Genomic DNA, 57671 nt, shown 5'->3' on the forward strand with positions numbered 1-57671 from the left:
GAAGGTTTCAATATTGTCATAATCACTTTTTCCCTGGCAAAGCAAGCCGATATAAGATTTAGCCACATCGCCATTGGAACAAGCCGGATATCGGGAGATATCAGGGAGTTTATAGGCATTCAACCTGGAAACTAAATTCGTTTGATTTAGTAAATTTCCTACTATCGCTAAGCCAGCTTGGGCAACAATTCGTTCTTTTGTGGGTTCTATCACAAACTTTTTCATGAGATCACCTGAATGTGGAATGAATTTAATTTGTCTGATATACTAATTATACTAAATTTTATGCGATTTGTTTGCCTTTAAGCGGAAATTTCGTCACGGATTCAGGTAATAAGAAAAAACAGGGAGAGATCATCGTGTCAGCAGCGTTTGTTCACGGGTTTATTTTAGCTTTGGGGCTTATCTTGCCGCTCGGGGTGCAAAATGTATTTGTCTTTAACCAGGGGGCCGTCCAGCCTTCCTTTTTGAAAGCATTGCCTGCCATTATTACCGCCTCTGTTTGCGATATGGTTTTAATTGCTTTGGCTGTTTTTGGTGTTTCTGTTGTTGTATTGGAATTTGTTTGGCTAAAAGTAGTATTTATGTCCGCGGGGATTTGCTTTCTAGTTTATATGGGCATTGCGACATGGAGGAGCAAACCGGCAGTTCAAAATGGAGACGGCTTATTCAATGCGAAAAAACAAATCCTTTTTGCCGCATCGGTTTCCTTATTGAATCCTCATGCGATATTGGATACCATCGGGGTAATTGGAACAAGTTCCTTAAACTATGTAGGGGCGGAAAAAGCGGCTTTCTCCATTGCCTGTATGCTTGTTTCGTGGATCTGGTTCACAGGATTGGCGATTGCGGGAAGAGGGATTGGGAGATTAGGCCAGTCAGGGAGATTTTTACGCTTCATAAACAAAGTTTCTGCAGTCATCATGTGGGGGATGGCGGTTTATATTGTTCAATCATTGGTTTAAGGCGGCGTTGCTGTAAAACGGCATGGTTTTTTCCATCCCCAGGTGTGGCGTTCACGATCGCCCGCTTTGATTTGACAACATTCAAAATAATATCCCGTTTGATAAAAAGGACCGAGCCATGTTATAAGTGTAAAAGAGGTTAAAATTTTTTGTGTTGGACGTTTGGCCCGGTACCAGACAGGGGAGGTTATGATTTTTATTATGAAAGAAAATTTTTGGCGCGATTTACCACGGCCATTTTTTATACTGGCACCCATGGAAGATGTGACGGACGTTGTTTTTCGCCATGTTGTAAGTAAAGCGGGCAGGCCGGATGTGTTTTTTACAGAGTTTACGAACACGGAAAGTTATTGCCATCCCGAGGGGAACCAAAGTGTGCGCGGCCGCTTGGCGTTTACGGCGGATGAGCAGCCGATTGTGGCCCATATATGGGGGGACAAGCCCGAATATTTCCGACAAATGAGCATGGGCATGGAAAAACTCGGGTTCAGCGGTGTGGATATCAATATGGGCTGCCCTGTGCCGAATGTAGCAACAAAGGGGAAGGGAAGCGGCCTGATCCGCCGTCCGGATGTTGCTGCTGAACTCATACAAGCCGCAAAAGCAGGCGGACTGCCTGTGAGTGTAAAGACGAGGCTTGGTTACACGTATGTGGATGAATGGCGGGACTGGCTTACGCACATATTGAAACAGGACATCGTGAACCTTTCCATCCATTTGCGTACAAGAAAGGAAATGAGCAAAGTGGACGCCCACTGGGAACTCATTCCGGAGATCAAAAAACTGCGTGATGAGGTGGCGCCGGATACCCTTTTGACCATTAATGGGGATATCCCTGACCGTCAAACCGGCCTTAGATTAGCCCGCCAGTACGGTGTCGACGGGATTATGATCGGGCGCGGCATTTTTAAAAATCCGTTTGCTTTTGAAAAAGAGCCGAAAGAGCACAGCAGCAAGGAATTGCTTGATCTTTTAAGACTGCATCTGGATCTCTTTGACAAATATTCAACAGAACTGGAGCCGCGCCCGTTTCCACCGCTTCGCCGCTTTTTTAAGATCTATGTCAAAGGCTTCCGGGGAGCGAGCGAGTTGCGAAACCAACTAATGAGCACAGATTCAACAGATGAAGTGCGCACCTTGCTTGATCACTTTGAAACAAAACAGATGGAGGGGGAAACGGTATAGCATTCCCCCTGAATACCCCCGATACAAAAACAGCCCGGTTTTTATATCTTTTTCATCGCAATAGATGCGCGGCTGTGCCAAACGGCAGGAAAGCCCCGTAGGCCAATACACCCGGCTCTTTCCATCTGCCGCGGCACCCGCACCGGCATATGATTCAGCCGTTGAAACGGCTCCCGCAGAAAAGAAACCCATCGTTCCGGGTTTTCAGCCGTTTTGGCGGATCAGAAATCCCCGCTGCCCCTTATGCAGTTGAAATGCCTGAAACTTTTTCTGCTGCCGCCCGTATAAAAAAGTAACAATGATGAGGAGGGGAAATCGCCATGCCTGAAAAAGGGTGCGTGAAGTGCGGGTCTAAGCATGCGGGGAAAAAAGAAGTGGCAATGACGGGAACAGGTCTGTCAAAATTATTTGATGTCCAGAACAACACGTTCATTGTCGTGTATTGCAAAAACTGCGGTTATTCGGAGTTCTATCATAAACAAACCTCTACCGCCGCTAATGTTCTGGACTTATTCTTCGGGGGTTAATCCGGGGGAGGGTGCTATATTGGAAACAAAGCTGATTATCATAAGGGGAAACTCCGGAAGCGGAAAAACAACGATCGCCAAAAGGCTTCAAAGCCATTTAGGTTCTGGAACGCTTCTTGTTTCACAAGATACCGTCCGGCGTGAAATGTTAAAGGTGCCGGACAAAGAAGGAAACCTCTCTGTTGAGCTCATTCGCCAAATTGCGGAATATGGCAAAGGAAAATGCAGATTTGTGATTGTCGAAGGCATTTTAAACAAAAACCGTTACGGGGAAATGTTGTCCCGTTTAATGAAATTCTACCATCCAAAGGCGTATATTTATTATTTTCGCTTAACGTTTTGGGAAACAGTCAGACGCCATAATATGCGTTTGAAAAAAACGGAATTTGGAGAAGAAGCTTTGCGCGCCTGGTGGAATCCGAGAGACGAACTCGGGGTGAAAGGGGAAACCATGTTAACAAATGAAATGTCACAGGATGAAATCATAAAACTGATGGCGGATCAACTGGAAAATGATCTTTGATCCGGTATGAGCAATACGAATTTTTGTCTTGCCGGTATGAAGTGAAATGAAGAAAACATGTTTAAAGGTGATGGAATGTATTCAGATATAAATGAACCTCGACAAACATTATCCAAAGATGCAATAAAGGTTTGGATCATACGTGAGACGCTGGAGGCCGGAGCAGGGGTTGTGGTTCTCGCCGTGTTGCTTTATCTCGACCATCGCTTTGCCTGGCCGGCATGGATCGGCTGGATATTATACGGTTTACTCGTGTTGGATATAGGCAGTATGATCTGGTCATGGATAAGTTCGTATTTTCGCTATAAAAATTGGCGTTACGATGTGAACGAAGAATTTTTACAAATGAAATTGGGTGTGCTGAACGAAAAACATTCTTTGGTTCCGATGACCAAAATCCAATCGGTTGCAACCGAACAAGGCCCCATTTTAAAGAAATACAGGCTCTGTTCCGTGACTGTGGACACCATGGGGACGTCCCATACCATTCCGGCTCTGCCTAAAGAGGAGGCCATTGCGTTAAGAAACCGAATTGCGCGTTATGCAAAAATCAGGGAGGTGGAATCGTGAAGAAAAAACGGTACCATCCCCTTTTGATCTTGTTTCGTATCGGTGATTTTGTAAAAAGCTATTTCATCCTTTTCATTATCTTATTTATCGTAAATGCCGGTTCCCGTTCTCCCGTGCTTACATATGGCAGATATTTGTTTTTGCTCTTTTTTGCAATCGTGATGGTATATCATTTTTTGAAATGGTACACACATAAATATGCACTGGATGAAAGCGCCTTTCATCTGTATAGAGGCATATTCAACAAAACAGAACGAACGATTCCTTTTTCGAAAATCCAAAACATTAACCGCCATACATCCTTTTTTCACCGGATTTTTCATGTCACCTCTGTCAGCTTTGAAACCGGTATCTCCGGGGATGAAGCGGCCGTGTTATTTGAAGTGATTACCCGGAAAGAAGCGGAAAGAATCATTGACATCGTACAGAATGATAAGCGTAAAACGTTTGAACCGGATGCGGAAGAAAAGGAAAAGGAACGGGTGGTCCATTTTAAACCGACGAGAAAAGATACGTTAAAAGCAAGTTTTACATCTTTAAGCCCGCTTGCCGTCATCCCTGTATTTTTTTCTTTTTATTCGAATGTGGACGATATTGTTGATATTGATAAAAAGGCGAGAGGGATGCTCTCTTATATAATCAGTTCCTGGTGGATTGTATCGGGTATTGTTCTTTTTGTGGCCCTTATTGCGGTGATTTTCGGCATGGCACGGACCTTTTTGAAGTATGGGAAATATGAAATCTCCTCTGATGATGAGCGGATTTATATTACCAAAGGGGTAATTGAAGAAACGTCTTTTTTTATCGAAAAGCATAAAGTGCAGGCTGTTGAAGTGGAACAGTCTTTGTTGAAACGGCTGCTCGGGCTGGCGGAAGTAAAGCTGACGAGTGCAGGAAGGCTTGACTTTGAAGGGGAGAAACTTGAATTAAACTCGCTGTATCCTTTTTTGCCGGTTAAAAGGGCGTACGAAATCATAAACGAGATATTGCCGGACTATGAAGTGGCACAGAAGATGAGGCAGCTTCCCAAGAAATCTTTATGGGTCCGGCTGCTTGCCCCGAGCTGGATTTGGATCATCGCCACAGTCGTGTTATATTTTTGGAAGCCAGAAATTTTCGGCTTGCGTGTTCCGTGGTGGCTTTTGTCCTCTTTTCTGTTCGTATCGATACTGGTCGCAAGATGGATCGGTTATTTACATACGAAATATGTATTGAATGACCGTTTTATTCAGTTACAATCGGGCATTTTTACGACTTCTTTGTTCCTTTCCAAGCGGGAAAAAGTGATTGAAGTGCGCGTTTCCCGGAACTTTTTTCAAAAATGGCTGGGCCTTGCCTCCATTGAAACGATGAATCGTGCAAAACCGATTCAATTTAACGGGGTAAAGGATGTCCCCACCGAATTTGCCTGGATGTTTTACAAATGGTATATGGGGCGGGGAAAGGAAGTTAAAGTGGAATGACTGTTTTGGCCTTCATATGATCACGGTTTTCATGCAGTCCCGGCACATGCCGGGAGCAGAGGAGGGATCTGATTGACGTTTATCCTTTGGACGGCCATTGTGATTTTATTCATCTTAAGTTTTGCAGGCATCATCTATCCTGTCATTCCATCTATTGTGATGCTGTGGGCCGGATTTGCAGTCTATCAGTTTTTCATTAATCCGCATGCATTGTCTGTCTGGTTTTGGATCAGCATGGTCATCTTAAGCATTGTCCTTATTGCGGCGGATATCATTGCAAACGGATATTTTGTAAAAAAATACGGCGGGTCCAAAATATCTGAAAGGGTTGCTGCGGTTGCAACGATTGTTGGCTCTTTTGTCATTCCGCCTTTTGGAATTATCCTTGTTCCGTTTGTTTGTGTATGTATAACGGAGATCCTGATGACGAAAAATCCCGTCCAGGCTGTAAAAGTGGGCGTTGCCACGATCATTGGGTTTCTTAACAGCAGTATCGCCAAAGCATTCATACAGATCGTCATGATCGTTTGGTTTGGTTTAGCCGTTTCTTTTTAACGGATTTTCGGTTTCTTTTACGGCAGCCGGTTGCATAATAGAAAAAAGCCCCGTTAACACAGGGCTTTTTTCTATTATGCTTCAAGAAGATCGGCATCTTCCTGTTGATATATTTTTTTGTCCATTTCTCCGGTGATTTTGCCGGTTAAAATACCGGAAGTCATGGCGCCGCTGACATTTAATGCCGTCCGGCCCATGTCAATCAGCGGTTCAACAGAGATCAGAAGGCCGACAATCGCAATCGGCAGGTTGAGCACTGACAAGACAATCAGGGATGCGAAAGTGGCGCCCCCGCCGACACCCGCAACGCCGAATGAGCTGACAACTACAACAAGGATCAGCGTAATAATGAAAGACGGGCTTGCCGGGTTGATGCCGGCAGAAGGGGCAACCATAATGGCCAGCATTGCCGGATAAATGCCGGCGCAACCGTTTTGCCCGATGGACAGGCCAAAGGAAGCCGAAAAATTGGCGATCCCTTCTGAAATGCCGAAACGTTTTGTTTGTGTTTCAATGTTGAGCGGCAGCGTGCCAGCACTGGAACGGGAAGTAAAGGCAAAGGTGAGTGCCGGCAGCGCCTTTTGCACATATCGTACCGGGCTCAATTTTGCCAGGCTGATAAGCAGCAAATGAACCAGGAACATGACGATAATCGCTGTATAAGAAGCCAGCACAAACTTTGCCAGTTTTACAATCGCGCCATAGTCGCTTGAGGCTGTGACCTTGGTGATCAATGCGAGCACTCCATATGGCGTTAATCTTAAAATAAGGGTAACCACCCTCATCACGATCGTATACAAAGTATCAATAATTTTTGCAAAATGTTCCGCCTGCTCAGGTTGTTTGCGTTTTACCCCGAGATAGGCCATCCCCAATATGGCGGAGAAAATCACCACCGCGATTGTGGAAGTCGGGCGTGCGCCGGTTAAATCTGCAAACGGGTTATTCGGCAGAAAGGAAACGATTTGTTGCGGAATGGTCATGTCTTTTACGCTGGCGACGCTTGTTTTCAATTCCGCATTCCGTGCGGCTTCAGCGGCACCCTGCGTTAAGTGGATGCCATCCAGCCCGTAAAGAAGCGCGGATGCGATTCCGAGCGCAGCGGCAATCGCAGTCGTGCCAAGTAAAAAAGCGAGTACAAGAAAGCTGATTTTTCCTATGTTTTTGGTTAATTTCAGCCTCGTAAACGCCGCTAAAATGGAAATGGAGACAAGCGGCATGACGACCATCTGCAACAGCGAAACATAACCGCTGCCGACAATATTAAGCCAGTCGATCGTATGGTTGGTCACATACGACGCCGTGCCGTACAAGAAATGCAGGATAATGCCGAAAACGATGCCAATGCCCAATGCCGAGAAAACGCGTTTTGAAAACGAAACATGTTTTCTTTGCATGGCATACAAACCGGCCAAAAGGATCATGAAGACGGCCAGATTGATGATAATGTATAAAATGTCCAACTTTTCCCCTCCTTTTGTTAACATTTTTCATCTTAATCATCTTATTCCGATATGTCAAGTGCGTTTTTTGGCGGCGGAATTTTATGCACCATTGGTTACTTGTCCGTTTCAATCTGTTCCTTTCTTTCATTTAATATATTGAAAAAAGAATGGGAGGTGAAGAGTTTGGAAAAACGGCGGAAAAAGACACCAGTCGTCCCTTGGATGCACGATCATCATGACGATGGGAGAGCGGACAATACCAATGCAGGAAACAGCGCTGTACAGCCTGAAGACCGTTACGATCATACCGGCAATGTAAGCAGCACCGGCAATCAATCCAATCGTACCAGCAACACGGTATTTTGCGAACCGCGGTATGTTTATAAGGACACTTATGTTGAAAGAAACATCACTTATGTGCACCCCATCATCCAGGTAAACAGGAAACATGTTGTAAACGTTCCGCGCCATATTTACCAAAGATATGAACAGAACATGACAGTAGATCCGGGTATTCCGGATGAATGCGATCATTGTGACGAGTAATGAAAAGAAACGCCCCGGTTAAAACCGGGAACTTTTAAGCCGGATCCAATGGTTTCCGGCTTTCTTTTTTTCAAACACGATGAAGCGGCGGGCCGTTTACCGGGGGTACTGCGGGAATACCGGTAAAGGGATGAGATATTGAATTGGGATAAAAATACATCGAAATATAATAACAATTTATCGTAAAACGATAAATCATGTGCTAAAATCAAAACGACAATTCATCAGTGAGGTATTTTTTATGAAACGGGGATCAACCCTCTTTTTAAGGCTGGCGGTCATTTTGATTGGCATCCCGATACTTGCTTTGTGCATTTTTGTGGTACCGGAAATCGGAAAACTGGCAGACCGCCTGGTTCCGGATTTTGCTTTTATGGAATTTCTCGTGCTGCTTGTGATGTACGGGGTGGCACTCCCTTTTTACTTTGCATTGTACCAGGCTTTCATACTCTTGGGTTTGATAGACAAAAACACTGCTTTTTCGGCAAATTCCGTAACAGCTCTGAAAAAAATTAAATCCTGTGCCGCAGCGATCGGCCTGTTGTACTTGGCAGGCAGCCCGCTTTTTTATCTCATGGCGGATAGAGATGATGCCCCGGGGATTCTCGCCATTTGTTTTTTTATTATTTTTGCATCAGCGGTCATCACCGTCTTTGCCGCTGTGCTTGAGAGGCTTTTGCAGGAAGCGATTGAAATAAAAAATGAAAATGATTTAACGGTCTGAGGTGGAAAATATGGCGATCATCATCAATATTGATGTCATGCTGGCAAAAAGGAAAATGAGTGTGACGGAACTTTCGGAGCGGGTCGGCATTACCATGGCCAATCTGTCGATATTGAAAAACGGGAAAGCAAAGGCGATCCGATTATCCACTTTGGACGCGATATGCAAGGCGTTGGAATGCCAGCCCGGCGATATTTTGGAATACCGGGGAACAGAGGAGGAGTGACCATGGAGGCAACCGTTCAAAAGCATATTCAGAAAAAAACGGCAAGGCTGCGAATGAAGCAATGAAGCGGGTGCTCATCCAACTCCTCTCATTTGCCCGGGAGCAGGCCCTGTCCTGCCTGTTTTCTGTTGTGATTTTTGCGTCTTTGGCGCTGACAAAAATCGTGCCGCTCCCATTTTTGCCACGGTATGACTGGCTGCTCATCGGATTTCAGGGACGTTTTTTTCCTGGATTGCCGGCTGTGCTTAAAACATACAAATGCAAGCATGACATCTTTTAGCCTTTACCAAAATTGTCAAATTTGTGGTTTCCATCCATCTCTAAAAACCATCGCTTCTGCCGATATAAATATAGAAAGTAAAATTAAAGGCAGAAAAGAGGTAGAGAACTTGCATTTAACAGCCATAAAATCCAGAAGAAAGGGTGGACATGGTATCATTCTTTTTTCAGTATGATGGGCAAATTTTTCATTTGCAGGCTCATCATTGCGGTGGTGAGGAAAATCAACAGGGGAAAGGTGTCTGTAACCTAAAAGGCTGCCGAAATTTTACCGGCAGCCTTTGCTGTTCCCGCATAAAAAGTACATGTGCACGAAAGGCTCAGCCCGCTCCAAACCTGCAAAAACATATTTTCCATGTCAAAATTCCTGCAAATCTTATACAATAGAAGTAATACGACCAAAACGTGGTGAAACGAATGGACCAGATCATGAAGAAAGTTGTCGAAGCGAGTTATCTGACGGCGGATTCTGCTGCCCAGTACCGCGTGATTTTGCGCTTCTTTTACAGGCAGCATGAAAGGATGCGCGACTTTATTTCGCCGGAGGAAGTGCTCGAATATTTGCGCTCGCTCCCGGCTTTTCACGATTATGAAGAAGAACAGCTGCACCAGCAGTTGGCCCAGCTGGTAAAATGGAATAACCTGGTTGCCCGCCAGGATATGACAAATGCCAAAACCATCGAAGAATATAAGAAAAAAAGATTCCGCTACCAGTGTACGCCTTACACAGTGGAAATCGAGCGGATGCTGATCCAGCTTGAAAAACTGGGGGACCAGTTCCAGGGATCGCTCGAACGTTCGCAATTTGACCGTCTGCTCGCCTCTTTGGCAAAACTGGAAGAAGAACTGAAACAGCCGTTGGACAAACCTGCAGCCCACTACATGCACATTTGGGATGACATTTTTCACTTTTTCGGGACCATCCGGACAAATACAGCGGATTACATAGCCTATATCAATAGCGAAAAGACATCACAACGGATGCAGACGGAAGCCTTTCTCGTATATAAAAACCAATTCACGGCTTATTTGCGTGATTTTATCGTCTCGTTGCAAAAAACATCGCTGCAAATCCGGGAAAGGTTGCGGGAACTGGATACGCATATATTGGCGCCGCTTTTTGAAAAACTCGTGGAACACAGGCGCCAAATTCCCCGCTTGGAAGATACGGCTGCTTCCGCACAAGAATGGCTGGAAGAATTCCGGGAATACTGGGAGTCTTTGCGGCGGTGGTTTCTTGGGGCCAGCTCCTCCCAAAGTGAACTGGAAATGCTGCAGATGCAGACAAATGAAATGATCCGGAGGATGGCCCGTTATGTTCAGCGGATCAGTGAACGCCAGCAACATTTCCGGAGCCGGAAAAAAGATTATTTGCACCTTTCCAAATGGTTTGCCGGGTGCCATAGTTTGGAAGAGGCCCATCAATTGTCATCCGTCGTGTTCGGGACGATGACGGTACGGCATTTGCACCTGGAGGAGGCGACAACGGACAATCTTCATGCCGAGACATGGGAAGAACAGCCGGAGATGCGGGAAATCAAGCCGCGAACGAACCGGTACCGCGAGAAAACAAAGCCAGGCGCTTTCCGTTCTAACCATGAGCAGAAAGAAAAGCAGCGGCTCGCCTATTTAAAAGAGCGCGAACAGGAAAAGCAGCTGATTGAAAAATATATGAAAAACGGGGAGATTCGCCTTGCTGAAATCGGGATAGTGGAGCCGTTTGTCCGGAAAGTGCTGCTCGGCTGGATCGGAAAATCGATGGCAGCGAAAAACCATGAAGTAAAAACGGATTACGGGATGTCCGTAAAAGTTGTGATTGACCCGGATCGGATCATCACACTGGATGCAGAAGACGGGAAACTGATCATGCCGGATGCTGTATTTGAATTATCGGGAGGAGAGCGCTGATGAACCCGGTACATATTTTGGCTGAAAAAGGAGTACAGGGGATAGCCCGGTTTATCCGCGGCGAACTGATGGGCACGGGGATGGCACCGGATGCCATATTTGAACTGTCAGGAGGAGAACGCTGATGGATCCGTTACAAGTTTTTGATGAAAAAGCGGTGCAGGGGATGGACCTGTTATTCCATCATTACTGGATTTTGCGGTCTGAGCACCCGGACTGGTACCAGCTCATCCGCGAGCGCGAAAAAGTGCTGCGCCGTTACATCAGCGAGAAATTCGGGCTCAGGCTGATCATCCACCAGCATTTTATCAAACTTGAAAAAATCCCGGTGGAACCGGAAAGCTGGATGGGCATCCTGCATTTTCAGGAGCCGATGGATTATGCGATTTTTTGCTGCGCGCTTTCTTTTCTGGAAGGAAAAGCGGTGGATGAACAGTTCCTCTTGTCGGAGATGTGCCAGGAGATCCAAAACGATTATCCTGTGGAAGATGGGCTGGACTGGACGCTTTATCTTCACCGGAAGTCGCTCATCCGGGCGGTCCAGGCACTGATGGAATTCCATCTGATCCGGACAATAGACGGCGATATTTCCAGGTTTGACACTTACGAAGACCAGGAAGTCCTATATGAAGCGACCGTTTACAGCCGCTATTTTCTAAGAAGCTTTCCGGATGATTTTACAAGTTATGCGGACTGGACCGGGCTCCTTGAAGAAGACTGGAAACAGAATCAGGAAGATGAACGGCGCAAGCGGGTGTACCGGAAATTGTTTTTCTCCCCTGGCCTGCACCGGAAAGATACGCAGGACCCCGATTTTCTTTATATCCGCAATTTCCGCAACCGGCTTTTTGAGGACATTGAAGAACACAGCCGTTATAAACTCCATGTTTTTAAAAACACAGCCTTTTTATCTGCCGCAGAACCGCGGAGTTACCACCATGTTTACCCGAATGCAAAAGGTTCTACGGATCTGATGCTGCAGTTGTCAAAGACGCTGCATGACCACCCGGAAAAATACGTTCCGAATGAAGCGGGGGAAATTTTGCTTACGGAAGGCGAATTTGAAGCGGTCATTGACGAGATGCGCTCCCGCCTCGAACGCGGATGGCCGAAACATTTCCGGGACGCCGGCACAAAGGCGGTATGTGCGGAATTGGTCGAAACGATGAAAGAATGGATGATGGCGGAAACGGATGAAGCGGCGGGGCTGATCCGGATAAAACCGCTGTTAGGCGTGCTTGCAGGCAAGTATCCGGCTGATTTTGAGAAAGGGGATGAGCAACCGTGACAGAAGGAAAATGGGTGATGAACCGCGCCGGCCTGTTAAATTTTTGGTATTATGACGATGAAATTTTTGAATTTGCGGACGGAAAGCTGTTGTTGCGCGGCACAAACGGTTCGGGGAAATCGGTGACGATGCAAAGCATTTTACCGGTTTTGCTGGACGGAAAAAAGACGCCTGACCGGCTTGATCCGTTCGGGTCAAAAGCAAGGAAGATGGAAGATTACCTGCTTGGGGAAAAGGAAGTGTCCGGCCATGACGAGCGGACCGGCTACTTGTTTCTGGAATACCAAAAACAGGGGACAAAGCAGTATATCACAACGGGCATCGGCATGCAGGCAAAGCGGCATAAAACGTTAAAATCATGGTATTTCGTCCTGACCGACAACCGCAGGATCGGCTACGATTTTGAACTGGCGCACACCCGCCAGTCAGAGCGGATCCCGTTGTCTGCAAAAGAGCTTGAAAACCGGATCGGGTCCGGGGGGGTATCTCGTCCACTCGCAGAAAGAATATATGGAACTGGTGAACAAATATATTTTCGGTTTTCAGTCGATGGAAGCCTTTGAAGATTTAATCAAGCTTTTGATTCAGCTGAGAAGCCCGAAACTGTCAAAAGATTTCAAGCCGACGGTCATTTATGAAATCCTCGAGTCCGCGCTGCCGCCTTTGACGGATGACGAGCTCCGCCATTTGTCTGACACGATTGAAAGCATGGACGAAACGGAGCAGCAGCTTGAGCAGCTTGAACGGGAGCACGAATCGGCAAAGAAACTGGTGCGCCAATACGATCTTTACAATCAATATATTTTAGCGGAACGCGCACAAAAATGGCGGGAGGCCGAAAGCAGGCTGCAGGACGCCAAGCAGGACGCCGGCACGTTAGAAACCCGCTCTGAATCACTGCACGGCATGATTGAAAACCTGGAAGAAGAGAAAAAGCATTACGAACAAAAACGCGACGTTTTAAAAGCAGAACAGGAACGGCTGCAGCACCATGAAGTTTGGCGCCTTGAGAAAGAAAAAGGGGAGAAACAGGCCAGGGCTGAAAAGTTAAAAAGTGAAGCAGCGGATCTGGAGAAAAAGTGGGAAGCAAAGAAAAGTCAGCTTTTGGAAATCCGCCTGGAGCAGGACCGGTTGGAAACAGAAAACAGCAAGGATGAATCCAGTATGCAGGAGATACTGGATGAACTGGCACTGGATGCCGGGGATGCAGCTTTTACCGGGCACGGGATAAACGCCGGGGATTTTTCGCGGCATGAGGGGGAAGCTTTTGATTTTTCGGTTTGGAAGCGGGAAACTAAACAGCACAGCGGACTTTTGCAAAAGCTGCGGCAACTGGCCGGAGAAGCGGAGCGGCTTCACGAAGCGCATCTGAAACTGCAGCGCCAGTCATCTGCCAAAAAGCAGGAAATTGACGAACTCCGGAAACAACTCGACCATTTGGAAAACTGGTTTACCGAACAAAAGCAGGAGCTGGAAGATGCCGTGTTTTTGTGGATTGAACAGCATCCGGCCCTCTCTTTTACAGACGAGCGGCTCCGGCGTATTGCCGGAGCGCTGGACGGGCTGTACGAAGAAAACCGTTATGAAGCGGTCAGGGAAGAAATTGTGGACGCGGCAAATGATTATATTTTGCAAGTGCGGACAGAAATTTCACGCGCGGAGCAGGAGAAAAAGGCAAAAGAGCGGGAATTGGCCGAAGCCGAAGAAACGCTTGTGTATTGGCAAAACTTGAAACTTGCCAACCCGGAACGCCCCGCAGATACGGAGGCTTTCCGTGCGCGTCTCCATGAATCAGGGCAACACTATCTCCCCTTTTATGCCGCGGTGGAATTCCAGGATCATGTGACCGATGCCCAAAAAGCCAGAATTGAAGCGGCACTCCGGCAGACGGGGATTTTGGACAGCCTGATTACGGAAGAACCGGTTACGCCTGTCCACGACCGGGTCATCCGCCCGAACCCGCACATTCTCGGATACACACTTGCCGATTACTTAAAGCCGGATCCGGATGACGACGGCCCGGTTTCAGCCGCGCGCATTGACGAAGTGCTGCGCAGCATTCCGCTTGAACCATCGGACAGCGGTTTTCACATTGACGCGGATGGCTCTTTTTCAATCGGCTGCCTCGTTGGCCATGCCTCGGATGAAGGGCCTTCCAAATTTATCGGCAGAACGTCCCGGAAACGGTACCAGCAGGAAAAAATCAAAGAAACAGAGCAAAAGATTGCTGAAATCCGCCTTGCTCTTTTGCAAATGGAAAACAGCCTTTTAGACTGGGCCGGCAAAGTACAGGAAGCAGAAGATTGGAAAGCGGGCATTCCGGATGACAAAGATTTGCGCGACATTGAAGAACAGATGGAAAAAACGGCGCGCATCCTGAAGCAGGAACAGGAATTTCTGCGCGACATTGACCGCGAATGGAAACAAGTATACCAGGATTTGCAAAACATCCGGCTGCAATTGCATGAGCAAGGGGCCGGCCTGAATCTTGCACTTCAAAGCGGCCCGCTCGATGAAGCGCTGGCTGCTGCGAAAAGTTATGAAGAACATCTTCACAACCTGGAGCTCACTTTTCAACATTTGTTTTCTGGGCGCAGAATGCTCGCGCGCCTTACTGCGGATATCTTTGAAAAAGAGCAGGAACTTGATGAAATTCGCGGTGAAGAGAACGTCCGCCGGTCAGAATGGGAGAAAACAGCGGCAGATATCGAAGCGATTGAGCAGCAGCTGAAATTGCAAGGCATTGATGAGGTCCGCGCCCGGATTCAGGCAGTCCAGCATGAATATGCAAGTACGGACGAAAAAATTAGGGATATTTACGAAACGAAGCCGAAAAAAGAAGCAGAACTTGAAAAGTGCATAGCCGATTTGTCTCTTGCGAAAACGCGCGCCACATTTTGGGCAAATATGGCCGCGGAATGGGAGAAACTCGTAAAAGAAGAGCTTTCACTCGGCTTCGTGGAAAGCGGAGATACGGAACCGGAAAGCATTTTGGCGGCGTTTTCCGGCGTGCTGGAAAAATATGACCGCGCAAAATTAAATGAAAACCTGACAAAAATTTTTTTCAACGAACAGTCGAATTTAACAGAGTACCGCATGTCCGAGTTTACAAAAGAAGCGGATCCGCCAGAATGGTTCGCTGAAAAACTCGATGACTATTACGAAACGTTCAAAAAGGAATGGGAAGGTTTGCGGGGCCGCCGCCTCATCCAGATGGAATACCGCGGCCGCAGGGTGAGCCCGTATACGGTACTCGAGTCTCTTGAAAAAGAACTTTTAAACTTGCAAAGTTATTTGGATGAGCAGGACAGAAGGCTGTACGAGGATATTATCGTCAATACGGTCGGCGTCATCCTGCGGAACCGGATCCAGCGGGCAGCCAAGTGGGTGAAAGAAATGGACGCAATTATGAGAAACCGGGATAATTCGTCCGGGCTTACTTTTTCGATTGCCTGGAAAGAAAAAACGGCGGAGTCCGAAGACGAGCTCGACACGAAAGATCTTGTCGCGTTGCTGCAGCGCAACAGCAAGTTTTTAAACGAGGACGATTTAAACCGGATTACAAAACACTTCCGCTCGCGGATTGCGGCTGCCAAAGAACTGATTGAAATCCGCAATGAAGGGTCGACGCTCCATCAAGTTTTAAAAGAAGTGCTCGATTACCGGAAATGGTTCCAATTCGTGTTGTCATACAAACGTGCCGGCGAGCCGAAACGCGAGCTGAGCAATACTGCATTTTTTAAATTCAGCGGCGGGGAAAAGGCAATGGCCATGTATATTCCGCTCTTTACCGCAGCATATTCGCGTTATTTGGAGGCAGGAAGTATGGCGCCGTATATCATTTCGCTGGACGAAGCGTTTGCCGGGGTGGATGAAAACAATATCCGCGACATGTTCGAAGTCGTCGAGCAGCTCGGATTCAATTATATTATGAATTCGCAGGCGCTCTGGGGCGACTATGACACCATTTCCAGCCTTGCCATTTGCGAGCTTGTCCGCCCGAAAAACGCCAATTTTGTCACCGTGATCCGTTACCGGTGGGACGGGCATAAACGGTCGATAGTGGAAAAACCGGAAGAAGCATTGGCGGGAGCTCCGGACCGGCTTTGAAAAGCATAGACTTGCCAGTGTACGGCCGGGATGGAAAACCATTCCGGCTTCTTTTGACCGGTGTAAAAGAGGTTCCGGAAGCGGGAAACAAGATGTCGGGAGAGAGCTTGTGAAAAGGAGTTGGGAAGGATGAATGATGCGATCGATCTGTTAAGGAAGGAACCGGGGATGATGAAACTGTTCCGCCTTTTTAAAGAAAAATACCGTTCGCTCGGCCATATCGGGGGAACCATCAGTCTTGCCGGTTTTACGCGCACTGAACTGGAGGCGATTGCAGGTCTTGCCGGCACGTCCCCTGATTTGCTCAGAGAGAAAAACAAAATTTCGCTGCGGGCATTTGAAAAGGCGCTGGCGCCGACTGTTTTCGGCAAGTACACCCTGGTTGAGCTGCTTGAAGCGGTTTTGAGGGAAAAAATTTTTTCCAAAGCGGAAGAAGGGGAAATAGAGAAAAAGAAAGAGGAACAGTTTTTGGCGCGGCTGGCGGAGACGATGCCGGGCGGAAACTGGTGGTGGCGCCGGATTGCCGGTAAAACGGCTGACACGCGTTTTATCTGGCATGCGTACAAGCAGGATCCGGATACGTTGTCCGAACAGCTCACAACCGTCTTGAAAGCTTCCACAATGCTGCCGGAAGAAGGGAAATATGAACGAATTCCGTTTTTTTCCCAGCGTGTGACAGGGAACCCGCATTTTTTTGACCAGAACCGTTTCGAAGGCAGGCTCTTTGTCCATTGTTTGTTCACCAGCCAATTGTTGAAAGGGCTGATCGAAGAGATGCCGAAAACGACGGAAGAATTGAACGAACTGTACGCAAATGCCGGGCTGATGCGGGATGACTTATGGAGTTTTGTGACGTGCCGCGCATTTTTGGCGGAAACGGAAAACGGCCTGCACCCGGTCTGGCGGGAAGCAGCTGCTGCAGGGACGGTCATGAATGTCCCGGTGAAAGAATTATTGCAGCTTACGAACATTTGGCCGCGGGTGGGAAAAAAAGTCTGGATCATTGAGAATTCCGGCGTGGCTTCGGCCGTGCTTGATGAAGTGCCCGATGCGCCTGTGATTTGCACGCATGGCCAGTTCCGCACTGCTGCCTGGATCATGCTGCAGCGTCTTGCGGAAAACGGGTGTACTTTTTATTATTCGGGCGATCTCGATCCGGAAGGCGTTGCCATGGCGGAGCGCCTCAGCAACCGTTTTCCCGGGCAAACGGTATTTTGGCGGATGGACCCGGATGCATACTTGCGGGTTCTGTCGGAAGAGGATATATCCGCCCGGCTTTCCAAGCTGGATGCGGTTCAATCCCCTGAACTGCTTTTAGTGGCAAATGAAATGCGGTTGAAGAAAAAAGCGGGGTACCAGGAAGGCCTTGCCGATTTGCTTGTAGAAGATTTGAAAAAAAGATGGGCGGGCGGAAAAGAGATATGACATGGGCCGGAAATTCGGATGCTTCGCATAGAACGCCCCTGTGTTAAAATATTCGGAAAAAAAGGCATTGATTCCTTCACGCAGAGAGTCCATACGTGAATAAACCCGGCAAAAGCCCCAGCCTTTCTTCACATCGAGCGTTCTACGTGAAGGAATACTGAAAAACAGCAAGCTTATCCAAAAAACTGGCAGCACGCCCCGAAAACCAGCGGTATCTAAAAGAATCAACAGATTGCTTCCGGAATCGGAGCGGGCTGGAAAAAAGGCTGCCCGGCCATCTCGCCGGGCAGCCTGTTAAATTTGTTATGAGCCGGCCGGAAAAATCCCAGAACCCGGCATCAAATCTTTAAACTTCTTCCGGTACTGTATGTTTATGCAACTGTCCGTACTGGCGGCGGTAACGGATGACAAAGTACAACAGGGTGAGGACTTCGGCACCTACGATATAAATCAGCAGGATGCCGGCGTTTTGCCACATCACACCCATCTCTCCGCTGGAAACAACCGCTTTAAATCCGCGCACGCTGTAGGTCATCGGCAACAGCGGGTTAAACCATTGGATGAATTTCGGAATGACTTCCAATGGAAAAGTCCCGGCGCTGCTCGTCAGCTGCAGGATTAAAATAACAATGGCAAGGAATCTGCCGGGATTTTGCAAAAACGTAACCAAAAATTGAATCAGCGTCATAATTGAAGCAGTTCTTCTTTGTTTTTAAAAAAAGTATAAATTGTACCTTTGCCGACGCCTGCACTTCTTGCTACATGGTCCATTGTAGTCGCTTTGTAGCCGAATTCAGAAAAAGATTTCGCAGCTGCTTCCACAATCAGCTTTTTCCTGTCTGCCATTGCAACCCCCTCCCTTTTTTGACCAAATGAATGATTTGGTCAAGTAGTATATATACAGCAAAAAAATAACAGAATGAATCCGCTTTCCATTTTTAGTATAACAGACGATGGCCAAAATTGCATGTGACATTTTTTTTAATTGCCGGTTTTTTGGCTCCCGGATAAATGGCATTCTATTACGATTTATCCGGGAAACCGGGGTTTCGGGCTTGATTTATTCAAAAAGCGATTCGTAAATCCCCGTCCGTTCAAGGCCTTGCAAACCGGTTGGGTTTCATTCGTTTGTTAGCAGCCTTTAATCCGAAAGGGGGCTGTCTGACTCTGGGAGATCCGGATCGATGACTTGGAACGGGCGCATCATATCGTAGTCTTCGTGTTCGAGAATATGGCAGTGCCATACGTAGTCGCCGGCATACGGGGAAAACCGCATCATGACGCGGGTGATTTGCCCGCCCGGTGCGGCAACGGTATCTTTAAAGCCGCGTTCATTCGGTTCCGGCGGGGTCGCAGGGCCGGTATATACAATTTGGCCCGTTTCGTTATACAAGTCCAAGTCAAATGGGCGGCGGTCCAAAATTTGAAACTGGACAAGATGGATATGGATCGGATGGGTAAAAGCCGTTGTATTGGCAAGCGACCAGATTTCAGTTGTGCCGAGCCTTGGCATTTCCGTCACCGGATCCATCCATCTTTTTTTGTCCAGAAGCAATAGCGGGCGCCCGTATGAATCGGTTGCACCGGTCAGTTTTAAATGGCGGATGGCGCTCACGTTTTGGCTGGAAGGAACCGGGATGGAAGACAAGGACGGCGGAATGCGGCTTGTGTCTTCTCCGGAAACCGGCAGCACGACCCGAAACTGCATGACATCGCCGGTTTGGTCGGCCGGATCGGCATTAGGCCCGAGGTCATTTTTTAGTAAAATCGTCTGCCCGGCATATTCGGAAAAATCAAGGATCAAATCCGCCCGTTCTGCCGGTTCCAGTGCCAGATTTCCGACTTGCACCGGCCGCCTTAGCAGCCCGCCGTCCGTGCCGATCTGGTAAAAAGCCTGGCCGGAATCAAGGTACAACTGATAGGCCCGCGTGTTGGACGCATTGACAATCCGGAACCGGTATTTTCGCGGCTCCACTTCCAAATAGGGCCATACCTTTCCATTTACAAGAATCGTATCGCCGAGGAAAAACGGCACGACGGATGGATCCGGTGTTCCGGGCCCCGGATTTTGCGGCTGGCGCGGATAAAAAAGGGAACCGTCATTGTTAAAAGTCCGGTCCGTGAGAAGCAGCGGAATTTCGTATTTGCCGGATGGCAGATGGAAAGCCTTTTCTTTTTGATCGCGAATGATATACATGCCGGCCAGGCCTGCATACACATTGAGGCGCGTAATGCCGATCGCATGGTCATGGTACCACAAAGTGGCGGGGCGCTGTTTGTTTGAATACTCATAAACTTCATTTTTGAATGCCGGCCCGGTTTCGTTAAAATCGCGCGTAAACCAGGCTTCCGGATAGCCGTCGCTGTCCGGTTTGGTTTCCCCGCCATGGAGATGCACGACGGTCCGCACTTCCGGAAAGTCCGTTCCCATCCCGTCTAAGATGGTGGGGTCAATCGGGAGAAAATGTCTTTGCGGCAAATGATTCGTCCATTTCACCCGTATCTTTTTCCCGTGCGGCACGTCAAAAAGCGGCCCGGGAAAGCGGCGGTTGTACCCCCATAACCTTGTCGGCCTTAAATCCCGGTGCAGCTTTTGCCAAAATTCTTCCATTGTGACGTCATAATATGCGATCCCGCCCTCTTCCCGCACTGGCCGGATTTTTTCCGCGAGCGGCAGGCGGTCAACAAACTTTTCTAAATTCGGGCTCAAACTCCCCACTCCCTCATCAATTGATGCCGTACATTTCTAACAGAATATGAACCATCAAGGCTTTTGGAAAGGGCGAATGGTACCGGAGGCAGAGATAACGTTTTTGGCCCGCCCGTATCAAAAACATAGGCATGTTTGAAAAAGCTTTTAGAGGCGAGACAAAAAATTGAACGGGAACCGCAAAAATCATATAATAAGCTATATTGGTTTCCGAGACAGTTAGAAATGAAGGTGGCACAAATGAAAAAAATTTTGCTCTTGGCAACAGGCGGGACCATTGCTTCCGTTGAGGGGGATGAAGGGCTGAAACCCGGGCTTTCGGGAGAAGACTTGCTGAAATATTTTCAGCATGCTGCTTTGTCTGCCGATGTCACCGCAAAGATATTAATGAACCGCGACAGCACAAACATGCAGCCGGAACATTGGGTGCAGATTGCAAAAGCAGTTGCGGAACATTATGAACAGTATGACGGTTTTTTGATTACACACGGAACGGATACATTGGGATATACGTCGGCAGCCTTGTCGTATATGCTGCAGGGCCTGAATAAGCCGGTTGTGCTGACGGGTTCGCAGGTGCCGATCAGTTTTAAAAAGACCGATGCCAAGAAAAATCTTTTCAACGCCCTCCGCTTTGCCTGCGAGGAGATTGGCGGCGTTTTTGTCGTGTTTGACGGGCGCGTGATCATGGGCACAAGGGCGGTGAAAATGCGGACGAAAAGCTACGATGCGTTTGAAAGCATCAATTATCCGTATGTGGCTTATGTAGCAGGGGACGAGGTGCATTATCATTGGAGGCCACAACCGCCGGAGCAGCCGTTTCATATTGAGACAAGCCTGTCACCGGATGTCTTTCTTTTAAAATTGCACCCGGGCACAAAGCCGGAGATTTTTGATTTTTTAAAGGAACATTACCGCGGGGTGATCATTGAAAGTTTCGGGAACGGCGGGGTGCCGTTTGAAGGGCGCAACTTGCTGCCAAAAATCAAGGAATTGACCGATGCCGGGATTGTTGTTATGATTTCGACGCAATGCTTGGAAGAAGGGCATGATTTGTATTTGTATGAAGTCGGAAGAAAAGTCGCGCAATATCCGGTGATTGTTTCCGGGGATATGAATACGGAAGCGATCGTGCCGAAACTAATGTGGGCGCTTGGCAAAACGGATGATCCCGCTGAAGTGAAAAAGATCATTGAAACGCCGCTTGCTTATGATTTGTCACAGGATTGGGGGTAAAGCGCGCCGGAAAACGGCTGAAAGATTGCGGGAGGGGATGCCTGCAATTTTTTTTGCCGTTCGATGCGTTTGAGCATCCTGCTGCACAGCCCGCGTTTGCAGCGTTTTCCCGGCATTTTTTCAGCCGGTGTCTTCTATATAGAACGGGGTTTCTGCGTTTACAAAAAACCGCCGCCATAAATTCCATTAAATTTCATACCAACTGCGCGGGGAATCGAGTAAACTGGAGTTAGGAAACATGAAAAAACAGGCGCCAGGCCCGGCCTTAAAGGGGCGGTTTCCGGCATTCGCGAGGGAGGTAGCACGGTGGAAACGTCATTTGAAATGCTGCTGGAAATATTTGAGAGGGCTTCCCTTTTATTAACCTGCTTATTTTTTATCACGAGAATTCCGCGTTTTAAAGAAATCTTTCAACAGGAGCAGCCGTCTGTTTTTGAATTGAGTTTTATCACTGCAGTCTTTTGCAGTTTTGCCATCTTTGCGACTTACTCGGGCATTAAGGTGGACGGGTCCCTTGTCAATGTGCGGATTATTGCCATCGTATCCGGCGGTATCCTGTTCGGCCCGTGGGTTGGCATTATCACAGGCATCGTCTCCGGGTTGCACCGTTATTTAATAGATATTGGCGGGGTTACCTCCGTGCCGTGCTTGATTACGAGTATTACAGCCGGCGTCATTTCCGGCCTGATCAGCAGGAAAGTGAAAAATTCCTGGCGCTGGTTCGTCGGGATCGCAGCCGGGATGTTTTGTGAAATATTAACGATGCTTTTGATTCTTGTTTTTGCCCACCCGTTCAGCACCGGGGTGGATATTGTGTCCAAAATTGCCTTCCCGATGATCGCGGGCGACGTCAATATTGGATTGATTGTCCTGCTGATTAAGAGCGTGGAGGGCGAGAAGGAATTTGTGGCGGCAAAACAGGCAAAACTGGCGCTTGATATTGCCAATAAAACCATGCCGTATTTCCGCGCCATCAATGCAGAATCGTTGGAAAAAATCTGCGCCATCATTAAAAATGAGATCCGCGCCGATGCAGTTGCCATCACCGATAAGAAAAAAATCCTGGCTTATGTCGGCTTCGGACAGGAAAGGTACCAGATCGGCCATGAAATTATTAGTGATCTGACAAAAACTGCGATCAAAAGCGGGGAAATTACGATCCGCAACCATATCCAGGACCAGCAGACCCCGCAGATCCAGTGTCTGCTGATTATTCCGTTAAAGGAGCGGGATGAAGTCACCGGCACATTAAAAATTTATTATAAAAAAGCGAACAAAATCACCTACTCCCTGCAGACAATGGCAATCGGCCTTGCCCAGATGATTTCGACGCTCATGGAAATTTCGCGCATCGAAGAAATCAAAGAAGAAGCCAATAAAGCGGAGTGGAAGGCGCTCCAGACAAAAATCAACCCGCATTTTTTGTTTAACGCGTTAAATGCGATTGCCTCCACGACCCGCAGAAATCCCGATAAAGCAAGAAAATTAATCATGAACTTATCCGGTTTTATGCGCTATAATCTTGAATTGGCTGATGATTTTATTGATATCAATAAAGAACTGCAGCAGGTGCGCGACTATATTGAGATTGAAAAAGCGAGATTCGGCAGCCACCTGCAGGTTGAATATGAGATTGACGCCGTATCCGTGCTGATCCCGAGCCTGATTATCCAGCCGCTTGTGGAAAATGCAATCAACCATGGGATTTTAAAAGTAAAAGGGCCGGGGATCGTAAAAATCTCCGTCAAGGAGGTGGGAAATAAAGTCCGCATCAGTGTGGCGGATACAGGGGCAGGCATTCCGGAAGAAGTGATTGAGCATGTTTACCAGGATAATATGCCGGTCACACAGATTGGCCTTTATAATGTCCATCGCCGTGTCAAACTGATTTACGGAAACGGCCTGGCCATCAGAAGGCTGAATCCCGGAACAGAAGTTTATTTTGAGGTTCCGAAGGTGGGAGAATATGAAAGCCATTATAGTGGAAGACGAAATACCGGCACGTGAAGAACTGGCGTATTTGATTGAAACGTACAGCGGGATTGAGATTACCGATTGTTTTGAAGACGGGCTGGATGTGCTGAAATTTTTACAGGAACATGAAACAGATGCGATTTTTCTTGATATTAATATTCCTTCCCTGGACGGCATGCTGCTGGCAGGAAGCATCAGCAAATTTGCGCATAAACCGTATATTATTTTTACAACGGCTTATAAGGAACACGCCGTACAGGCTTTTGAACTGGAAGCATTTGATTATATTTTAAAACCATATGAAGAAAAAAGAATTGCCGCCATGTTGAAAAGGCTTGAGGCTGCGTATAAAAGAGAGCATCCATTGCCGGGAGAAGAAGGGGCTGTGCCGCGAAATGGCGGGCTTCACCGGAAAGAGCGGGTGAATTTGCGCAAGGGAGAGAAAATTATTGTGGCGGATGCAAACGATATTTTTTACTGCGCCGCTCAGGAAAAAATCACGCTTGTTTATACACAACAGGAAACGTTTGAAATGCCCATGGCGATATCCGAGTTCCAGTCCCTTTTGCCTGAGGATCTTTTCTTTCGCTGCCACCGGTCTTATCTTGTAAATTTAACGAAGATCCGGGAAATTGTGCCGTGGTTCAATCAGACGTATTTGCTCCGTTTAAAAGGGATGGACGCGGAAATACCGGTAAGCAGAAGAAATGTGAAACAGTTTAAAGCGCTGATGCATTTTTAATATAAAGCGCCATAAAGCGCCCAGCCATGCAGGAAAAGCGGCAGCATGAACAAAAAGTGTATGTCGGCTTTTTCCTTTTTTGCCGGGGCGGGCGTGAAAAATAGCATGGCCTACTTTGCGCACTGCAGCCGTTCGCGTGTGAAAAGTTGCCTGCTTTCCAATTTGCCATCCTCCAAGGTGTTGCGCCGAAAAAGCGGGCATGGCCTGCTTCCGGCAATACCGTTTTTCAGGAAGATTGTGCATAAATTGGAATACCTGATTTTATCCATATGCCATCTTTTATGGACATTGCGCGGGAAAGTTTCAAGAAGCGGTTTGTTCCTGTGCCATCCATTCCTTTCTGTATACCGTTTATTCCTTTTTAAAGCATTCTCGTTCCGAAAATGAGTTCCCTCCTTATTTTCGTACTATAATTTGAACTGTAGAAAAGGACAGAAGAAACGGAGGGAATCGGACATGTTAGAACGAAAAGCAAACCGCAGCCTGATTGTATTAGGGACGATGATTGTACAAATGGGGCTTGGGACTGTTTATACATGGAGTTTATTTAACCAGCCGCTTGTTGATAAATTCGGGTGGCAATTGAGTGCAGTATCGACGACATTTTCTATTTTAAGCCTGGCACTTGCAGTATCGACATTGTTTGCGACAAAATTGCAGGCAAGATGGGGGCTGCGCCGCCTGGTTGCTTTTTCCGGCATTTTGCTTGGCGCAGGATTAATCTTGAGTTCATTTGCACCTTCACTTTGGATGCTCTATCTGTTGGCAGGCCTTATTGTCGGTTATGCAGACGGGACAGCTTATATCACGACTTTATCCAATTTAATGAAATGGTTTCCGGATAAAAAAGGCCTCGTTTCAGGCATCTCCGTCGGGGCATACGGGACCGGCAGCCTAGTATTTAAGTTTGTAAACGGTGCCATCCTCAGTTCGTTTGGTGTCACACAGGCTTTTCTTTGCTGGGGAGTGATTGCAATTGCCATGATCACCGGCGGATCTTTCCTCTTGAAAGAAGCAGAAAATACAACCACATCCGGTACTGTGTCCAAACAGCCGGCCGGAAAAGATTTTACCATCAAAGAAATGCTCAAAACGAAACAAGCTTACCTCTTATTCATCGTGTTCTTCACGGCGTGTATGAGCGGTTTATATCTGATCGGCCTTGTTAAAGACATCGGCACGAGGCTTGTCGGGCTGGATGTTGCGACGGCCAGCAATGCAGTGGCGCTGATTGCCGTCTTTAACACCATCGGGCGGCTCGTTCTCGGCGGTTTATCAGACCATGTGGGAAGAATGAAAGTGGTATCAGGGACGCTGCTCGCGACGGCCGTTGCGGTTTCCATTTTGAGCTATGCCCACTTAAATTTCGCCCTGTTCTTTATCTGTGTTGCTGCGATTGCTTTCGGTTTCGGCGGAAATGTCACCGTATTTCCGGCTATTATTTCAGACTTCTTCGGCCTGAAAAATCAAAGCGCCAATTATTCAGTGATTTACCAAGGCTTCGGCATCGGCGCATTATCCGGATCGGTCATCGCTTCCCTTCTCGGGGGCTTTATGCCGACATTCCATGCGATCACGATTCTCTGCCTGGTCTCTTTTGCGATTACGCTTTTCATTAAATCGCCGGCTGAAGAAGCAGCCCACGCACACGGGGTTCGGGGGAATGTCAACCGTGCCCAGCATTCGCATTAAAGCAAGGGCTGTGTGCTTCGATCATGAACAAGCAGACAGGAAAGGGATTCGTGCCTCCATCATGATAAAAAACCCGCTGGCTGCCCCAGCGGGTTTTCCCGGTTTATCCCCAAATTTCCTTTGCGGTATCCACAATATATTTTACTTTGTCCCACTGCTGCTCTTCTGTTAAAAGATTGCCGTGGTGGGTGGAGGAGAAGCCGCACTGGGTGCTGATGCAAAGCTGTTCGAGCGGTACATACCTGGATGCTTCCCGAATCCGGTTTTTGATCAGCACTTTATCTTCAAGCTCTCCCTTTTTCGATGTAAAAATACCAAGCACGACTTTCGGCCCGCCTTCCGGAATGTATTTCAACGGTTCAAACCCGCCGGAACGCTCATCGTCGTATTCAAGGAAAAACCCGTCTACTTTTTCATTTGCAAAGATTTTCGGGGCAATTTTATCATACGGACCTTCAAAAGCCCATTTCGACTGGTAGTTGCCGCGGCACAGATGGGTTGTGATGGTCAGATCATCCGGCTTGTCTTCCAGTACGCTGTTTGCTACATGTAAAGCGAGATCAATCAATCTTTCCCTTTCGAGCTCACTGTCTGCAAACGGCAGTTTCGGTGCACACAGGCCGGCAAGATAAACATCATCCAGCTGCAAGTAGCGGCAGCCGGCATCATAAAAAGCTTTGATCGCATCCCGGTAAGTTTGGATAATATCATTTGCGTATTCTTCAAGATCCGGGTAAATGTCTTCATTGCGGATTCCGGCATTGAAAAACTGATTCGGGCTTGGAATAGTCATTTTCGCAACCGCCCTGTCCCCGGCGATTTCTTTCAGCGCAATAAAATCTTTTATGTGCGGATGGTCCGGGTTAAAGGAGACTTTTCCGGTTACCCGGACGTCATAAGCTTCCGTTTCGATGCCGACAAACCGGTATCCATGGTTCGGCACGTACCCTTTTACCCCGTTTAAATGTTCCATGAAATCCGTATGCCAGAATCTCCGCCGGAATTCTCCGTCCGTTACCGCTTCGAGGCCGGCTTCAATTTGTTTGCCGACCAGGCGGCGGATTTCTTCATTTTCAATTGCACGCAAGTCTTCGGCCGGGATGGTTCCCGCTGCAAATTTTTCCCGCGCTTCGTGCAACCGGGCCGGGCGCAAAAAGCTTCCGACAATGTCTGCCCTGTACGGCGCTTTTGTTAATGTTTTCGTCATCATGATTCCCTCTTTCTGGATATTTTTTAAAACAGCTGCTGTGCGCAGAAAAAAATTGCTTTTAGCTGCATGGGCCCATTAAAAAACCTCTTCTGCAATAAGAAGAGGTTTGGATTGCAAAACTGAACCGTCCGCTCTTCTTATCTTCAAGCAATGCTTTCTGGAATTGGCACAGTTCTTTAAAAAAGACCGCTGCCGAGGCTTCAAGGGGCCAGTCCCTCCACCTCTCTGGATAAGAATTTTAAATATTATTTAGTTTAAATACACTTTAAATGTTCCACCTATTTTTGTCAAGGGCATTCGCAAAATTTTTTAAAATGGGACGGGAAGATTGAAATCAGGGGCGATGTGAAAATATAATAGTAATAAGAAAAACAAAGGAGGGATTTTATGGAGGCCATACAATCAAGGTCTGTATTCCAGAAAGTGCTTGGCGTCTTTGCCGTTTCACTGCTGTTTGCAACGGCGGGTTTATATACGGGGAGATTCATTCCGCCTGCGCTTATGATGCCGCTGATGGTTGCAGAAATTGCAATGGTCATCGCCGCTTTCTGGTTAAGAAGGAAAAAGAGCGTTGGGTATTTGTTCGTTTATGCTTTCACCTTTATTTCCGGTATTACGACATATCCGATTGTAGCTTATTATGCATCCCAGGCCGGTGCTGAGGTCGTCCTGCTCGCTTTTGGTTCCACGTTCGGCATTTTTGCCGTGATGGGCGTTATTGGGGCCGTTACCAAGAGGGATCTTGGCTTTTTAAGCACCGCATTGCTTGTCGCATTGTTGGCGCTGATCTTCATCGGAATATTCAGCATTTTCAGCCCGTTAACCTCAACCGGGATGCTCGCGTACTCCTTCATTGGCGCGATTGTTTTTTCCCTGTATGTTGTTTTTGACTTTAACCAAATGAAGCACCATGGCATTTCCGAGGAAATGGTCCCGCTTTTGGCTTTAAGCCTGTACCTTGATTTTATCAACCTGTTTATTTACATTTTGCAAATTCTCGGCATTTTGGGAAGAGACGATTGAGAAAAAAGAAAACGCCCGCCATTCACCGGCAGGCGTTTTCTTTTTCACATGTTGGATGTCAAACAAAACAATACGGTCTTTTTGCTCCCATTCGGGGATGCGCGCTTCCCATGCTGCCCGGACCATTTGTGCCAAATGCTGCTGCGCATCCGGCCCCATCAGCGATAAAAACAGCGCTTTCCGGTGGAGATGCTTTTTTCCATCGAGCGTCTGGATCGTATTTTCGCCAAACAACGTTTTTTGAATACGTTTCGGCCCAGCCCCGTTTCGTTTGAATTTTTCCGGGTCATAAAACATTTTGACTGCTTCCTCGCCGCTGATGCACACCGCTTTTTGCCCGAGCAGACGGGTTTCAAACAAGATTGCATGATAATCGTCCGTCCGGTTTTTAATGTAGAGATACCCTTATTTCATCAAATCAATGGTATCATCAATCGTTTTTTCATTAGGAATTTGCCCAGCCATTGCTCTGCTCCTTTTTTCATGTGCCCGTTTTCCCCGGCTGCTTCCGGAAAAAACAGGGCACATCCTTTTTTTATCTTCTTGCACTTTTTCATCTTCATTCAAACATTGCACGCAACATAATCGAAGTTTACCCGCAAGATCGAAGTTTACCCGCAAGCCGGCGAAATTATGCCATGTTTCGGTTCACATCCAAACAGGGTATAAGGAAATAGAAATACAAAAGGAGAGGGAAGAAAATGGCAAAGGAAATCAATGTGGGCATCGGATTTGCAACAGGAAGAAAAAGTTTTAAAAATGTTTTAAAAACGTATATGTATAACTTGAAGGAATCCGAACTGACGGAGAGCGACAGGATCAAGCTGCATTTGTTTGTTGCCTATGATTTGCACTACGAAAATGCAGAGCCTGAAGACTTTGTACATATTGAAACGGAATGCATGGAAGATATTGACCGGGCTTATTTCATCGGGGAGAAGGAGACGCGTAAAGCAACCGAAGAACTCGTATCCCAAATGGGCATGAGCAGAAAAGAAGCAGTCCTTTTGTTCGGCGAAGGATACGCGTCCAAACGCAATATCATCGTTTATGAGGCGTTGAAAAGAGGCATCGATTATCTCATTTTTCTTGATGATGACGAGTATCCGGTTGCCGTGACAAAAAGCAGGAAAACGGCTGTCTGGGGGGGCCAGCAAGTGCTCCGGAAGCATTTGGAACATATCCGGAATGCCGATATTACGAACGGATACCATTGCGGCTACATTTCCCCGATTCCGTTCATTTCTTTCAATGACGTCCTGCAAGAAAAAGATTTCCGCACGCTCATTGAGGCCTTGAGCAACGATATTGTCAATTGGGATACGATCAAAACCGTGATGAAAAACGGCGGGGTGACATATGCCGATACAGGTGTGCTTGTAAAGGATGAAGCGGAAGAAGTGCCGGAGATCAACCGTGCAAAATTTATTTCAGGATCGAATTTGACGCTGAATTTAACAGATCCGGACCGTGTGCTGCCGTTTTACAATCCGCCGAATGCACGGGGCGAGGATACTTTCTTAGGCACATGCCTGGCAGACCGGACTGTGCTGCGCGTTCCGGCCTATACTTTCCATGACGGATTCGGCGCTTACCAGCATTTGCTGCTCGGGGTGCTGCCGACCAATTTAAGCTATATTAAAGCGGATACGAAACAGGTCGTGGAGCGTTTTTACAAAGCATGTGTCGGCTGGATCCGGTACAAGCCGCTTTATGTATATATCACCGACAGGGAAAACTATGAAGAAAAAATGGCGGAAGTGCGTGCCCGGCTGAAAGAGACGCTTCCGAAAGTTTGCCGCTACTTCGGACGGGATGACTTTATGAATGTACTGGAGGAATTCGAGCAGTACCACCGCAACGTCAGACAGCATTACCGCGATTTTCAGGATACAAAAGCAGCCTGGAGGAAAATGACCGCGCAATTGGTTTCAAGAGAAAAAAGGGAAACAGCCATTTAAGCCGCTTTGGATGGAGCGGCTTTTTGCCGGTTGGAAAGGAAAAACCTGGCCGGATGGGGAAAGTCATAGGGGAGACCCCTTTCGCGCATAGCCGCCCATCCCACAACGCTGGTGCAAATTGTCCACGGCCGCTTTTTGCACGGCCGGAGACCCGGGTGAAAATAATGGCCCCTTATGCATGATATTGCCGCTCTGTTGCCTGCTGCAAAAAGTCATCCTCATGCAAATTGGCGCCTGGTCCTGGGGAGGAATTTAAGTTCATTTATATAGCATCATGTTAATTTATTTGGTGTATGGGGTATAAGAATGGTGTTCTTTTAGAGGCGGGGCCATCTTTCCCTGTCCTGGCTGATCTTCGGACAGGCCGCAAAAACGCGGGCGGCCGCCGCTTCAACAGCCATCCTTTTATCATAATAGATGAGGTGTGGAATAATGAGATCGATTGTAAATGAACAAGAAGAAATTATCACATACCTTAAGAAAAATAGAAACAGCTTCGAACAGAAGTTATTAAATGAGGCCGTAAATGTAAAAAATAAAATTGATGAAATTTTAAGAATAGGGAACATTGATTTGTTGAATAATGCCTTTAAAATTGTGACGTATGTCGTCGAACAGCAGGATGAGGAATTGGTCACTTTTGCCCGCCAGGAAGGGATTGCCTGGGCAACGCATTCTTTGACGCTCGGACTGAAACTGGAGTGGGTGCAGGCGATCCGCCGGACATTATGGGTATTTCTGAGAAAGTACGGGGAAGAAAAAGGGATTGAAGTGGACCAGGACTACTTTTTTAACATGGAGAAAAAAATCAATGACCGTATTGACCAATTTTTAAATCACTTTTTTATCCGGTATTCTACCTATAAAGATGAACTGATCGACCAGCAAAAAAGATTGGTGGAAAACCTGTCCGTCCCGATCATTCCGATTACATCGAGCGTCTGTATTTTGCCGTTAATCGGCTCTATTGATATGTTCCGCACCAATATTTTGGAAGAAAAAGTTTTGCTTGAGGTAGGGCGGCTGCATGTCCAAACGTTGATAATGGATTTCTCCGGCATTGCAGAAGTAGAGATGGAGGTAGTCGACCATATTTTTAAGATGATTGACGGCACTTCGATGATGGGATGCAAAGTGGTCATCACCGGCCTGCGCCCGGAAATTGTAAGGCAGATGGTCACAAGGGGCCTTTCCTTTGAAAATAAAGCAGAAACAAAAGGGACATTACAGCAGGCATTGAAAAAATATATTCAATATGATGATTTAAGCAAGGAAATTACGCTGTATTAACGGTTATATTATAGAAATCATAAAAAAGGCCCCGCACTTTTCCAGGAGGCGGGGCCTTTTTTTGCGGCTGAAAACGTAAAGCGTTTATGATTCGATTACAGGCTTTGCGCCGGGCGAAAAATTTGCCCGCAATTCCCCATACTTTCCTCCCGGGGGAATTGCGGTCCGATCCGTGGGAAAAGCGAGACCAGGCTGGCCGCCTCGAAGCTTTTCCGGGCCGCTACAAACTTTGTTCCCTTGCCTGGACGGCACGTGTTTCTTTTGTGTGGTGTTCCAGCCGGCTGAATAAAAGCCCGATGGCCGTTCCGCAAAGAGCCGGCATTACCCATTCAAGGCCGGCGGCGGCAAGCGGCAGTTTTTGGGCGAATGCCCCGATAAAGCCAAGCGGGACGCCGAACCCTTTCAGCCCTTCGATTAAAGCAAACACGCCCGTAAACAACAATGCAAAGCCGTATACTTTTTTCGAACCGCGGAATGCCGCGTGGAAAAATGTCAGGACAACGAGCACGATCGTAACCGGATAAGCCATTTCCAAAAACGGGACGGAAAATTTTAAAATGGTATTAAGCCCGAGATTGGAGAGCGTAAAGCCGGTAAGGGCAACGGCAATGATAACGCCATGGTAGCTGAATTTCGGCACCAGATTGGAAAAATATTGCCCGCACGCTGTTGTTAAACCGGCGACGGTTGTAAAGCAGGCCAGCATAAAAATAAAACCGAGCAGCATTTTTCCGGCCTGCCCGAATAGCAGGGAAGACATTGCCGTCAGGACATCGGTGCCGTTTTGGAACGTGCCGCTTGCAGCCATTTTTGCGCCGATCAATCCGAGTGCGACATAGACGAGCGCCAAAATCGCGCCGGCAATCAACCCGGCTTTTAATGTATAGGCCGTCATTTGTTTCCGGTTTGCGACGCCGCGGTGTTTGACCGCTGTTAAAATGACGATGCCAAACGCCAGGGAAGCGAGCGCATCCATCGTGGAGTATCCGTCAATAAAGCCTTTATAGAAAGAACCGGTCTGGTATCCGGCTGCCGGTGCCGTAAACGGGCGGCCAGAAAGTTTAAAGAAGCCGGCTGTGCAAAGGACAGCCATTGCCAGCAATAATACCGGTGTAATCCAGCGCCCGAGCGTATTTGACATTTTGTCAGGATTCAGGCTGGTCAAATAGACGAGCAGGAAAAAGACGGCGCTAAACAACAGCAAAGAGACTGGCGAACTGTGGGCGGACCCGGAAAGAAACGGTTTAACCCCCATTTCATAAGCGACGTTTGCATTTCTTGGGATCGCCAAAAACGGCCCGATACATAAATAGACAATCACGGTAAATACTGTACTGAAAACCGGATGGACCCGGTTTCCGATCGCCTGGATGCCGCCATCTACAAAAGAGACTGCCGCGATAACGAGAACCGGCAGCCCGACCCCCGTTACGATAAAGCCTGCCATTGCCGGCCAGTAAGACGATCCCGACTGGATGCCGAGAAAAGGAGGGAAAATTAAATTTCCGGCTCCGAAGAACATGGAAAACAACATAAAGCCGATAAACAATACTTCGTTTCTTTTCATAACTATGTCCGCTTCCTTTCGATGCAATATAGAGAAAAACAAAAAACCCGCCCCTGAAACAGGGACGAGTTTGCTCGCGTTACCACCCTTATTCCGCACAAAAGCGTGCGGCACCTCATACAACGTACCAACATACGTGTTCCTTTCTTAACGGGGGAATCGCCGTCAAAGCCTACTGTAAACTTCAGCTTTGCATCTCGGGGATGATCTTCGGAATGGCCTTGAACATTGGCTTTCAGCAATATGCCAACTCTCTGGGGAACAAGATCCAAACTTACTCTTCCCGTCCTCGACTTTTGTTTTTTTATATTATTTGAAAATAAGATTATCACTGAACATTTCATCTGTCAACATCTCTCCCAGAAAATTTTTTAGCCCCGTCCCTGCCATCAAAAAGGACAGAAGTCGCAAAAATCAATTGCTGAAATGGGATAAGAAAGAACAGAAGCCAAAAGCCGGCCCAATACAAGAGCTATCTGAAAAAGCGGCAAGCAGATGAAACGAAAGAAGTCAGGGGCCAACCCCGAGCAATTCAAAAAATGAAAAAGGAAAAAGTCGATGAAATCAATAATGAAAGCGTTTCCAAATAGATTTTCAAATCAAAATTGTCAAAAAAGTTTACAGAAAAGGGTTGACCTCGGCGGCCAAAAGTCGTATGATTGACAACAATTAAAGAATATAAAAAATTCTCTCGGGCGGATATTTAAAAATCCGGATTTTCACCGGGCACAAGAAAAACCCCGCAGGCAATAGAATGGGAGTGATGGAATGCGAAGTGACATGATCAAAAAAGGGATCGACCGTGCCCCGCACCGAAGCCTTTTATATGCAGCAGGGCTGAAAACGGAAGATTTCGATAAGCCTTTCATCGGGGTGTGCAATTCCTATATTGATATTATCCCGGGGCACAAACACCTCAATAAGTTTGCGGAAGTGGTAAAAGAAGCCATCAGGGAAGCGGGCGGTGTCCCGTTTGAATTTAATACGATCGGGGTGGATGACGGCATTGCGATGGGGCATATCGGCATGCGGTATTCGCTTCCGAGCCGCGAATTGATTGCCGACAGTGCCGAAACGGTCATCAACGCCCACTGGTTTGACGGGGTCTTTTACATTCCAAACTGTGACAAGATCACCCCTGGCATGCTGATGGCAGCCGTGAGGACAAATGTGCCGGCGGTCTTTGTTTCCGGGGGGCCGATGGAAGCCGGTATGGCGCCGGATGGAAAACAGTTGTCCCTTACATCGGTATTTGAAGGCGTCGGTGCCCATAAATCCGGAAAAATCAGTTATGAAGAGCTGAAAATGCTGGAAACGAGCGCTTGCCCGACATGCGGATCGTGTTCAGGCATGTTTACGGCAAACTCGATGAATTCATTAATGGAAATGCTTGGCCTGACGCCGCCCGGCAACGCCACCATCGTTGCCACGTCGGAGGAACGGCACCGCATTATCCGGGAAGCCGTCGGTCATTTAATGAACTGTATCAAAAATGATATCCGGCCGCGCGATATTGTCACAGAAGAAGCGATTGATGATGCTTTCGCGCTTGATATGGCGATGGGCGGTTCAACCAATACCGTGCTGCATACGCTGGCAATTGCCCGGGAAGCGGGAATTGACTACGATTTGGAACGGATTAACAAGGTGGCGGAAAGAGTCCCGTATCTTGCAAAAATTATGCCGGCGTCGGATTACTCGATGCACGACGTCCACCTTGCAGGCGGAATCAGCGCAATTGTCCATGAACTTTGCAAGATTAAGGGGGCGATTCACCCCGGCCGGCTGACGATCACCGGCAAAAGCATCTATGAAAATGTGAAAAATGCGGAAATCCGCAATCCTGAAGTGATCAGGCCGAAAGAAAATCCTTACAGCCCGGTCGGCGGTTTGTCCATCCTGTATGGCAACATTGCCCCGGACGGTGCCGTGATCAAAGTGGGAGCGGTCGATCCGGATATTCACACCTTTACCGGGGAGGCCATTGTATTCGAGTCCCAGGAAGAGGCTCAAAAAGGGATTGACAGCGGCCTTGTCCGTGAAGGGCATGTCGTCGTGATCCGTTATGAAGGGCCAAAAGGCGGGCCGGGCATGCCGGAAATGCTCGCGCCAACATCCTCCATTATGGGCCGGGGGCTTGGCAAAACCGTTGCCTTGATTACGGACGGCAGATTTTCCGGCGCAACCCGCGGCATCTGCGTCGGCCATATTTCACCGGAAGCGGCGGAAGGCGGGCCGATCGCACTTGTTGAAAACGGCGACCGCATTACGATTGATTTAATCAACAGAAGGATTGAGCTCCATGTTCCGAATGAAGAATTGCAAAGAAGAAAACAAAATTGGGTGCAGCCGGAGCCGAAAATCACAAGCGGTTACCTGGCAAGATATTCCGCACTCGTGACTTCCGCGAATACAGGCGGGGTTTTAAAAATCGGATTACCGCAAAAAACGTTGACGGGGACAAAGTGATCGGATCAGGTATTTTTTAGAGAGCCGGGGATGCTGGGAGCCCGGTAAATACCCCGGTCACGACATCGCCTCTGAGTGCAAGTCTGAACGGTTCTGCCTACTAGGACTTGCCGGGTCGGCCGCATGAAGCGGAGGACCCGTTACCAAAAGCAGCATTTTGTAAACGATGCTGCATGAGGCGGCGTTTGTGAGAACGCTGTGAAGTTGGGTGGTACCATGAAAAGATGCCTTTTCATCCCTGCAAAACCGGTAAAAACGATTATTCCTTTTGCCGTTTTCAAGGAGAGAAAGGCGTTTTTTATTGGGATAAATCAAGGAGCCTGCGCAAATCAGAATAGGAGGTTAAATCGTGTGTGCGAAAGCAAGAATGGATGGCAATGTGAAAACAGCAGAATGTACGGGTGCTGAGGCGCTTGTCCAGTTATTGGTGCGGGAAGGAGTCGAAGTCATGTTCGGCTATCCGGGGGGTGCGGTTTTACCGATTTACGATGCCCTATACAACCAGCCGGTCAGGCATATCCTGGCCCGGCATGAGCAGGGGGCCATTCACGCGGCAGAAGGTTACGCGCGCGTTAGCGGAAAACCAGGTGTCGTCATTGCGACTTCGGGCCCGGGGGCAACCAACCTGATCACCGGGATTGCCGATGCGATGATGGACTCGCTCCCGCTCGTCGTCTTTACCGGCCAGGTCGGCACTTCCGTCATCGGCTCGGACGCGTTCCAGGAAGCCGATGTTATCGGCATGACGGCCCCGATTACCAAGCACAATTACCAGGTAAGGGATTTGCGGGATTTGCCGCGGGTCGTCAAAGAAGCTTTTCATATTGCAAAATCCGGCCGGCCCGGACCGGTGGTGGTCGATATCCCGAAAGATATCCAGCAGGGCACGGTGGAAATGGGAGAAAACCGGGAAGTATATCTCCCCGGTTACCAGCCGAATACAAGCCCGAATCCGCTCCAGATTAAAAAGCTTGTGGAAGCTGTCTCTTATTCTGCAAAACCGGTCATATTGGCAGGAGCCGGCATCCTCCATGCAAAGGCGTCTGATCTTTTGCTCAAGTTCGCGGAAAAGTGCCACATCCCGGTCGTAAACACGCTGCTCGGCCTTGGCAGTTTTCCGTTCAGCCACCCGCTTTTTCTCGGCATGGGCGGCATGCATGGAACGTATGCGGCAAACATGGCCATTTGCGAGTGCGATCTGCTCATTAATATCGGGGCCCGGTTCGATGACCGACTGACAGGCAACTTAGCCCACTTTGCCCCGAATGCAATGGTTGTCCATATTGATATCGACCCGGCTGAAATCGGCAAAAATGTCAAAACCGATATCCCGATCGTGGCAGATGCAAAGGAAGCCTTGCAGAAGATTTGTTCGGAAGATTTGCAAAACGCCGGCACGGATGAGTGGGTCCGCCATGTAAAAGCATACGCCGAAAATTTTCCGCTTTGGTACGAAGATGACGGCGAGGAATTGTCCCCGCAGCATGTTATTCGAAGAATCCATCATTACACAAACGGAGATGCGATCATTTCGACGGATGTCGGCCAGCATCAGATGTGGGCGGCGCAGTATTACGGGTTTGAAAAGCCGCACAAGTGGATTACATCCGGCGGGCTCGGCACGATGGGATTCGGATTTCCGGCCGCAATCGGCGCGCAAATCGCATGTCCGGACCAACTGGTGGTTTCGATCAGCGGCGACGGCGGCTTCCAGATGACATTACAGGAACTTGCCGTTGTAAAAGAATTAAATCTGCCGCTCAAGATATTCATTGTGAATAACCAGTATCTCGGCATGGTACGGCAGTGGCAGGAATCTTTCTACGAAGAACGCTATTCCTATTCGACGATCCCGGTGCAGCCCGATTTTGTCAAACTTGCGGAAAGCTACGGCATCAAAGGCTGCCGCGCAACGAACAACGAAGAACTCGAACAGGTGCTGAAATCCGTTTTCGAGGATGACGGGCCTGCCGTTGTCGACTGCCGCGTGAAAAGGCTTGGAGCGGTGTTCCCGATGGTCGCGCCGGGTGCAGGCTTGCATGAAATGATGGGGGTGAAGCCATGAAGCGGATTGTTGTAGCCACTGTTTTAAACCAGAGCGGGGTGCTGAACAAAATTACCGGCGTTCTCGCAAAGCGGCAGTTTAATATTGACAGCATTACGGTCGGCCGCACCGAAACGGAGGGCATCTCGCGCATGACCATTGTCGTCAATGTCGAAGACGACAGACAGGCAGAGCAGCTGACAAAACAGCTGAACAAGCTGATCGATGTGATCAAAGTCCAGGACATCACAGGCCAGGCCATCGTCTCACGGGAACTTGCTTTGATTAAAGTATTGAGCACACCGCAGACGAGAAGCGAAATCGGCGGGCTTGTCGAACCGTTCCGTGCCTCCATCATAGATGTCAGCAGGGAATCTGTCACCATCCAGGTAACCGGCGACAGCGACAAGGTGGAGGCGCTCGTTGACCTGCTTAAACCGTACGGCATCAAAGAAATGGTCCGTACCGGGATGACCGCATTTCTGCGCGGCTCGCAAAAACAAGTAACCGATTTAAGCTCGTATTCCCTATTAAAATAAAAATCTTGAACTTAAGGAGAGAATGAAAAATGGCAAAAGTTTATCTTGAAAAAGACATCAAAGAAGAAGCATTGAGAGGGAAAAAAATCGCCGTTGTCGGCTATGGCTCCCAGGGCCATGCCCATGCACAAAACCTTCGTGATAACGGTTTTGACGTTGTTGTCGGTGTCAGGCCGGGCCGGTCGTTTAACCGTGCGGAACAGGACGGATTTTCCGTTAAGCCTGTGAAGGAAGCCGCAAAAGAAGCGGATGTCATCATGATGCTTCTGCCGGATGAGCAGCAAACAAAAGTATACAAAGAAGAAGTGGAAGCAGGGCTCGAACCCGGCAATGCAATCGCATTTGCCCACGGATTCAACATCCATTTTACCCAGATTGTCCCGCCGGAAAATGTTGACGTCTTTATGGTTGCGCCAAAAGGCCCGGGGCATCTCGTCAGAAGGACATTTGAAGAAGGGGCCGGGGTGCCTGCGCTTGTTGCCGTCCACCAGGATGTGACGGGGGAAGCAAAAGACCTGGCGTTTGCTTATGCAAAAGGAATCGGGGCTGCCCGGGCCGGCGTTTTGGAAACAACCTTTAAGGAAGAAACCGAAACGGATTTGTTCGGTGAGCAGGCTGTCCTGTGCGGCGGGTTGACCTCCTTAATCAAAGCCGGTTTTGAAACGTTAACGGAAGCAGGGTACCAGCCGGAACTCGCTTACTTTGAAGTGTGTCATGAGATGAAGCTGATCGTCGATTTGATCTATGAAGGAGGCCTGAAAAATATGCGCTATTCCATCTCTGATACGGCGCAATGGGGCGATTTCGTTTCCGGCCCGCGCGTTGTGAATGAAGATACGAAAAAGCGCATGAAAGAGGTTTTAAAAGATATCCAAAACGGCACATTTGCCAAAGGATGGCTGCTTGAAAACCAGACAAACCGCCCGATGTTCAATGCCATCAACACACGCGAGCAAAATCATCCGCTCGAAAAAGTCGGTGAAGAACTGCGCGATTTAATGCCTTTTGTCAAAAATCCGATTAAACAAAAGGAAGTGGCTGTGAATGCAAAAGGTTAATGTTTTTGACACGACGTTAAGGGACGGGGAACAATCGGCAGGCGTCAACCTCAACACCGTGGAAAAAGTCGAAATTGCCAAACAGCTGGAAAAATTTGGCGTTGATATCATGGAGGCGGGGTTTCCTGCCTCTTCAAAAGGGGATTTTGAAGCGGTTGAAAAAATCGCAAAAACCATCCGGAACAGTTCCGTTACCGGCCTGGCGAGGGCATACAAGCAGGATATTGATGTAGCCTGGGATGCACTGAAGCATTCCGCCGAGCCAAGGATCCATATTTTTCTGGCCACATCGCCGATCCATATGCAATACAAACTGCGAAAAACGCCAGATGAAGTGGCAGCTATCGCTGTTGAGGCTGTGAAATATGCGAAGCAAAAATTCCCGCTGGTGCAATGGTCGGCAGAAGATGCGACAAGGTCGGATAAAGACTTTCTCGTCCGGATCATTACAGAAGTGATCAATGCCGGCGCAAATGTTATCAACCTGCCGGACACCGTCGGTTATACGACGCCGAAAGAATATGGTGCAATGTATGACTATATACGGGAGCACGTTCCGAATATTGATAAAGTCATTTTATCCGCCCACTGCCATGACGATCTCGGGATGGCGACGGCCAATACGCTTTCAGCCATTGAACACGGTGTCCTCCAAGTGGAAGGGACGATCAACGGTATCGGCGAACGGGCCGGCAATGTTGCCCTCGAAGAAGTGGCGGTCGCCCTTCACATCAGGCAGGATTATTACAACAAGAAAACCCGCTTGAAATTGGATGAAATCAAACGCACAAGCCAATTGGTCAGCAAACTGACCGGGATGGTTGTACCAGGCAATAAAGCGGTTGTCGGCGCGAATGCTTTTGCCCACGAATCCGGCATCCACCAGGACGGCGTGTTAAAAGAGGCTTCGACATATGAAATCATCACTCCGGAACTGGTTGGATTCTCAAGCAACCGGCTTGTGCTCGGAAAACATTCCGGCCGCCACGCTTTTAAAGAACGGGCGGCAGCGCTCGGCTTTGATCTTGGCCAGGAAAAACTGAACGAAGCGTTTAAAGCTTTCAAAGCATTGACGGATAAGAAAAAAGAAGTGACCGATGACGATTTGTTCGCCATTTTAGCCGAAAAGCAAACCGATGCGGCAGATGCTGCGCATTATGAACTGGAAAGTGTGCAGGTGCAGTATGGCACATTGAATATTCCGACCGCCACAGTAAGAATCAAAACACCGGAGGGAACGCTTGTTGAAGAAGCCGGCACCGGATCGGGGAGTGTTGAGGCGATTTACCATACGATCACCAAGTTGTTTGACGGTCCGATTGAGTTGAAAGATTATAAACTGCAGTCAGTCGGTTCCGGGCAGGATGCGCTTGCGGATGCTTTTGTCAAAGTGAAATGCGGGGAGTTTGAATGCGGCGGGCGCGGGTCTGCCCAAGACGTACTGGAAGCTTCCGCAAAATCATTTTTAAATGCAATCAACAGGGCGCACGCAATGGAACAGCAATCGAGAAAACAAGTACAGGTGTGATTTTCGGGGAGGAACGACAATGAAAATGAAACTGGCCGTACTGCCCGGCGATGGGATCGGGCCGGAAGTGATGGATGCAGCGATCCGCGTTTTAAAAACAGTGTTGGACAATGACGGGCATGAAGCCGTTTTTGAAAATGCGCTGATTGGGGGCGCCGCCATTGATGAAGCGGGGACGCCCCTACCGGAAGAAACGCTTGACATTTGCCGCAGGAGCGATGCCATTTTGCTCGGCGCGGTAGGGGGGCCGAAATGGGATCATAACCCGGCTTCCCTCCGCCCGGAAAAAGGCCTGCTCGGGCTCCGGAAAGAAATGGGGCTGTTTGCGAACCTGCGCCCGGTTAAAGCATATGCCACACTTTTAAACGCATCGCCTTTAAAACGGGAACGTGTGGAAAACGTCGATCTTGTTATTGTCCGCGAACTGACGGGCGGCCTCTATTTTGGGCGCCCGAGTGAAAGGCGCGGGCCGGGCGAGAATGAAGTGGTAGACACGCTTGCCTATACAAGGGAAGAGATTGAAAGAATTATTGAGAAAGCATTCCAGCTTGCCCAAATCAGAAGAAAAAAACTGGCATCCGTCGATAAGGCGAATGTGCTGGAATCAAGCAGAATGTGGCGCGAAATTGCGGAAGAAACCGCGAAAAAGTATCCGGACGTGGAATTGAGCCATATGCTTGTCGACTCAACTTCGATGCAGCTGATTGCAAATCCGGGCCAATTTGATGTCATTGTAACAGAGAATATGTTCGGCGATATTTTAAGCGATGAAGCGTCCGTGATTACCGGCAGCCTCGGCATGTTGCCATCCGCAAGCCTCCGTTCCGACCGGTTCGGCATGTATGAACCGGTCCACGGCTCCGCGCCGGATATTGCCGGGCAGGGAAAAGCCAACCCGCTCGGGACAGTGCTGTCAGCGGCTTTGATGCTCCGTTATTCGTTCGGGCTTGAGAAAGAAGCGGCGGCCATTGAAAAAGCAGTGGATGATGTGCTTCAAGACGGCTATTGTACAGGCGATTTGCAGGTGGCAAACGGAAAAGTGGTCAGTACAATTGAGCTCACAGACCGGCTGATCGAAAAATTAAATAACAGCGCAGCCCGTCCGCGCATTTTTCAATAAGAGGGCGTATCTTTCAATAAAAAAGGATTTGGCAAGTGGCAGTTTACAGCGGTGCACGTTTTCTGGATGGAAAAACAGCACGGATTTTTAATCATGAAAAAAGGAATTGGCAAAACGGAGATTGATCTCCAAAAAACGAAAAGCGGCAGATGGGAGTGATACGATGGCACCGAAAACGATTATCGATAAAATATGGGAAAACCATTTGGTCCACCGCGAAGAAGGGAAGCCGGACCTGCTCTATATTGATTTGCACCTTGTCCATGAGGTCACGTCCCCGCAGGCGTTTGAGGGGCTGCGGATAAACGGCCGCAAAGTGCGGAGGCCGGATCTAACCTTTGCCACCGTTGATCATAATGTTGCGACAACAAGGGGCCGGATTTCAAAAGACCCGGTCTCGAAAAAACAAATGTCCACTTTGGAAAAAAACTGTGGGGAATTCGGCATCCCGCTTGCCGGCATCAACCATCCGGACCAGGGGATCGTCCACGTCATCGGGCCGGAACTGGGGCTCACCCAGCCCGGGAAAACGATTGTATGCGGCGATTCCCACACGTCCACGCACGGTGCATTTGGCGCCATTGCTTTCGGAATCGGCACGAGTGAAGTGGAACACGTGTTGGCGACCCAGACATTATGGCAAAAGCGCCCGAAAACGATGCAGATCAAAATCAACGGCAAACTCGGGCCGGGCGTGACGGCTAAAGATTTAATCCTTGCCATCATTGCCAAATTCGGGATTGGCGTCGGCACCGGCCATATTGTCGAATACACCGGCGAAGCGATCCGCAATTTGTCAATGGAAGAGCGGATGATCGTCTGCAATATGTCGATTGAAGCAGGAGCCAGGGCAGGGTTGATCAGCCCGGATGAAACGACCATTTCCTTTTTGCGCGGAAGGAAATATGCGCCGAAGGAAGATTTTGAAGAAAAAGCGGCATACTGGCTCTCGCTGGCATCAGATGAAGGCGCCGTCTATGACAAAACGCTTGAAATGGATGCAGCAGAAATTGAGCCGCAGGTCACTTGGGGCACGAACCCTTCCATGTGCCTCCCGGTCAGTGAAAAACTGCCTGATCCGGCTGAAATCAACGATCCCGGCGAACGGCAGGCGGTTGAAAAAGCGTTGCAATACATGGGCCTTGAGCCGGGGATGAAGATTACAGACATCCCTGTCCAGCATGTATTTATCGGTTCATGCACGAACTCGCGGCTTGCCGATTTGCGGGCTGCAGCGGAAATTGTAAAGGGACGGCATGTAAGAGAAGGAGTCCGGGCCCTCATTGTTCCAGGGTCGCAAAGCGTGAAAGCACAGGCGGAAGAAGAAGGACTTGACAAAATATTTACGGAAGCCGGGTTTGAATGGCGCGAGTCGGGCTGCAGCATGTGCCTTGCGATGAATGATGATATTGTCCCGGCCGGAGAACGATGCGCTTCAACATCGAACCGCAATTTCGAAGGCCGGCAGGGGACTGGCGCCAGAACGCATCTTGTCAGCCCGGAGATGGCCGCAGCCGCCGCCATTTACGGCAAATTTGTCGATGTCCGGAAGCTCGGCCAGACTGTGCCGGCCCGCTAAATGGCGGCATGGCGCGCTGCTTCTTTTGCAGCAGGCAGCAGAAGTAAATTCATTCATCTATACGGAGAGAGGGGGCAAAAGCAAATGGAGCCATTTCAAACTTTTTCAGGGCTCGTATTCCCATTGGACCGAAAAAATGTCGATACCGACCAGATCATTCCAAAACAGTTTTTGAAACGGATTGAGCGCAAGGGATTCGGGGAATGTCTGTTTTACAACTGGCGCTTCGATGAAAACGGAAATAAAAGGGAAGATTTTCCTTTAAATGATCCGAAATACGAGGGAGCACAGATTTTAGTGGCAGGCGACAACTTCGGATGCGGCTCTTCACGGGAGCACGCGCCGTGGGCCTTGCAGGATTACGGCTTTAAAGTGGTCATCGCAACAAGTTTTGCTGATATTTTCCATAATAACTGTCTGAAAAACGGGATTTTAACCGTAGAGTTGCCGGAAGAAGAAGTGCGCGAGTTGATTGGCAAGGCACAGGCAGAACGGCTCGTTTTAACGGTTGATCTTGAAAAACAAGTGGTATTAACGGGAGAAAAGTCCATCCACTTTGACATTGATCCGTATCCGAAGAATATGCTGTTAAAGGGACTGGATGAAATCGGGCTGACATTATTGCTTGAAGATGAAATTTCAAAATTTGAAGCGTCTGAAAACGCAGGAGTGTGACGGGAACAATGGGGATTTCTTACAAACGAAAGACATTGTAGCAGCATTTGAAAACTTATTGCCGGTCGTGCACCGGACGCCGTTGAACGAATCGGCGACATTCAATGAAATGGCAGGAACAAGGCTTTACTTTAAAATGGAGAACCTGCAGCGCACCGGGTCTTTTAAAATCAGGGGCGCACTGAATAAAATTACGAACCTGGCAGGGGATGCGAGAAAAAACGGCGTGATTGCGGCATCGGCGGGCAACCATGCGCAGGGTGTCGCTTTTTCGGCAACGAAACAGGGGTTGAAGGCAAAAATATATATGCCGGAAAAAACGCCGCTTGCCAAAGTGTTGGCAACAAAGGCGTATGGCGCGGAAGTCGTGCTGACCGGCGAATCCTTTCAGGAAGCGTATGAAGCAGCTGTGTTGGACCAGCAAATCACAGGCGCAACGTTTATTCACCCGTTTGACGATTATGAAGTGATGGCCGGCCAGGGCACGATTGCCCTCGAAATGATCCAGCAATGCGCGGATCTTGATACGGTTGTGATTCCGGTCGGGGGCGGCGGTTTAATTGCTGGCATGGCCTGCCTCCTGAAAAATTATGATCCGAAAATCCGCGTCATCGGCGTGCAGTCCGAGGGGGCGCCTGCTGTTTATAACCGCTTTAAAGGGATGGGAAACAGTCGGCTCGAACATGTTTCGGGCATCGCGGACGGCATTCTTGTAAAAGAGACCGGCCAGCTGACTTTTCCGTTAATCAGCAAGTATGTGGATGATGTCGTGACGGTGAGCGATGAAGACATTGCCATTGCCATCATTTATATGCTCGAACGTGAAAAAATGTTTGTCGAAGGGGCAGGAGCGGCGGCTTTCGCGGCTGTATTAAGCGGCAAAGTTGGCGTTTCGGGAAAGCATATTGGCATTGTTGTAAGCGGCGGAAATGCTGATCTGGATAAAATCTCCCACTTCAAACGGCTGGCTGCGGCCGGCAAAAAAAAACATAAGGTTGTTTCGCTTTAGAACCGGGCACCAGCAGGCCGGGGCATGCCAGGCGTGTTCACCAGGCTTGCCCCGGGGCGCCTTTTCTTTAATGCAGGCCGAAAAGTGAAAAAACGATACAAAAAAACAGCATCCTTTGTTACACTGATGTAGGAAAGAGGTGAAGAGATGATTCAAACGGTATTATTTGATGTGGACGGGGTATTGCTGAGCGAGGAACGTTATTTTGACGCATCCGGCTTGACCGTCTGGGAATTGATACATAGCGGCCATTATTTAGGGCTCGCACCGGAACAATTTAAAACAGCCTTAACAGATGAGGAAATCAGGCGGATCCGGGCTGATGTTTTTCAGCATGATGAAGTGTTGCGGTTTTTAAAATCGCGCGGCATGAACGCCAACTGGGATATGATTTATTTGACGTTCACCTGCCAGCTGTTACACTTGCTTTCGCAAATAAAGGAAGAGGAAGCAGGCCGGATCCGCGGCTGGCTGGCGCGTGAAATCGATTATGAAACGCTTCATGAAATCCGCGGGGTGCTTGCACACTATCCGGTTGAAACCGACTACGGCATATTTTTAAACTGGTTTGCAAAGAGGCCCGAAACAAAACAGGATTTGTTGAAAGTGCTGGACCAGCTTGCTTATGAAATCTTCGGGCTTACAGATACGCAGCTTGGCAAAAAAGGCGCGCTCTGGTCGGTGTGCGAGCAGATTTCCCAGGAATGGTATGTCGGCGACCAAAATATTATGGCCTCTACCGGGAAGCCGAGCGTGCAAACGGGGAAAAAAGGCTTTCTCGATGAAGAGATCCCGCTTGCCGAACCGGAAAAAATCGGTGCCTTGTTTTCCTTTTTGGCGGAGAAAGGGCTGAAACTCGGCGTCGGCACGGGGAGGCCGCAGCTTGAAACGTACGGGCCGTTCCGGGCGCTTGGCTGGCTGCCGCTGTTTCATGAGGCGCATATCGTGACGGCGGACGACGTTTTAAAGGCGGAAGAGGAGCTTGGAGGCCATACGCCGCTTGCAAAGCCGAATCCTTTTACCTACCTGCTTGCTTTAAAAGGGAAAAACACGCCCACCCGCGACTGTGCGGAATGCAGCCTCCCGCTTGAAAACGGGCAGGAAATCCTGATTGTCGGGGACTCGCTCGCGGACCTGCTTGCTGCAAAAAAAATAGGCGCCCAATTTGCCGGCATCTTAACCGGCTTGTCCGGAAAAGAAGCAAAAGCCGAATTTGAAGAACACGGGGCAGATTATATTTTTGAGAATGTAGTAGGCCTCAAAAACATATTTTTGTAGACTGCTGGGGTATGCTGAGGCATGCCTCTTTTTCGCAGGATATTCCGCGCCGTAAAAAACGGCAATTTCCGAAAAAATTTTTTTGCAGGGAAACCTTACATGATCACTTTATTAATATAGTGTAATTTTTCCAGTTCCTCTATAAAAACGGGATGAAAAGTTTGGAAAAATATTTTTAAATAAAATTAAATGTTGACTTTATTTTAAAATTAATGTAATATTTCAACATCACAAAAGAAGGAGCAGAAATCAAGGTGGAAACCCGTAAGAACCTTCATTTTGCGGAAATCGTTGAAGTCCTGAAAATAAAACAGAAACGGTGATCTTTTAATTCGGAGTATTTCAAGGAGTGGGAAAGATGAAACAAGCAACTAAAGATTATGTAATTGACAGGGCATATAAAGCATCGGCCGGGGTAGCAAACGCTGTGCTCGTGACTTTGGGGCTGGGCCTTTTGTTTGAAACGTTCGGGAAATTCCTCGGCTGGGACGGCTTTTTGGCCATCGGGGCGGCGACGAAATCGCTGTTGGCGCCGGCCATCGGCGCAGGGATTGCATATCAGCTTGGCGGCAATACATTGGTCATTTTCAGTTCGATGGCTTGTGCGGCGGTTGGCGGAAATGCGATCGGCACCACCCAGGACGGCTTGATTACGATTGTCACCGGACAGCCTGTAAGTGCTGTGCTGGCTGCAGTTGTTGCAACGTGGGTCGGGAAGCGCGTGTCCGGCAAAACGAAGCTCGATATGATGGCAATTCCGTTTGCCGCCATTCTTGCCGGCGGTGTTGCCGGCGTTGGCCTTGCTGCTGTCACCACGCCGTTTTTGCAATGGCTGAGCGGTGAAATTACGGCCTCTGTACAAGGTTCGCCGCTTTTCGGTTCAATGGTTGTATCGCTCGTCTGGAGCATCCTGCTCATGTCACCTGCTTCTTCGGCCGCGCTTGCCATTGCGTTGCAGCTTGATCCGGTATCCAGCGCAGCTGCACTGATCGGCTGTACGGTCCAGTTTGTCGGTTTTACGGCAATGTCGCTGAAACAAAATGACTGGGGCGGCAATATTGCACAGTCCTTGATTACGCCAAAAGTCCAGTTCCCAAATTTGGTGAAAAATCCGCGCCTTGTCATTCCGCCGTTTGTTTCGTCGCTCATTTGCGCGCCGGTTGCAACGATGATGTTTCACTTGAAAGTGCCGTATGAACTCGGCGGGCTCGGCCTGAATTCATTAATTGCGCCGCTTAATATTCTCGCCAACCAGGGAACCGGCCCGCTGCTTGCTTATGTTGCGGCAGGTGTGATTTTACCCATTTTTACGACGCTCGGCATCTATCATTTCCTTAAATTGTTCGGCTGGGCAAAAGCCGGCGACCTCAGAATGGAAGTCCAATAATACCGGAAAGTAAAGCCGGGCCGTACAAGCCCGGTTTTTGCCTGTATCCGAAAAAAAAAGCATTCACAGCGTTTTGCCGTGAATGCTTTTTATTTATACTTCTACAAAAGGTTCTTCCTGAAAGGTATAGCCGGTTGCGAGTTCCAAAGTCTGGACGGCTTTAATGCCGATGATCTCTTTTAATTGGTCCAGCACTTGCCGGCTTGCGGTTTTATCGAGCGTGAGCACCATGATCGCTTCCCCACCGATTTCTTTCCGGCCCACCTGCATCGTGCCGATATTCGTGTCGTTGCTGCCGAGAATCGAACCGACCCGGCCGATCATGCCCGGGATGTCCAGATGCCGGATATAAAGAAGGTGCTGTTCCGGGCGGAGATCGACGCGGTAATCGTTCAGCTTCACGATGCGGCCGCCGAACCCGTTAATGATCGAAGCGCCGATATTCACTTGTTTGCCTTTTTTATACAGCGCCAGTTCCAGATAATTGGAAAAGCCCTTAAGCGACGCATTGCGCTGCAGATTGTATGTCAAGCCCTGTTCCTTTAAGAGATGAAGGGCATTGACAAGATTGACGGTGCTGCCGAGGTGGCGCGCCAGGATCCCTTTGATGATCGTTCTTGTCAGCAGTTTTGTATCTTCATCCAAAAGCTCGCCGGCGTACGTAATTTCAATTTTTTCCGGCGCTTCATCCAAAAGCTGGATGCCGAGTTGTGCCACCTGTTCGCCAAGAAGGAGGAACGGTTCCATCCGTTCGCGGTTTTCCCCGGAAGTTTGCGGCATATTGATGGCATTGCGGATTTCCTCAGATTCAAAGATATGGATGATTTCGTCGCTGACATCCGCCGCCACCCGGACCTGTGCTTCGCGGGTCGACGCGCCGAGATGCGGGGTTACAATAACATTCGGCAGTTCCAAAAGCCCCGGTGTGATGTCCGGCTCGTTTTCAAAAACGTCCAAGGCGGCCCCTGCAACGCGGCCTTCCTGAAGCGCCTGAAGCAGCGCCTGTTCGTCAACGAGCCCGCCGCGTGCGCAATTGATGATGCGGACACCTTTTTTCGTTTTTGCCAAAAATGCTTCATTGATCAAATGCTTCGTTTCTTTCATCAGCGGCGTATGGAGCGTGATGAAATCAGCCCGGGCGGCAATTTCGCCAAGCGTTGCTTTTTTGATGCCAAGCTTGGCCGCGCGTTCTTCGGTTAAATACGGGTCGTACCCGAGCACGGCCATTCCGAATGCTTTTGCCCGTTTCGCCACTTCTGTCCCGATTTTGCCCGTTCCGATTACGCCGAGCGTTTTCTTGAAAAGCTCGACGCCTTTGAACTTTTCGCGCTCCCATTTTCCCGCGGATGCGGACTTGTGTGCCTGCGGGATATTGCGGGAAAGGGAAAGCATCATGGCGAGTGTATGCTCCGTTGCGGAAATCGTGTTTCCTCCCGGCGAATTGACGACAATAATCCCTTTTCTCGTCGCAGCATCGACATCAATATTGTCAACGCCGACCCCGGCCCTTGCAATGACGCGCAAATTGCCGGATGCCTCAATGATGTCTTTTGTCACTTTTGTTTGGTTCCGCACAATCAGCCCGTCATACTGGCCGATCCTGGCTTTTAAATCTTCCGGCGCAATGCCCGGCTGGTGCTCAACTAAAAAATCTTTGTGCGCATACAGTTTTTTCAAGCCTTCTTCGCTTACTTTATCCGTTACTAAAATTTTAAACATGCGCTTTCCATGCCTCCTCCGCTTTTTTCACTGCAATGCCGAATGTATCCCTTCCGTTCAGTTCGTGTACCGCCATTTCCAGCGCGGTTAAAACGTTGATCACGTCAAAAGGGGTGCTGTACCCCATATGGCCAATCCGGAAAATTTTTCCCTTCAACTGCTTTTGCCCGCTTGCGACAACCATTGAAAAATGATCCTGCAAATATTTTTTGATTGCCCCGGCCTGTTCGCCATCCGGTTTCACCGCTGTGACGGTCGGCGAAGCATCCGCATCGTTTTCGACAAGGAGCGGAAGGCCCAAAGCTTTCACGCCGGCGCGGGTCATATCGCGCAAAATTTCATGGCGCTTGATGACATTGCCCCAGCCTTCTTCCTCAATCATCCGGCACACTTCTTCCGCGCCAAACACGAGGGAAACGGGCGGGGTGAACGGTGTTGTCACGGCTTCATCATATGAATCGATATACCGGTTCAAGTCGAGATAAAACCGTTTTTCCGGTCCGTTCTTGATTGCCTCTTTGGCCCGTTTATTGACGGCGACAAAGGCAAGGCCCGGCGGCAGCATGAGCGCTTTTTGCGAACCGGAAACAAGGATATCAATCTGGTAATCTTCCATATCCGCGGGCACGCCGCCAATGCAGCTGACGCCGTCAACGATATACAAGGCATCGGTCAGCCGTTTTACAACGGCGCCAAGGTCTTTCACCGGGTTCAACACCGAGGTGGATGTTTCGCAAAAGGTGGCAAAAACCGCTTTGACCGGATCTTTTAGCCCCTTAAGGAACGTTTCCAGCTGTTCCGGGCGGCAGGCGGTTCCCCATTCTATATTGAGGCGGTGGACATGGGCGCCGTATGATTCGCAAATGGAAGCAAAACGCTCCCCGAACACGCCGGTGACAACGACAACGACATGGTCGCCTTCATGGACAACGTTGCAGACGGCGCTTTCCAGTGCGGATGTCCCGCTGCCGGCAATGACAACCACCGGTTCTTTTGTGCCAAAGACCGGCATCAGTTTTGTCGCCACTTGCTTCAGGCTATTTGAAAAGACTTCACTGCGGTGGGCGACCATAGGCTGGTTCATGGCCTGTTTTACACGGTCCGGTACGGGTGTTGGACCTGGTGTGAATAGCGATTCCTTACAAAAAAGCATGAGTACGTCAATCCTCCAATATAAAATTAAAATAAAACGCCCCTCCGCCACAAAGAAATCCTTGTGGAGGAGGGACGTCATGTACCGTGGTGCCACCCTCTTTTGCTGCGTACGGCAGCCTCTGGGAAAATAACGGCATATGCCGGGTGCGGCCTACATCACTTTCGGCCGGCCAGTTCAGAAGCGCTGGGCATTGTATCAGCAAAAGCATCGGTTCGCAGCAACCACCGACTCTCTGCGGCTTTTTGCAAATACGCCTTCTTCATCATTACTTTTCGAATATCATTTTGCTCTGTGCTAAATATTCTAACAGCTGGTTTTAGTTCTGTAAAGGGAAAAATGAAATAATTTAAAAATCATCGTATTTTTTGATTCGCGCAAAAAGGTTAATAACCTTTTTTGTAGTCGACAAGATGAATGTCCGGCTTGCTGCCAGCGAGGTACCGTTTTAAATTCGGGATGAAGATATCCCGGACAACCCGTTCGTCGTAATGTTCGGTTGAGCCGGCGGTGTGCGGGGTGATGATCACATTTTCCAGCTCCCAAAGCGGGCTGTCTTCAGGGAGCGGTTCCTTTTCAAACACATCCAGCCCGGCGCCGGCAATTTCGCCGGAGGCAAGGGCATCGGCCAGTTCTTTTTCATTTGCGATTTCCCCTCTGCCGATATTGATAAAAAATGCAGACGGCTTCATCCGGGCAAATGCTTCTTTCCCGAATAAATGGTACGTTTCTTTCGTAAGCGGCAGGCAGACGGCGACATAATCACAAAGCGGAAGCATATCATGGAGCTGCCCGTTGGTATACATTTCGTCTACAAACCCGGCAGGCGCACCGGAACGCCGCACGCCCAGCACTTTCATCCCGAAGGCTTTGGCAATTTTTGCCGTTTCAAGCCCGATTTCCCCGACACCGATAATGCCGATCACCTTTTCGTGCATTTCCAGTTTTAACCCGGCATGGTCCCATTTCTTTTTCGTTTGATTTCTGACATATGTATGGATTTTCCTTGTCAATGCCAGCATCATTGCAAAAATGGTTTCAGAAATCGGATAGGCGTGGATGCCGCTTGCGGAAGTCAGAAAGAGCCCCTTTTTCTCAAATTGTTCGAGCGGGAAACTGTTCACCCCCGCACTCCAGCTTTGAACCCAGCGGAGAGCGGAATCTTCCGATAATGCATCTTTTTCCATTTTCTTTCGAAAGCTCGCAATTACTTCAGCTTTCTTCACTTCACTCTGCCAATGCGCCGGATCTTTTCCGGCCAGTATGCGCCATTCCGGAACCAGTTTCCTGATTTCACCAAGCAGGCCGGGGGCAAGATTTTCTGCAATAATCATGGTTCTTTCCGCCATCAAACTCCCTCCTTTATTCCATTAAATCATATATTCGATATACCATAAAAAATTTCCTGCTTATTCTGGTAATTCCTGCCATAAACTTTTCACATTTGCAAAAACCGCCATCCCTTCAGCCTGTAAGCCTTATCAATTATTTGCACGCATGTTTCCGGGTATAAAGACCTATGAAAAAGTAACTAAAAGGTACGATAAAAGAATTGGTGATATCCGCAAAAGAATTAGTGATATCCGCTATGAAAATGATTAAAGGAGTTGCCCTGTTATGCGAAAGATGGTAGAAAAACATGTACGATGGAATATGAAAGCGAAATTGATTGTTTCTATCCTCGCGATCCTGCTCGTTCCATCTGTACTGATCGGATATTTTTCAATAAAATCAGCAGGAAGTGAAGTCCAATCGCAAATGCTGAATGCCGCTACGGAAAATGTCAATCTGTTGCAGAATATCATCCATGATGCGATCCAGCCGAGCATGGATGATGTGGATTATTTTTCTAAAAGAATTTCGGCCCAAACGGAAAAAAAACCGTCCGAAATCAAGTCGATGTTCAGCCTGTACGCAAACCTGCATAACAATGTCCGGAATGTTTACGTTGGGACAGCATCCGGGAAAATGATGATCGAACCGAATGTCAACTTGCCTGCAGGCTATGATCCAAGGCAAAGGCCGTGGTATAAGGAAGCGATGGAACAGCCCGGAAAAGTGATTGTGACAGCCCCGTACCAGGACGCGACCACGGGGGAAACGATTGTCACCATTGCCAAAACGGCGCAAGACAACTCCGGGGTTGTCGCAGTTGACCTGAAAATGAGCGCGCTCCAAAAAATGGCGAAAGAAATCAAAATCGGGAAAAACGGGTATGCGGTGCTTGTAGACCCGGCGCGCCGCATCGTCGTGATGCCGGGAAGAAAACCGGGGGCGTATGCAAAAGAAAAAGTGTATGATACCGTATTTAACCATGTTTCCGGACACACTTCCTATACGTATCAGGGGAAGGAAAAAATGATGATTTATACAACCGACAGCCTGACGGGTTGGAAAATTGCAGGGACAATGTATGCCGATGAGGTCGGCAAAGCTGTACAGCCGATCATTGACCGGATGATTCTTGTCATCGTCATTTTTCTCGTTCTCGGTACGGCATTAGCCTATTTTGTCATCCGTTCTGTGACACGGCCGATTAACCGCCTGAAAGAAGCGGCATTAAAAATTTCCTCAGGGGACTTAACAGAGGAAATTGATATCCGGAAAAAAGATGAAGTCGGCGAACTGGCTGTAAGTTTTAAAAAAATGCAGGACAGCCTGCGCGACCTTCTCGACCAGGTCGATAAAAGCGCGGAGATGGTCGTTTCCTCTTCCGAAGAGCTGAAGGCAAATGCGGAAAATACAACGCAGGCAAGCCATGAAATCAACTCCGCTGCTGCCCAGATTGCAAGCGGTGCGGAAACACAGACGAACGGCACGGAAAACAGCGCCCAGGCGATGAGCGAAATCGCAAAAGCAATGGAAAAAGTAACCGACAGTACGATGGCGATTTCCAGCCTGTCCAATGCCACGCTTGAACATGCGAAACAAGGCGGCGAGGCTGTCCGTGAGACGGTTGCACAAATGAAGTCCATTGCCGGTTCTGTCGCGCAATCTAACGCAAAAATCCAGGCACTCTTTGAAAATTCGAAGCAAATCAGCCAAATTACAGAAGTGATAAAAGGAATTGCGGCCCAGACGAATTTGCTTGCTTTAAATGCAGCGATTGAAGCGGCAAGGGCGGGCGAGCACGGAAAAGGGTTTGCGGTCGTGGCAGACGAAATCCGGAAATTGGCCGACCAGTCGCAAAACTCGACCAAAGAAATTGAAAAGCTGATTACGCAAATCCAGCATGATACGGAAGATTCCGTCCGCGAAATGGAACAAGTGTCCAAAGATGTGGAAGCCGGCGTGTCACGTTCCAAAGATTCGATCGGAAAATTTGACACGATCATGAACGGGATGAAAGAAATCACACCGCAAGTAGAAGAAATGGCGGCGATCTCGGAAGAAATTTCCGCCTCCGTCCAGGAAGTGACTTCGACTGCGAACGAACTTGCCCAAATTGCTGAAGAAAATGCGGCGGCAACCGAAGAAATGGCCGCTTCCATTGAAAGCCACCTGAAATCGATGGATGACATCAGCGATTCGGCCAGAGCGTTGTCCTATCTGGCGGAGTACTTGCAGGAAATGGTGAAGAAATACAAGTTTTAAAGAAGAAGCGCCCAAAGCAGGAATCCTGCTTTAGGCGCTTTTTTTGGCGCATGGATTCAACTGAAAACGGGTTCCGCCCGGGCAAAGCAAAAGGCAATGCAAGTGCGGGAATTTTTGGGGATGAATTTTGCCCGCCGCACAACGGCTGTGGCAGTTGCCACGCGAGAAAACGATGGAGCAGCGGCCACAAAAGGGCTTCGGAGCGCCGGCAAAATATTTTCGGTGACAATGGCTCCGGCGTCCTTTAAAATAAAACTATGAAGCGGATGAACAAATTTTTTGAAAAAGGAAATGACCTTATATGGGGGAAGAGAAAAGCATGCATCAATATGTCAATTGGCCTGATGTGGTTTTTCAGTTGGGCTGGCTTATTTTTCTTTGTGCCGCCGGATTTGCGATTTATAAAATCTTGAAAATCAGGAAAATGAAGACTCAGCATTTGAAAAAATAGTGCAGGAACGGCTCTGGACCTCTCCGGAGAAAGGGCTGCAGGACGGGCAAAAACGGGAGGAAATGGGATGGAACTCACAAAGGAACAATTTAAGGCCGATTTCGAAAGGATGCTGTCGGACTGCTTCACAATGGATGTGGAAAAATCTGATTTGACAGAACAGTATGTGACACTCGGAAAATTGATCGGTTCATATGCAGCGAAAGAATGGCGGAACACGAATCAGCGTTACTTGGAAAAAGGGGAGAAACAAGTTTACTATTTTTCAATGGAATTTTTGCTCGGCAGGATGTTGAAAAGCAATTTGTTCAACCTTGGCATTCTCGATACAGTCCGGGCGGGGCTTCAAGAAATGGGGATGGAACTCGAGGCATTGGAACAGGTGGAACTGGATGCCGGGCTGGGAAACGGCGGCCTTGGCCGGCTGGCAGCTTGTTTCATCGACTCAATGGCGACACATGCGATCCCCGGGCACGGAAACGGTATCCGTTTTAAGTACGGGCTTTTCAGGCAGAAGTTTGTCAACGGCTACCAGGTCGAACTGCCTGAAAATTGGCTGCGGAATGGCAATGTGTGGGAGACCCGCCGGCTGAACAAGGCGGTAAATGTGCGGTTTTACGGCAACGTCCGGCTTGAGAAAGACGCATCGGGACATCTTGTCCCCCATTATGAAAATGAAGAAACGGTGCTTGCCGTGCCGTATGATACCCCGGTAATCGGTTACGGGGACAACACGGTCAACACTTTAAGATTGTGGTCGGCAGAAATGCCGCTTGAGGATGCGAACACGGAGTACCATGCTTTTATTCAGCAGCAGAGCCGGATCGAAAGCATTTCCGAAGTGCTGTATCCGGACGATTCCAATTATGAAGGGCGCCTGTTGCGTTTGAAGCAAGAATATTTTTTCGTCTCGGCCGGCATTCAAAGCATTATCCGCACCTATAAAAAACTCGGCCTGCCGATTGCGCATCTGGCCGAAAAAGTCGCCATCCACATCAATGATACACACCCGGCATTGTGTGTCCCCGAACTGATGCGCATTTTACTGGATGAGGAAGGGATGGGCTGGGAACCGGCATGGGATGTGACGGTAAAAGTGCTCAGCTATACCAACCATACCATTATGTCCGAAGCGCTGGAAAGCTGGCCGACAGATATGATGGCACAGCTTTTGCCACGCATTTATCAAATCATTTGCGAAATTGACCGCCGCTATATAGAGGATATGGCCCGTTTGTATGACCGGGATAAGATTGAGCGGACAAGGGTGATTTCGGACGGGAGCGTGAAGATGGCACACCTTGCGATCATCGGGAGCCACAGCATCAACGGGGTGGCAAAGCTCCATACGAATATTTTGAAAGAAAAAGTGCTTCGTGACTTCTACTGCATTTTCCCGTCCAGATTTAACAATAAAACAAACGGCATTACCCACCGGCGCTGGCTGCTGCTTTCCAATGAACCGCTGCGTAGTTTTATTGACAGCAAAATCGGCAGGGAGTGGGCGGCGAAACCGACTGACCTGAAAATGCTCGAACCTTTCCGCCGCGACGAAAGCGCACTCAGGCAACTTGCCGAAATCAAACAAACCAATAAGCAGCGGCTCGCGGACTATATCGAGAAAACGACAGGGCTTGCCATCCGGACAGATGCCATTTTTGATGTGCAGGTCAAACGTTTCCATGCTTATAAAAGGCAGCTGCTGAATCTTTTGCATATTTTAAGCTTGTATTTTAAATTGAAGGATGAACCGGAAGCAGATATTTACCCGCGCGTCTTCATTTTTGGCGGCAAAGCGGCACCGAGTTACACCTATGCCAAGGAAATCATTAAGCTGATAAACGCAGCGGCGGATCTGATTAACCATGACCCGGCAGTGAGGGACAGGCTGAAGATCGTTTTTATTGAAAATTACGGTGTGTCGCTGGCCGAGCGGATCATCCCGGCGGCTGACGTGAGCGAACAGATTTCACTCGCATCCAAGGAAGCGTCTGGGACGAGCAATATGAAGTTTATGCTCAATGGCGCGGTCACATTGGCCACGCTGGACGGTGCCAATGTCGAAATCCGCGATCTCGTCGGGGAGGACAATATTATCCTCTTCGGGCTGACCGATCAGGAAGTTTTCCAATATTACCATGACATGTCTTATCATTCTTATGATTATTATAAGAACAATCCGGTGCTGCACCGTGTGCTCGATGCGCTGATTGACGGCTCGATTCCTGGGGTGCAGGCGGAAGGGCGGGATGTCTTTGATTCCCTGATTAAATACGGGGATGAGTTTTTTGTATTAAGAGATTTCGAGGATTACGCGCTGGCGCAGAAAAAAGTGGACAAGCTTTACCGCGAGCCGCTCAAATGGCAGGAGATGGCACTCGTCAATATTGCCAATGCCGGCGTATTTTCCTCTGATTATACCGTGCTCAAGTATGCCGGCGAGATTTGGAACGTGCATAGCAAAACAAGGCTTTTTTAACGGATTTCTGAAAGGCTTCCTGCAGGGGAAAACTCGAAAAGGACTGTTTGCTTTCAGCTGCTGCATACTGCCCGGAATTCCTCCGCTAAAAAGCAGCCGGCAAGGGCCGGGCTTTTCATGGGGGGACCGGGCATCCAGCAGCATAAGCCGTTTTCCGAAATTAAATTTTGTCCGAATTTTTGCTTTTCTGCAGGAAAATATGCCGGCTTGGCGAGTATCATCCAATAGATTTCCGGCAGGAGGGGCTTAAACGGCATTGGATCAGTCATTAACAGTTTAACCTACTTCATTAGCGCAATTGCCGGGATTTCGCTGTTTATTGCTGGGATTGGTGTAATGAACATGATGTATATTTCTGTCTCTGAGCGTACCCGGGAAATTGGCATTCGTCTCGCTATCGGCGCAACCCCAAAGCATATCTTATTCCAGTTCCTTTTGGAAGCGG

The 57671-nt window shown here is 48.6% G+C and carries 43 protein-coding genes, 5 pseudogenes, 1 riboswitch and 1 other annotated feature (1 of these 50 running past the window's edge); of the genes and pseudogenes, 37 read left to right on the top strand and 11 right to left on the bottom strand.

All coding sequences use genetic code 11. From position 1 onward, the window contains the following. Positions 1–225, bottom strand: a pseudogene (locus tag IC21_RS05805) (IS1380 family transposase); the annotation flags it as partial. Positions 226–359: 134 nt separating this feature from the next. Between IC21_RS05805 and IC21_RS05810 the strand changes: the two are divergent. The 7 genes from IC21_RS05810 (at position 360) to IC21_RS05840 (ending at position 5788) form a co-directional block, all read left to right on the top strand. Further along, complete coding sequence (locus tag IC21_RS05810) at positions 360–965, top strand: LysE/ArgO family amino acid transporter (RefSeq protein ID WP_029141684.1); 606 nt, start codon at positions 360–362, stop codon at positions 963–965. A 189-nt stretch (positions 966–1154) separates the two neighbouring features. After that, positions 1155–2150, top strand: coding sequence for a tRNA dihydrouridine synthase (locus IC21_RS05815; protein WP_029713771.1), 996 nt, complete (start codon positions 1155–1157; stop codon positions 2148–2150). Between the two features lie 320 nt (positions 2151–2470). Continuing rightward, positions 2471–2677, top strand: a complete 207-nt coding sequence (locus IC21_RS05820; RefSeq protein WP_029141682.1) for a zinc ribbon domain-containing protein — start codon at positions 2471–2473, stop codon at positions 2675–2677. A 19-nt stretch (positions 2678–2696) separates the two neighbouring features. Continuing rightward, on the top strand, positions 2697–3200 hold the full coding sequence (locus IC21_RS05825) for a kinase (RefSeq protein ID WP_029141681.1): 504 nt from the start codon (positions 2697–2699) through the stop codon (positions 3198–3200). A gap of 75 nt (positions 3201–3275) precedes the next feature. Continuing rightward, positions 3276–3770: a PH domain-containing protein gene (locus IC21_RS05830; protein ID WP_026104894.1), complete on the top strand. Its 495-nt coding sequence runs from the start codon at positions 3276–3278 to the stop codon at positions 3768–3770. Further along, positions 3767–5233 (top strand): PH domain-containing protein, encoded by a 1467-nt coding sequence (locus IC21_RS05835; RefSeq protein WP_029141680.1) that lies wholly within the window; start codon positions 3767–3769, stop codon positions 5231–5233. Before IC21_RS05830 ends, IC21_RS05835 begins: the two co-directional genes overlap by 4 nt. Before the next feature lie 72 nt (positions 5234–5305). Then, entirely contained in the window at positions 5306–5788 is a 483-nt protein-coding gene (locus IC21_RS05840) for a DUF456 domain-containing protein (RefSeq protein WP_017554820.1), read from the top strand. A 74-nt stretch (positions 5789–5862) separates the two neighbouring features. On the opposite strand, the gene IC21_RS05845 is transcribed toward IC21_RS05840, so the two are convergent. Further along, positions 5863–7212 (bottom strand): L-cystine transporter, encoded by a 1350-nt coding sequence (locus IC21_RS05845; protein ID WP_275450054.1) that lies wholly within the window; start codon positions 7210–7212, stop codon positions 5863–5865. A gap of 195 nt (positions 7213–7407) precedes the next feature. Here IC21_RS05845 and IC21_RS05850 point away from each other — a divergent pair, with 195 nt between their 5' ends. The 9 genes and pseudogenes from IC21_RS05850 (at position 7408) to IC21_RS05885 (ending at position 17739) form a co-directional block, all read left to right on the top strand. Next, on the top strand, positions 7408–7779 hold the full coding sequence (locus IC21_RS05850; RefSeq protein ID WP_235801107.1) for a hypothetical protein: 372 nt from the start codon (positions 7408–7410) through the stop codon (positions 7777–7779). A 241-nt stretch (positions 7780–8020) separates the two neighbouring features. After that, on the top strand, positions 8021–8503 hold the full coding sequence (locus tag IC21_RS05855; RefSeq protein ID WP_029141678.1) for a DUF2975 domain-containing protein: 483 nt from the start codon (positions 8021–8023) through the stop codon (positions 8501–8503). Positions 8504–8513: 10 nt separating this feature from the next. Next, on the top strand, positions 8514–8729 hold the full coding sequence (locus tag IC21_RS05860; RefSeq protein ID WP_017554817.1) for a helix-turn-helix domain-containing protein: 216 nt from the start codon (positions 8514–8516) through the stop codon (positions 8727–8729). 61 nt (positions 8730–8790) lie between these two features. Continuing rightward, a pseudogene (locus IC21_RS05865) lies at positions 8791–8934 on the top strand (DUF817 family protein); the annotation flags it as partial. Between the two features lie 491 nt (positions 8935–9425). Then, a complete protein-coding gene (locus IC21_RS05870) occupies positions 9426–10916 on the top strand; it encodes a TIGR02677 family protein (protein ID WP_029141676.1) in 1491 nt (496 codons plus the stop codon). After that, complete coding sequence (locus IC21_RS17545; RefSeq protein ID WP_257677550.1) at positions 10916–11041, top strand: hypothetical protein; 126 nt, start codon at positions 10916–10918, stop codon at positions 11039–11041. Before IC21_RS05870 ends, IC21_RS17545 begins: the two co-directional genes overlap by 1 nt. Continuing rightward, positions 11041–12204, top strand: coding sequence for a TIGR02678 family protein (locus IC21_RS05875; RefSeq protein WP_029141675.1), 1164 nt, complete (start codon positions 11041–11043; stop codon positions 12202–12204). The genes IC21_RS17545 and IC21_RS05875 overlap by 1 nt, the downstream gene beginning before the upstream one ends. A 17-nt stretch (positions 12205–12221) precedes the next feature. After that, positions 12222–16314 (top strand): annotated as a pseudogene (locus tag IC21_RS05880) (TIGR02680 family protein). A 129-nt stretch (positions 16315–16443) separates the two neighbouring features. Beyond that, entirely contained in the window at positions 16444–17739 is a 1296-nt protein-coding gene (locus IC21_RS05885) for a TIGR02679 family protein (protein WP_029141674.1), read from the top strand. 346 nt (positions 17740–18085) lie between these two features. Here IC21_RS05885 and IC21_RS05890 read toward each other — a convergent pair whose 3' ends face one another. The 3 genes and pseudogenes from IC21_RS05890 to IC21_RS05895 form a co-directional block, all read right to left on the bottom strand. After that, positions 18086–18427: a YhgE/Pip family protein gene (locus IC21_RS05890; RefSeq protein ID WP_029141673.1), complete on the bottom strand. Its 342-nt coding sequence runs from the start codon at positions 18425–18427 to the stop codon at positions 18086–18088. Between the two features lie 8 nt (positions 18428–18435). Further along, a pseudogene (locus IC21_RS16165) lies at positions 18436–18585 on the bottom strand (TetR/AcrR family transcriptional regulator); the annotation flags it as partial. Between the two features lie 295 nt (positions 18586–18880). Then, positions 18881–20449 (bottom strand): multicopper oxidase family protein, encoded by a 1569-nt coding sequence (locus IC21_RS05895; protein WP_029141672.1) that lies wholly within the window; start codon positions 20447–20449, stop codon positions 18881–18883. 240 nt (positions 20450–20689) lie between these two features. Here IC21_RS05895 and IC21_RS05900 point away from each other — a divergent pair, with 240 nt between their 5' ends. From IC21_RS05900 to IC21_RS05920, 4 genes are all read left to right on the top strand, one after another. After that, positions 20690–21685, top strand: a complete 996-nt coding sequence (locus tag IC21_RS05900; RefSeq protein ID WP_035180639.1) for an asparaginase — start codon at positions 20690–20692, stop codon at positions 21683–21685. A gap of 306 nt (positions 21686–21991) precedes the next feature. After that, positions 21992–23692, top strand: a complete 1701-nt coding sequence (locus IC21_RS05905) for a sensor histidine kinase (protein WP_029141671.1) — start codon at positions 21992–21994, stop codon at positions 23690–23692. Beyond that, positions 23652–24401 (top strand): LytR/AlgR family response regulator transcription factor, encoded by a 750-nt coding sequence (locus IC21_RS05910; RefSeq protein ID WP_017550128.1) that lies wholly within the window; start codon positions 23652–23654, stop codon positions 24399–24401. The genes IC21_RS05905 and IC21_RS05910 overlap by 41 nt, the downstream gene beginning before the upstream one ends. 456 nt (positions 24402–24857) lie before the next feature. Then, positions 24858–26093 carry an L-lactate MFS transporter gene (locus IC21_RS05920; RefSeq protein WP_029141669.1) on the top strand — a complete coding sequence of 412 codons (1236 nt, stop codon included), beginning with the start codon at positions 24858–24860 and terminating at the stop codon, positions 26091–26093. A 103-nt stretch (positions 26094–26196) separates the two neighbouring features. On the opposite strand, the gene IC21_RS05925 is transcribed toward IC21_RS05920, so the two are convergent. After that, positions 26197–27300: a 5-methyltetrahydropteroyltriglutamate--homocysteine S-methyltransferase gene (locus tag IC21_RS05925; RefSeq protein WP_029141668.1), complete on the bottom strand. Its 1104-nt coding sequence runs from the start codon at positions 27298–27300 to the stop codon at positions 26197–26199. 137 nt (positions 27301–27437) lie between these two features. Further along, positions 27438–27539, bottom strand: a riboswitch (SAM riboswitch). A gap of 151 nt (positions 27540–27690) precedes the next feature. On the opposite strand from IC21_RS05925, the gene IC21_RS05930 reads away from it, so the two are divergent. Next, positions 27691–28326 carry a Bax inhibitor-1/YccA family protein gene (locus IC21_RS05930; RefSeq protein ID WP_013860318.1) on the top strand — a complete coding sequence of 212 codons (636 nt, stop codon included), beginning with the start codon at positions 27691–27693 and terminating at the stop codon, positions 28324–28326. Here IC21_RS05930 and IC21_RS05935 read toward each other — a convergent pair. Then, positions 28249–28686, bottom strand: a complete 438-nt coding sequence (locus IC21_RS05935; protein WP_029713770.1) for a cytochrome P450 family protein — start codon at positions 28684–28686, stop codon at positions 28249–28251. The genes IC21_RS05930 and IC21_RS05935 overlap by 78 nt on opposite strands. A 341-nt stretch (positions 28687–29027) precedes the next feature. Between IC21_RS05935 and IC21_RS05940 the strand changes: the two genes are divergently transcribed. Together IC21_RS05940 and IC21_RS05945 are read left to right on the top strand one after the other, a co-directional pair. Next, positions 29028–30287: a hypothetical protein gene (locus IC21_RS05940; RefSeq protein ID WP_029141666.1), complete on the top strand. Its 1260-nt coding sequence runs from the start codon at positions 29028–29030 to the stop codon at positions 30285–30287. 432 nt (positions 30288–30719) lie between these two features. After that, positions 30720–31577, top strand: a complete 858-nt coding sequence (locus IC21_RS05945) for an STAS domain-containing protein (protein WP_029141665.1) — start codon at positions 30720–30722, stop codon at positions 31575–31577. 220 nt (positions 31578–31797) lie between these two features. Here IC21_RS05945 and brnQ read toward each other — a convergent pair whose 3' ends face one another. Further along, entirely contained in the window at positions 31798–33144 is a 1347-nt protein-coding gene (brnQ, locus tag IC21_RS05950) for a branched-chain amino acid transport system II carrier protein (RefSeq protein ID WP_029141664.1), read from the bottom strand. 57 nt (positions 33145–33201) lie between these two features. Then, positions 33202–33443: a binding site (T-box leader), on the bottom strand. A 469-nt stretch (positions 33444–33912) separates the two neighbouring features. On the opposite strand from brnQ, the gene ilvD reads away from it, so the two are divergent. From ilvD to IC21_RS06010, 11 genes are all read left to right on the top strand, one after another. Further along, complete coding sequence (gene ilvD / locus IC21_RS05960; protein ID WP_013860314.1) at positions 33913–35613, top strand: dihydroxy-acid dehydratase; 1701 nt, start codon at positions 33913–33915, stop codon at positions 35611–35613. A gap of 349 nt (positions 35614–35962) precedes the next feature. Further along, on the top strand, positions 35963–37678 hold the full coding sequence (gene ilvB, locus IC21_RS05965) for an acetolactate synthase large subunit (RefSeq protein ID WP_029141663.1): 1716 nt from the start codon (positions 35963–35965) through the stop codon (positions 37676–37678). Next, positions 37675–38196: an acetolactate synthase small subunit gene (ilvN, locus tag IC21_RS05970; protein ID WP_013860312.1), complete on the top strand. Its 522-nt coding sequence runs from the start codon at positions 37675–37677 to the stop codon at positions 38194–38196. Before ilvB ends, ilvN begins: the two co-directional genes overlap by 4 nt. A gap of 29 nt (positions 38197–38225) precedes the next feature. After that, positions 38226–39254 (top strand): ketol-acid reductoisomerase, encoded by a 1029-nt coding sequence (gene ilvC, locus IC21_RS05975; RefSeq protein ID WP_017550959.1) that lies wholly within the window; start codon positions 38226–38228, stop codon positions 39252–39254. Next, entirely contained in the window at positions 39241–40782 is a 1542-nt protein-coding gene (locus IC21_RS05980; protein ID WP_029141662.1) for a 2-isopropylmalate synthase, read from the top strand. The genes ilvC and IC21_RS05980 overlap by 14 nt, the downstream gene beginning before the upstream one ends. 19 nt (positions 40783–40801) lie before the next feature. Beyond that, positions 40802–41902: a 3-isopropylmalate dehydrogenase gene (gene leuB, locus IC21_RS05985; protein WP_029141661.1), complete on the top strand. Its 1101-nt coding sequence runs from the start codon at positions 40802–40804 to the stop codon at positions 41900–41902. A gap of 163 nt (positions 41903–42065) precedes the next feature. Then, positions 42066–43481 carry a 3-isopropylmalate dehydratase large subunit gene (leuC, locus tag IC21_RS05990; protein ID WP_029141660.1) on the top strand — a complete coding sequence of 472 codons (1416 nt, stop codon included), beginning with the start codon at positions 42066–42068 and terminating at the stop codon, positions 43479–43481. A gap of 84 nt (positions 43482–43565) precedes the next feature. Continuing rightward, on the top strand, positions 43566–44156 hold the full coding sequence (gene leuD, locus IC21_RS05995) for a 3-isopropylmalate dehydratase small subunit (protein ID WP_013860307.1): 591 nt from the start codon (positions 43566–43568) through the stop codon (positions 44154–44156). Beyond that, positions 44113–45165 (top strand): threonine ammonia-lyase, encoded by a 1053-nt coding sequence (ilvA, locus tag IC21_RS06000; protein ID WP_019721517.1) that lies wholly within the window; start codon positions 44113–44115, stop codon positions 45163–45165. The genes leuD and ilvA overlap by 44 nt, the downstream gene beginning before the upstream one ends. A gap of 147 nt (positions 45166–45312) precedes the next feature. Continuing rightward, entirely contained in the window at positions 45313–46443 is a 1131-nt protein-coding gene (locus tag IC21_RS06005; protein WP_017552850.1) for an HAD family hydrolase, read from the top strand. A gap of 358 nt (positions 46444–46801) precedes the next feature. After that, positions 46802–47830 carry a PTS sugar transporter subunit IIC gene (locus IC21_RS06010; RefSeq protein WP_019721521.1) on the top strand — a complete coding sequence of 343 codons (1029 nt, stop codon included), beginning with the start codon at positions 46802–46804 and terminating at the stop codon, positions 47828–47830. A gap of 93 nt (positions 47831–47923) precedes the next feature. Here the strand turns inward: IC21_RS06010 and serA are convergent, their stop codons facing one another. The 3 genes from serA to IC21_RS06025 form a co-directional block, all read right to left on the bottom strand. After that, on the bottom strand, positions 47924–49549 hold the full coding sequence (serA, locus tag IC21_RS06015) for a phosphoglycerate dehydrogenase (protein WP_029141658.1): 1626 nt from the start codon (positions 49547–49549) through the stop codon (positions 47924–47926). Further along, positions 49542–50702: a pyridoxal-phosphate-dependent aminotransferase family protein gene (locus tag IC21_RS06020; RefSeq protein ID WP_029141657.1), complete on the bottom strand. Its 1161-nt coding sequence runs from the start codon at positions 50700–50702 to the stop codon at positions 49542–49544. The genes serA and IC21_RS06020 overlap by 8 nt, the downstream gene beginning before the upstream one ends. Before the next feature lie 386 nt (positions 50703–51088). Then, the gene (locus IC21_RS06025) at positions 51089–52051 is read right to left on the bottom strand and encodes a D-2-hydroxyacid dehydrogenase (protein ID WP_029141656.1); all 963 of its coding nucleotides are present in this window, start codon (positions 52049–52051) and stop codon (positions 51089–51091) included. Between the two features lie 268 nt (positions 52052–52319). Between IC21_RS06025 and IC21_RS06030 the strand changes: the two genes are divergently transcribed. The 3 genes and pseudogenes from IC21_RS06030 to IC21_RS06050 form a co-directional block, all read left to right on the top strand. Next, entirely contained in the window at positions 52320–54296 is a 1977-nt protein-coding gene (locus IC21_RS06030) for a methyl-accepting chemotaxis protein (protein WP_029141655.1), read from the top strand. 518 nt (positions 54297–54814) lie between these two features. Beyond that, a complete protein-coding gene (locus tag IC21_RS06040) occupies positions 54815–57226 on the top strand; it encodes a glycogen/starch/alpha-glucan phosphorylase (protein ID WP_029141653.1) in 2412 nt (803 codons plus the stop codon). 255 nt (positions 57227–57481) lie between these two features. Next, positions 57482–57671: pseudogene (locus IC21_RS06050) on the top strand (ABC transporter permease) (its annotated part continues 209 nt past the right edge of the window); the annotation flags it as partial.

Source organism: Heyndrickxia coagulans DSM 1 = ATCC 7050 (assembly GCF_000290615.1).
Taxonomy (GTDB): domain Bacteria; phylum Bacillota; class Bacilli; order Bacillales; family Bacillaceae_C; genus Weizmannia; species Weizmannia coagulans.

Bases quoted from the DNA above. Each gene is read 5' to 3' on its own strand.
- IC21_RS05815 (WP_029713771.1), top strand. From the start codon at position 1,155: ATGATTTTTATTATGAAAGAAAATTTTTGGCGCGATTTACCACGGCCA.
- IC21_RS05820 (WP_029141682.1), top strand. From the start codon at position 2,471: ATGCCTGAAAAAGGGTGCGTGAAGTGCGGGTCTAAGCATGCGGGGAAA.
- IC21_RS05830 (WP_026104894.1), top strand. From the start codon at position 3,276: ATGTATTCAGATATAAATGAACCTCGACAAACATTATCCAAAGATGCA.
- IC21_RS05845 (WP_275450054.1), bottom strand. From the start codon at position 7,212: ATGATCCTTTTGGCCGGTTTGTATGCCATGCAAAGAAAACATGTTTCG.
- IC21_RS05855 (WP_029141678.1), top strand. From the start codon at position 8,021: ATGAAACGGGGATCAACCCTCTTTTTAAGGCTGGCGGTCATTTTGATT.
- IC21_RS05860 (WP_017554817.1), top strand. From the start codon at position 8,514: ATGGCGATCATCATCAATATTGATGTCATGCTGGCAAAAAGGAAAATG.
- IC21_RS05870 (WP_029141676.1), top strand. From the start codon at position 9,426: ATGGACCAGATCATGAAGAAAGTTGTCGAAGCGAGTTATCTGACGGCG.
- IC21_RS17545 (WP_257677550.1), top strand. From the start codon at position 10,916: ATGAACCCGGTACATATTTTGGCTGAAAAAGGAGTACAGGGGATAGCC.
- IC21_RS05875 (WP_029141675.1), top strand. From the start codon at position 11,041: ATGGATCCGTTACAAGTTTTTGATGAAAAAGCGGTGCAGGGGATGGAC.
- IC21_RS05885 (WP_029141674.1), top strand. From the start codon at position 16,444: ATGAATGATGCGATCGATCTGTTAAGGAAGGAACCGGGGATGATGAAA.
- IC21_RS05890 (WP_029141673.1), bottom strand. From the start codon at position 18,427: ATGACGCTGATTCAATTTTTGGTTACGTTTTTGCAAAATCCCGGCAGA.
- IC21_RS05900 (WP_035180639.1), top strand. From the start codon at position 20,690: ATGAAAAAAATTTTGCTCTTGGCAACAGGCGGGACCATTGCTTCCGTT.
- IC21_RS05910 (WP_017550128.1), top strand. From the start codon at position 23,652: ATGAAAGCCATTATAGTGGAAGACGAAATACCGGCACGTGAAGAACTG.
- IC21_RS05920 (WP_029141669.1), top strand. From the start codon at position 24,858: ATGTTAGAACGAAAAGCAAACCGCAGCCTGATTGTATTAGGGACGATG.
- IC21_RS05925 (WP_029141668.1), bottom strand. From the start codon at position 27,300: ATGACGAAAACATTAACAAAAGCGCCGTACAGGGCAGACATTGTCGGA.
- IC21_RS05930 (WP_013860318.1), top strand. From the start codon at position 27,691: ATGGAGGCCATACAATCAAGGTCTGTATTCCAGAAAGTGCTTGGCGTC.
- IC21_RS05940 (WP_029141666.1), top strand. From the start codon at position 29,028: ATGGCAAAGGAAATCAATGTGGGCATCGGATTTGCAACAGGAAGAAAA.
- IC21_RS05945 (WP_029141665.1), top strand. From the start codon at position 30,720: ATGAGATCGATTGTAAATGAACAAGAAGAAATTATCACATACCTTAAG.
- brnQ (WP_029141664.1), bottom strand. From the start codon at position 33,144: ATGAAAAGAAACGAAGTATTGTTTATCGGCTTTATGTTGTTTTCCATG.
- ilvD (WP_013860314.1), top strand. From the start codon at position 33,913: ATGCGAAGTGACATGATCAAAAAAGGGATCGACCGTGCCCCGCACCGA.
- ilvN (WP_013860312.1), top strand. From the start codon at position 37,675: ATGAAGCGGATTGTTGTAGCCACTGTTTTAAACCAGAGCGGGGTGCTG.
- ilvC (WP_017550959.1), top strand. From the start codon at position 38,226: ATGGCAAAAGTTTATCTTGAAAAAGACATCAAAGAAGAAGCATTGAGA.
- IC21_RS05980 (WP_029141662.1), top strand. From the start codon at position 39,241: ATGCAAAAGGTTAATGTTTTTGACACGACGTTAAGGGACGGGGAACAA.
- leuB (WP_029141661.1), top strand. From the start codon at position 40,802: ATGAAAATGAAACTGGCCGTACTGCCCGGCGATGGGATCGGGCCGGAA.
- leuC (WP_029141660.1), top strand. From the start codon at position 42,066: ATGGCACCGAAAACGATTATCGATAAAATATGGGAAAACCATTTGGTC.
- leuD (WP_013860307.1), top strand. From the start codon at position 43,566: ATGGAGCCATTTCAAACTTTTTCAGGGCTCGTATTCCCATTGGACCGA.
- ilvA (WP_019721517.1), top strand. From the start codon at position 44,113: ATGAAATTTCAAAATTTGAAGCGTCTGAAAACGCAGGAGTGTGACGGG.
- IC21_RS06005 (WP_017552850.1), top strand. From the start codon at position 45,313: ATGATTCAAACGGTATTATTTGATGTGGACGGGGTATTGCTGAGCGAG.
- IC21_RS06010 (WP_019721521.1), top strand. From the start codon at position 46,802: ATGAAACAAGCAACTAAAGATTATGTAATTGACAGGGCATATAAAGCA.
- serA (WP_029141658.1), bottom strand. From the start codon at position 49,549: ATGTTTAAAATTTTAGTAACGGATAAAGTAAGCGAAGAAGGCTTGAAA.
- IC21_RS06020 (WP_029141657.1), bottom strand. From the start codon at position 50,702: ATGCTTTTTTGTAAGGAATCGCTATTCACACCAGGTCCAACACCCGTA.
- IC21_RS06025 (WP_029141656.1), bottom strand. From the start codon at position 52,051: ATGGCGGAAAGAACCATGATTATTGCAGAAAATCTTGCCCCCGGCCTG.
- IC21_RS06030 (WP_029141655.1), top strand. From the start codon at position 52,320: ATGCGAAAGATGGTAGAAAAACATGTACGATGGAATATGAAAGCGAAA.
- IC21_RS06040 (WP_029141653.1), top strand. From the start codon at position 54,815: ATGGAACTCACAAAGGAACAATTTAAGGCCGATTTCGAAAGGATGCTG.